Annotated in this window: 57 protein-coding genes and 1 other annotated feature (2 of these 58 only partly in view); of the genes, 47 read left to right on the top strand and 10 right to left on the bottom strand. The window is 52.1% G+C overall.

Annotation, left to right across the window (positions count from 1 at the left end):
- Nucleotides 1-80: the 3' end of an LCP family protein gene (locus tag RI501_RS09545; protein ID WP_313822070.1), read on the top strand. Its footprint begins 967 nt before the window's first position; the window shows 80 of its 1047 coding nt (coding positions 968-1047); its start codon lies beyond the left edge, outside the window; the stop codon is at nucleotides 78-80.
- 75 nt (nucleotides 81-155) lie between these two features.
- Here the strand turns inward: RI501_RS09545 and RI501_RS09540 are convergent, their stop codons facing one another.
- Nucleotides 156-830: an EAL domain-containing protein gene (locus tag RI501_RS09540; protein WP_313822068.1), complete on the bottom strand. Its 675-nt coding sequence runs from the start codon at nucleotides 828-830 to the stop codon at nucleotides 156-158.
- A 303-nt stretch (nucleotides 831-1133) separates the two neighbouring features.
- On the opposite strand from RI501_RS09540, the gene RI501_RS09535 reads away from it, so the two are divergent.
- Together RI501_RS09535 and RI501_RS09530 are read left to right on the top strand one after the other, a co-directional pair.
- The gene (locus RI501_RS09535) at nucleotides 1134-2258 is read left to right on the top strand and encodes a GGDEF domain-containing protein (RefSeq protein ID WP_313822066.1); all 1125 of its coding nucleotides are present in this window, start codon (nucleotides 1134-1136) and stop codon (nucleotides 2256-2258) included.
- An 80-nt stretch (nucleotides 2259-2338) separates the two neighbouring features.
- Nucleotides 2339-2542, top strand: a complete 204-nt coding sequence (locus tag RI501_RS09530) for a hypothetical protein (RefSeq protein ID WP_313822064.1) — start codon at nucleotides 2339-2341, stop codon at nucleotides 2540-2542.
- 58 nt (nucleotides 2543-2600) lie between these two features.
- Here RI501_RS09530 and RI501_RS09525 read toward each other — a convergent pair whose 3' ends face one another.
- Nucleotides 2601-2930: a hypothetical protein gene (locus RI501_RS09525; protein ID WP_313822062.1), complete on the bottom strand. Its 330-nt coding sequence runs from the start codon at nucleotides 2928-2930 to the stop codon at nucleotides 2601-2603.
- 169 nt (nucleotides 2931-3099) lie between these two features.
- Here RI501_RS09525 and RI501_RS09520 point away from each other — a divergent pair, with 169 nt between their 5' ends.
- The 4 genes from RI501_RS09520 (at nucleotide 3100) to RI501_RS09505 (ending at nucleotide 9297) form a co-directional block, all read left to right on the top strand.
- Complete coding sequence (locus RI501_RS09520; RefSeq protein WP_313822060.1) at nucleotides 3100-4833, top strand: ABC transporter ATP-binding protein; 1734 nt, start codon at nucleotides 3100-3102, stop codon at nucleotides 4831-4833.
- Entirely contained in the window at nucleotides 4826-6667 is a 1842-nt protein-coding gene (locus RI501_RS09515) for an ABC transporter ATP-binding protein (RefSeq protein ID WP_313822058.1), read from the top strand. The genes RI501_RS09520 and RI501_RS09515 overlap by 8 nt, the downstream gene beginning before the upstream one ends.
- Nucleotides 6668-6760: 93 nt before the next feature.
- Nucleotides 6761-8206 carry an aminotransferase-like domain-containing protein gene (locus RI501_RS09510; RefSeq protein WP_313822056.1) on the top strand — a complete coding sequence of 482 codons (1446 nt, stop codon included), beginning with the start codon at nucleotides 6761-6763 and terminating at the stop codon, nucleotides 8204-8206.
- Nucleotides 8207-8277: 71 nt separating this feature from the next.
- Complete coding sequence (locus RI501_RS09505; protein WP_313822054.1) at nucleotides 8278-9297, top strand: serine hydrolase domain-containing protein; 1020 nt, start codon at nucleotides 8278-8280, stop codon at nucleotides 9295-9297.
- Between the two features lie 122 nt (nucleotides 9298-9419).
- Here the strand turns inward: RI501_RS09505 and RI501_RS09500 are convergent, their stop codons facing one another.
- Both RI501_RS09500 and RI501_RS09495 read right to left on the bottom strand, forming a co-directional pair.
- Nucleotides 9420-10124 carry a type 1 glutamine amidotransferase gene (locus tag RI501_RS09500; protein ID WP_313822052.1) on the bottom strand — a complete coding sequence of 235 codons (705 nt, stop codon included), beginning with the start codon at nucleotides 10122-10124 and terminating at the stop codon, nucleotides 9420-9422.
- Nucleotides 10121-11470: a Mur ligase family protein gene (locus RI501_RS09495; RefSeq protein ID WP_313822051.1), complete on the bottom strand. Its 1350-nt coding sequence runs from the start codon at nucleotides 11468-11470 to the stop codon at nucleotides 10121-10123. The genes RI501_RS09500 and RI501_RS09495 overlap by 4 nt, the downstream gene beginning before the upstream one ends.
- A 242-nt stretch (nucleotides 11471-11712) precedes the next feature.
- On the opposite strand from RI501_RS09495, the gene RI501_RS09490 reads away from it, so the two are divergent.
- The 26 genes from RI501_RS09490 to RI501_RS09365 all read left to right on the top strand — a co-directional run bounded on the left by RI501_RS09490 (nucleotide 11713) and on the right by RI501_RS09365 (nucleotide 35421).
- Nucleotides 11713-12297 (top strand): thymidine kinase, encoded by a 585-nt coding sequence (locus RI501_RS09490; protein WP_313822049.1) that lies wholly within the window; start codon nucleotides 11713-11715, stop codon nucleotides 12295-12297.
- Between the two features lie 20 nt (nucleotides 12298-12317).
- Nucleotides 12318-13403 (top strand): peptide chain release factor 1, encoded by a 1086-nt coding sequence (prfA, locus tag RI501_RS09485; protein WP_313822047.1) that lies wholly within the window; start codon nucleotides 12318-12320, stop codon nucleotides 13401-13403.
- Entirely contained in the window at nucleotides 13396-14244 is an 849-nt protein-coding gene (prmC, locus tag RI501_RS09480) for a peptide chain release factor N(5)-glutamine methyltransferase (RefSeq protein ID WP_313822045.1), read from the top strand. Before prfA ends, prmC begins: the two co-directional genes overlap by 8 nt.
- Nucleotides 14245-14268: 24 nt before the next feature.
- The gene (locus tag RI501_RS09475; protein WP_313822043.1) at nucleotides 14269-15285 is read left to right on the top strand and encodes an L-threonylcarbamoyladenylate synthase; all 1017 of its coding nucleotides are present in this window, start codon (nucleotides 14269-14271) and stop codon (nucleotides 15283-15285) included.
- A gap of 161 nt (nucleotides 15286-15446) precedes the next feature.
- Nucleotides 15447-16688: a serine hydroxymethyltransferase gene (gene glyA / locus RI501_RS09470; RefSeq protein WP_313822041.1), complete on the top strand. Its 1242-nt coding sequence runs from the start codon at nucleotides 15447-15449 to the stop codon at nucleotides 16686-16688.
- Nucleotides 16689-16782: 94 nt separating this feature from the next.
- Nucleotides 16783-17412, top strand: a complete 630-nt coding sequence (gene upp / locus RI501_RS09465) for a uracil phosphoribosyltransferase (RefSeq protein WP_313822039.1) — start codon at nucleotides 16783-16785, stop codon at nucleotides 17410-17412.
- 362 nt (nucleotides 17413-17774) lie between these two features.
- Nucleotides 17775-18488 carry a F0F1 ATP synthase subunit A gene (gene atpB / locus RI501_RS09460; protein WP_313822037.1) on the top strand — a complete coding sequence of 238 codons (714 nt, stop codon included), beginning with the start codon at nucleotides 17775-17777 and terminating at the stop codon, nucleotides 18486-18488.
- A 34-nt stretch (nucleotides 18489-18522) separates the two neighbouring features.
- Entirely contained in the window at nucleotides 18523-18735 is a 213-nt protein-coding gene (gene atpE / locus RI501_RS09455) for a F0F1 ATP synthase subunit C (RefSeq protein WP_313822035.1), read from the top strand.
- 45 nt (nucleotides 18736-18780) lie between these two features.
- Nucleotides 18781-19296 carry a F0F1 ATP synthase subunit B gene (atpF, locus tag RI501_RS09450; protein ID WP_313822033.1) on the top strand — a complete coding sequence of 172 codons (516 nt, stop codon included), beginning with the start codon at nucleotides 18781-18783 and terminating at the stop codon, nucleotides 19294-19296.
- Nucleotides 19286-19828 (top strand): ATP synthase F1 subunit delta, encoded by a 543-nt coding sequence (gene atpH / locus RI501_RS09445; RefSeq protein ID WP_313822031.1) that lies wholly within the window; start codon nucleotides 19286-19288, stop codon nucleotides 19826-19828. The genes atpF and atpH overlap by 11 nt, the downstream gene beginning before the upstream one ends.
- A gap of 30 nt (nucleotides 19829-19858) precedes the next feature.
- Nucleotides 19859-21403 carry a F0F1 ATP synthase subunit alpha gene (gene atpA / locus RI501_RS09440; RefSeq protein ID WP_313822029.1) on the top strand — a complete coding sequence of 515 codons (1545 nt, stop codon included), beginning with the start codon at nucleotides 19859-19861 and terminating at the stop codon, nucleotides 21401-21403.
- Nucleotides 21404-21433: 30 nt separating this feature from the next.
- Nucleotides 21434-22333, top strand: coding sequence for a F0F1 ATP synthase subunit gamma (locus RI501_RS09435; RefSeq protein WP_313822026.1), 900 nt, complete (start codon nucleotides 21434-21436; stop codon nucleotides 22331-22333).
- 22 nt (nucleotides 22334-22355) lie between these two features.
- Nucleotides 22356-23771, top strand: coding sequence for a F0F1 ATP synthase subunit beta (atpD, locus tag RI501_RS09430; protein WP_313822024.1), 1416 nt, complete (start codon nucleotides 22356-22358; stop codon nucleotides 23769-23771).
- Between the two features lie 13 nt (nucleotides 23772-23784).
- Nucleotides 23785-24204 (top strand): F0F1 ATP synthase subunit epsilon, encoded by a 420-nt coding sequence (locus tag RI501_RS09425; protein ID WP_313822019.1) that lies wholly within the window; start codon nucleotides 23785-23787, stop codon nucleotides 24202-24204.
- 283 nt (nucleotides 24205-24487) lie between these two features.
- Complete coding sequence (locus tag RI501_RS09420; RefSeq protein ID WP_313822016.1) at nucleotides 24488-24718, top strand: DUF1146 family protein; 231 nt, start codon at nucleotides 24488-24490, stop codon at nucleotides 24716-24718.
- 26 nt (nucleotides 24719-24744) lie between these two features.
- Entirely contained in the window at nucleotides 24745-26058 is a 1314-nt protein-coding gene (murA, locus tag RI501_RS09415) for a UDP-N-acetylglucosamine 1-carboxyvinyltransferase (RefSeq protein WP_313822014.1), read from the top strand.
- A gap of 124 nt (nucleotides 26059-26182) precedes the next feature.
- Entirely contained in the window at nucleotides 26183-27187 is a 1005-nt protein-coding gene (gene mreB / locus RI501_RS09410) for a rod shape-determining protein (RefSeq protein ID WP_313822012.1), read from the top strand.
- 22 nt (nucleotides 27188-27209) lie between these two features.
- On the top strand, nucleotides 27210-27509 hold the full coding sequence (gene yidD / locus RI501_RS09405; protein ID WP_313822011.1) for a membrane protein insertion efficiency factor YidD: 300 nt from the start codon (nucleotides 27210-27212) through the stop codon (nucleotides 27507-27509).
- A gap of 12 nt (nucleotides 27510-27521) precedes the next feature.
- Nucleotides 27522-27746, top strand: coding sequence for a DUF2969 domain-containing protein (locus RI501_RS09400; protein WP_313822009.1), 225 nt, complete (start codon nucleotides 27522-27524; stop codon nucleotides 27744-27746).
- Nucleotides 27747-27842: 96 nt separating this feature from the next.
- Nucleotides 27843-29048, top strand: coding sequence for an FtsW/RodA/SpoVE family cell cycle protein (locus tag RI501_RS09395; protein WP_313822007.1), 1206 nt, complete (start codon nucleotides 27843-27845; stop codon nucleotides 29046-29048).
- Nucleotides 29049-29063: 15 nt separating this feature from the next.
- Nucleotides 29064-29366: a glycine cleavage system H family protein gene (locus tag RI501_RS09390; RefSeq protein ID WP_313822005.1), complete on the top strand. Its 303-nt coding sequence runs from the start codon at nucleotides 29064-29066 to the stop codon at nucleotides 29364-29366.
- A 147-nt stretch (nucleotides 29367-29513) separates the two neighbouring features.
- The gene (locus RI501_RS09385) at nucleotides 29514-30368 is read left to right on the top strand and encodes an SPFH domain-containing protein (protein WP_313822003.1); all 855 of its coding nucleotides are present in this window, start codon (nucleotides 29514-29516) and stop codon (nucleotides 30366-30368) included.
- Between the two features lie 32 nt (nucleotides 30369-30400).
- Entirely contained in the window at nucleotides 30401-31375 is a 975-nt protein-coding gene (locus RI501_RS09380; RefSeq protein ID WP_313822001.1) for a DUF2785 domain-containing protein, read from the top strand.
- A 74-nt stretch (nucleotides 31376-31449) separates the two neighbouring features.
- The gene (locus RI501_RS09375; protein ID WP_313821999.1) at nucleotides 31450-32589 is read left to right on the top strand and encodes a D-alanine--D-alanine ligase family protein; all 1140 of its coding nucleotides are present in this window, start codon (nucleotides 31450-31452) and stop codon (nucleotides 32587-32589) included.
- A 66-nt stretch (nucleotides 32590-32655) separates the two neighbouring features.
- Complete coding sequence (locus RI501_RS09370) at nucleotides 32656-34236, top strand: glycerophosphodiester phosphodiesterase (protein WP_313821997.1); 1581 nt, start codon at nucleotides 32656-32658, stop codon at nucleotides 34234-34236.
- Between the two features lie 327 nt (nucleotides 34237-34563).
- On the top strand, nucleotides 34564-35421 hold the full coding sequence (locus tag RI501_RS09365) for a helix-turn-helix transcriptional regulator (protein ID WP_313821996.1): 858 nt from the start codon (nucleotides 34564-34566) through the stop codon (nucleotides 35419-35421).
- Between the two features lie 261 nt (nucleotides 35422-35682).
- Here RI501_RS09365 and RI501_RS09360 read toward each other — a convergent pair whose 3' ends face one another.
- From RI501_RS09360 to RI501_RS09345, 4 genes are all read right to left on the bottom strand, one after another.
- Nucleotides 35683-36159, bottom strand: a complete 477-nt coding sequence (locus tag RI501_RS09360; protein WP_313821994.1) for a universal stress protein — start codon at nucleotides 36157-36159, stop codon at nucleotides 35683-35685.
- A gap of 96 nt (nucleotides 36160-36255) precedes the next feature.
- Nucleotides 36256-36546, bottom strand: coding sequence for a hypothetical protein (locus RI501_RS09355; RefSeq protein WP_313821992.1), 291 nt, complete (start codon nucleotides 36544-36546; stop codon nucleotides 36256-36258).
- Between the two features lie 349 nt (nucleotides 36547-36895).
- The gene (locus tag RI501_RS09350; protein ID WP_313821991.1) at nucleotides 36896-38179 is read right to left on the bottom strand and encodes a replication-associated recombination protein A; all 1284 of its coding nucleotides are present in this window, start codon (nucleotides 38177-38179) and stop codon (nucleotides 36896-36898) included.
- Between the two features lie 20 nt (nucleotides 38180-38199).
- Nucleotides 38200-38655 (bottom strand): YueI family protein, encoded by a 456-nt coding sequence (locus tag RI501_RS09345; protein WP_313821989.1) that lies wholly within the window; start codon nucleotides 38653-38655, stop codon nucleotides 38200-38202.
- Nucleotides 38656-38738: 83 nt separating this feature from the next.
- On the opposite strand from RI501_RS09345, the gene RI501_RS09340 reads away from it, so the two are divergent.
- Entirely contained in the window at nucleotides 38739-39347 is a 609-nt protein-coding gene (locus RI501_RS09340) for a DUF1054 family protein (protein ID WP_313821987.1), read from the top strand.
- Between the two features lie 63 nt (nucleotides 39348-39410).
- On the opposite strand, the gene rpsD is transcribed toward RI501_RS09340, so the two are convergent.
- Nucleotides 39411-40016: a 30S ribosomal protein S4 gene (gene rpsD, locus RI501_RS09335; protein ID WP_313821985.1), complete on the bottom strand. Its 606-nt coding sequence runs from the start codon at nucleotides 40014-40016 to the stop codon at nucleotides 39411-39413.
- Nucleotides 40017-40207: 191 nt separating this feature from the next.
- On the bottom strand, nucleotides 40208-40678 hold the full coding sequence (locus RI501_RS09330) for a GAF domain-containing protein (RefSeq protein ID WP_313821983.1): 471 nt from the start codon (nucleotides 40676-40678) through the stop codon (nucleotides 40208-40210).
- Between the two features lie 182 nt (nucleotides 40679-40860).
- On the opposite strand from RI501_RS09330, the gene ezrA reads away from it, so the two are divergent.
- From ezrA to minD, 13 genes are all read left to right on the top strand, one after another.
- Nucleotides 40861-42600: a septation ring formation regulator EzrA gene (gene ezrA / locus RI501_RS09325; RefSeq protein ID WP_313821982.1), complete on the top strand. Its 1740-nt coding sequence runs from the start codon at nucleotides 40861-40863 to the stop codon at nucleotides 42598-42600.
- 157 nt (nucleotides 42601-42757) lie between these two features.
- Nucleotides 42758-43903 (top strand): cysteine desulfurase family protein, encoded by a 1146-nt coding sequence (locus tag RI501_RS09320; protein WP_313821980.1) that lies wholly within the window; start codon nucleotides 42758-42760, stop codon nucleotides 43901-43903.
- Between the two features lie 20 nt (nucleotides 43904-43923).
- Nucleotides 43924-45141, top strand: coding sequence for a tRNA uracil 4-sulfurtransferase ThiI (thiI, locus tag RI501_RS09315; RefSeq protein WP_313821978.1), 1218 nt, complete (start codon nucleotides 43924-43926; stop codon nucleotides 45139-45141).
- A 623-nt stretch (nucleotides 45142-45764) separates the two neighbouring features.
- Entirely contained in the window at nucleotides 45765-47405 is a 1641-nt protein-coding gene (locus tag RI501_RS09310) for a peptide ABC transporter substrate-binding protein (RefSeq protein WP_313821976.1), read from the top strand.
- An 11-nt stretch (nucleotides 47406-47416) separates the two neighbouring features.
- Nucleotides 47417-48535, top strand: a complete 1119-nt coding sequence (locus tag RI501_RS09305; RefSeq protein ID WP_313821974.1) for an amidohydrolase — start codon at nucleotides 47417-47419, stop codon at nucleotides 48533-48535.
- Between the two features lie 111 nt (nucleotides 48536-48646).
- On the top strand, nucleotides 48647-49156 hold the full coding sequence (locus RI501_RS09300) for a thiol peroxidase (protein WP_313821972.1): 510 nt from the start codon (nucleotides 48647-48649) through the stop codon (nucleotides 49154-49156).
- Nucleotides 49157-49180: 24 nt separating this feature from the next.
- Nucleotides 49181-49396, top strand: a binding site (T-box leader).
- Nucleotides 49397-49460: 64 nt separating this feature from the next.
- On the top strand, nucleotides 49461-52127 hold the full coding sequence (locus tag RI501_RS09295; protein ID WP_313823198.1) for a valine--tRNA ligase: 2667 nt from the start codon (nucleotides 49461-49463) through the stop codon (nucleotides 52125-52127).
- 161 nt (nucleotides 52128-52288) lie between these two features.
- Complete coding sequence (locus tag RI501_RS09290) at nucleotides 52289-53614, top strand: bifunctional folylpolyglutamate synthase/dihydrofolate synthase (protein WP_313821970.1); 1326 nt, start codon at nucleotides 52289-52291, stop codon at nucleotides 53612-53614.
- A 219-nt stretch (nucleotides 53615-53833) separates the two neighbouring features.
- Entirely contained in the window at nucleotides 53834-54838 is a 1005-nt protein-coding gene (locus tag RI501_RS09285; protein WP_313821968.1) for a rod shape-determining protein, read from the top strand.
- A gap of 91 nt (nucleotides 54839-54929) precedes the next feature.
- Nucleotides 54930-55781: a rod shape-determining protein MreC gene (mreC, locus tag RI501_RS09280; RefSeq protein WP_313821966.1), complete on the top strand. Its 852-nt coding sequence runs from the start codon at nucleotides 54930-54932 to the stop codon at nucleotides 55779-55781.
- 12 nt (nucleotides 55782-55793) lie between these two features.
- The gene (gene mreD / locus RI501_RS09275) at nucleotides 55794-56315 is read left to right on the top strand and encodes a rod shape-determining protein MreD (RefSeq protein ID WP_313821964.1); all 522 of its coding nucleotides are present in this window, start codon (nucleotides 55794-55796) and stop codon (nucleotides 56313-56315) included.
- A gap of 19 nt (nucleotides 56316-56334) precedes the next feature.
- Entirely contained in the window at nucleotides 56335-57003 is a 669-nt protein-coding gene (locus RI501_RS09270; protein ID WP_313821962.1) for a septum site-determining protein MinC, read from the top strand.
- A gap of 1 nt (nucleotide 57004) precedes the next feature.
- A protein-coding gene (gene minD, locus RI501_RS09265) for a septum site-determining protein MinD (protein ID WP_313821960.1) crosses the window boundary here: on the top strand, nucleotides 57005-57671 show its 5' portion. It continues 140 nt past the right edge of the window; the window shows 667 of its 807 coding nt (coding positions 1-667); its start codon is at nucleotides 57005-57007; the stop codon falls past the right edge of the window.

Genomic DNA, 57671 nt, shown 5'->3' with positions numbered 1-57671 from the left:
CCAGTACAACGGAAGCTAGCACCGACACCAACACAGCCGCTACGGCCACGACGGCTGGTGGACCGGGGAACGGGCAATAGGGTCTTGCTTTATTTTACCGATACGTTAAAATGGCATCTGGTCATCACGTGGTGTGATGGCCAGATGCCATTGCGTTAATCGGTGGGATCTAACTTGAATAGGTGGGGCTTACCGTAAAACCAGCCCTGACGTAGATCAATCTGTAAGTCGTTGGCCATATCGTGTTCTGCTTGGTTCTCCACGCCCTCGAGGATTAACCGCAGGTGGTGCTGATCGGCAACTTGTTTCCAGAACTTGAGGTTCGCCGGAATTTCGGCTTCCCGTTTTTCTTGACGGAAATTTTGCATCGCAAATTTGATTTCACTAGCGTAGGGTAAGACGGGTTTCAGGTGATCGTAGGTGTTGATTCCGGTCCCGACGTCGTCCAAGCTGAGTTGAATGCCGTGTTGGTCAAAAAAATGGACTTGGTCAATGACCTGTTGGTTCGTGATGGCCTCGTCGGTTGCTTCTTCCGTGACCTCGAGGATCAGGTTGAGCGGATAAATTTGCTGTTGGGCGGACAAAATGGCCCGGGCAATGGTATTATCAATAAATTGCTTCCGGTTCGTATTGAACGACACGGAACCAATCTTTAACATGAGTTTCTGTGCGGTGCGTTGGATGAGCTCCGCCTGAACGTCAATCGGAATTGACGCAAAGTTGTGGGGGAGTACCCACTTGTCAGCCACTTTTTGCCGGATCAGCAATTCGTAACCAATGAGCGAATTGTTCGACACGTCGAGTTGGGGCTGTAAAAAATAACGGTACATGGCGCAATTCCTCCTTACAGACATTTTCACTTACCATCATACTGTATTTTGGGCATGAACAATAGGGCCACTCCCTATTTTTTCGCGCAGCTGAGTATTATTTAGAAAATTATTGGTAGTATAACATAATATATTATATAAATTTTTATGGTTTTATTATATGGATTGCTTTATATTAGAAGTAGTAAGTCAACTCACGGGGACGTAGATGGCTAATTTGATTGTTACGTTTAATTATTAAGAGATCAGATTAACCGGGAGAGCTGACTAATTTTCGTTAGAATGTATGAGGAGTCTGATTAAATGACTTGGTCAATGTGGCTAGTGCTACCCTTTATTACGAGTATTTTCTTTGTCCTAGGGGTCATCGCGCTCTACTGGTCAATCTTTAACTGGATTACCACGAAAGTCGAATCACAGAGTAAACCTGTGAATATCAAGCGAGTTCAAGCTTGGGTCGGCGCCATTTGTTCCGGGGTGGCCATCTTTGCGTTGCAGCTACTGGTCCGGGATAGCCACCTCTCTTGGACGTTTATGAATTTTCAACTTTTAATTTTAGTCTTCGCCGCCTATTTCCTGCAAATTCGGATTCCGTATTGGTTAATCTTTATCTTTGGGATTGGGGTCATGTTGATCAACGGTAACGTGGACCAACCGTTGTCGTGGTTTTATACGGGCGTGTTCGCGCTCTTCTATGTGGAATCACACATCCAGAGCGTGCACATGTGGCGGTGGCCGTTTACCCGTTACATCTCATTAGCTATGGTCAACGCGACCATCTTGTGGATCGTGGTCAAAATTCGTTTGGATTTAGCTTGGGCGACCGTGGGTGAAGAACTGCTGAATTTTGCACTCTTGGCCATCTTGATGTACGGCTACTTCAAGATTCAGGACAAAGATCGGCGCATTAAGGACCGGCTGTTTCAATCAGCCAACTGGGATGCGTTGACCAACGTGAAAAATTATGCCGCTTACGACCGGGCCATTGGCTATGAGTTTTACCACAGTGTGGCTCAGCACCGCAATCTGTCGATGATCATGTTTGATATTGACCACTTTAAACACGTCAATGATACTTACGGTCATTTAGCCGGTGACGAGGTTCTTAAAAGCGTGGCTAAGACGGCCAGCACGACGTTGAAACAAATCGATCCCAAGATTATTTTATATCGAACCGGGGGGGAAGAGTTTAACGTGGTGCTCCCTAACTACACCATGGAACAGGCCAAACCGATTGCGCAACAAATTTTCGACGCCGTGGCGGCAGACCAGGTTGACTATAACGATCAGACGCTACAGGTGACGCTGTCGATTGGGGTTTCCGGCCTAACCGTGCAGGACCGCAACCCATTGGACTTTTACAAGCGGGTTGATGCCAATCTCTATCACTCTAAGCAAAATGGTCGGATGCAGATTACCACGGCATAAGGCCTAGGAATTAAGTGCTTTTTAAGGGGGAATCGGGTATACTACGGGGTAGACCTGAATTCGGATGAGGAGGGATCAGCATGATTTTTGGTCTCTTGTTATTGTTGCTGCTGTTTCCCATTTTACGGTTGGTCTTTGGGCTGGCCGGCTGGCTGTTGGGCCTGGTGGGGACCTTAGTGATTGGCGCCATCGTGTTGGTGGCTTTTGCGGCACTCTTTAAATTTTTTGTCCTAGCCGTAGTGGTCATCGGGGGCGTGTGGGCGTCTAAAGCAATCTTTAGCTGAGCATTAAAATAGGCACTGCGGGAGCGATTAACTCCGGCGGTGCCTTTTCTATCGTCACTTATTCAAATGAGAGCTCAACGAGATACGCGTGTTGCCGGGGGACGTAACCCGTGGTGACCCACACGTCTTGGTAATCCAACTTGGAACTCTGGGTGCGGTCAAAGAAATCGTTTAAGAGATCACCGTGCATGGCTAAGAAGTCGTCGTCCAGGCGGTTAACCACCAGGCGATTCGTGGGAAAATACAACTCAACGTTGGCCACGGGCACCGTATCGGGGACGCCAATGGAGACCACATTACTATTCCGCTGCGCGATGAAATGAACGCGCTGGGGGTGTCGATGAATATAGGTTAAAACGTTATAGATAGAATCAGAATTACTAGCCACAAGTCTTTGCTCCCTTCGGTGCTTACATTGTAACAAATTTTGACTGGATTACCAGTCTTGCTCTGGTGATTGATGATTGCAAACGTTAAGGAGACGAGTATAATTACCGCATATGCAGTTTTTTTGTCAGCATTGTTAACAAACTTATGAGAAAGAAGGCCAAAATCAAATGATGCGACTTGCCCGAAAACACCTGGACTGGTGGGCAGTGGTCCTGGCAGTGGGCTTTATGATGATCCAAGTTGCCTGTGACCTATCGTTACCGACGTTAACCTCTAATATCATTGATAAGGGGATTGCGAACAACGATATTGGCTACATCTGGCGGACCGGTGGTCAAATGCTCCTGTTGAGTTTTATTGGTGTGTGGGGAGCGGCTGGTAACGTCTACTACGCCGCTACTCAGTCCCAAAAAATGGGACAGCGGATCCGGACCAACCTGTTTAAGAAGGTCACCTTGTCTTCGACGGAAGAATTTGAAACCGTGGGGAACGCGTCTTTGATTACGCGGACCACGAACGACGTGGTCCAGATTCAAAACGTGATGGTTCAAATGTTACGGATGATGCTAATGGCCCCAATTATGCTGATTGGTGCCGGCATCCTCGCCTACTTAAAGAGCCCGCGCCTGACGCTGGTCTTTTTAGTGGCGTTACCCGTTTTGGCATTGTTTACCATTCTAGTGATGTACTTTGCCGTACCACTATTTAAAAGCTTACAAAAGAAGATTGACCGCATTAACTTAATCTTTCGCGAAGGGCTGACGGGGGTCCGGGTGATCCGGGCCTTCAACCAAGACAAGTTTGAGCAGGATCGTTTCGAAGGGGCCAACCAGGACTATACCCAAACGGGGATTAAGGTCTTCATGATTGTTTCCCTGATGTTCCCGGTTATCACGCTGATCATTAGCGGCACTAACATTGGGATCGTCTGGTATGGGGGACAGTTGATTGCCCACCAAGCCCTAGAAGTGGGGAACTTAGTGGCCTTCATGACCTACGCCACTCAGATTCTGATTAGCTTCATGATGGTGTCGATGGTCTTCGTCTTCGTGCCCCGGGCCCAGGCTTCGGCCGCGCGGATCAACGAAGTCATGGATTTGAAATCGAAGATCAACGATGCCGACCAACCCGTTACGTTACCGGATAGCCCGGTCAGCTTAGAGTTTGACCACGTAGACTTTCGGTATACGGGCGCGGAGAAGTTGGCCCTGACCGACGTGCACTTCCTAGCTAAGGCGGGGCAGACCGTGGCCATCATCGGGGGAACCGGATCGGGTAAATCGACGCTGGTTAACCTGATTCCCCGGTTGTTCGACCCTGAAAGTGGGCAGATTCGGCTTAACGGGGTGGCCTTGCCGGCGGTAAGTCAGCGTGACTTACACCAAGCCGTCTCGATTACCCAACAAAAGGCCGTCCTGTTTGCCGGCACGATCCGGAGTAATATGGTGACGGCCAAGGCCGACGCGACCGACGACCAAATCTGGCACGCCCTTGACGTTGCCCAGGCCACGGACTTCGTGAAGGAGACCGGGGGACTGGACGCCGTGGTCGAGCAAAACGGGGATAACTTCTCCGGGGGTCAACGGCAACGCTTAGTCATTGCGCGCACCATCCTGAAACGGGCCAGTGTCTACGTCTTTGACGACTCGTTTTCCGCGTTAGACTTCAAGACCGACGCGTTGTTGCGGCAACAATTGCGGCAAGACGCGCAGGTCCAAGCCGGCGTGACCGTGATTGTCGCGCAGCGGGTCTCCACCGTGGCCGATGCCGACGTGATCTTGGTGATTGACGGCGGTAAGATCGTGGGCCAAGGTACCCATGCGGAACTTAAGGCGACGAACAAGACTTACCAAGAAATTCTTGATTCACAACTACGGAAGGGGGATGTTGTCGATGCGTAACGGACGCGGTTCGGCCACCAAACAACGGCCACAAAGTTTCTGGAAGACCACCGGCCGCCTCTTCCGGTACATGAAGCACTGGATTCCCGGGATCATCGTCGTGATGCTTTTCGCGGCGGCGTCCGTCATCTTACAGATTCGGACCCCCAAGATTTTGGGGGAGGCCACCACGGAACTCTTTAAGGGTGTCATGAAGGGGACCGCCGAGCTTAAGGCGGGGATTAACCTGACGAGTCTACCGATTAACTTTGGCAAGATTGGTCATATCTTATTGATTGTCGGTATCTTGTATGTCGGCGCGGCGCTGTTTGGCATCGTCCAGCAGGTCATCATGAACTGGATCGCCCAAAAGGTGGTTTACCAGTTACGACGGGACCTCAAGGACAAGATGCAACACCTGCCGATCAGTTATTACGATACCCATAGTAACGGGGACTTGATGTCCCGGATGGCTAACGATATGGATAACATCGGGGGCACGTTACAGCAAACGCTGTCCCAATTGGTCACCAGTGTGCTGACCTTCTTCGGGGTACTGTACATGATGCTGACCATCAGTGGTTGGCTGACGTTAGTGGCCCTAATCTCGGTCCCACTGAGCTTGGTCGTCGTGATGCTTGTGGCACCACGCTCGCAGAAGTTCTTTGCCAGTCAGCAAAAGAACCTGGGGTTACTGAACAATACGGTCGAAGAAACTTACGCGGGGCATACCGTGGTCAAGACCTTTAACCAAGAAGCCGATGTGCAAGATCAGTTTGAAGAGCACAACGAAAAATACTATAAATCAGCCTGGAAGGCCCAGTTTGTCTCCAGTCTGATCTTCCCGTTGATGAACTTCGTCAAAAACCTGGACTACCTGGCCGTGGCGGTTATCGGGGGAATTCAGGTCGCCAACGGGACGGTGAGTTTAGGGAACGTGCAGGCCTTCCTGCAATATACCAACCAATTCTCCCAACCCATCACCCAAATGGCGAACCTGACCAACACGATTCAGGCAACGATTGCCTCCGCTGAACGGGTCTTTGCCGTTCTCGACGAAGACGACATGCCACAAACGGCTCACGACCAATTACCGGCACAGACGGCGCAGACGGGGAACGTAATCGAATTTGATAACGTGAACTTCCAGTACGTGCCGGACAAGCCGTTGATTGAAGACTTCAATCTGGCGGTCAAACCGGGTGAGATGGTTGCCATCGTGGGGCCAACCGGGGCTGGGAAGACCACCATCATTAACCTGCTGGAACGCTTCTATGACGTGGCCGGCGGGCAGATCAAGTATCGCGGCCAAGCGACCAATACGGTGGCCAGAACGGATCTGCGCAAACACTTTGCAATGGTGCTACAGGATACCTGGCTCTTTACCGGGAGCATCTTTGATAACATCAAGTATGGTCGGGAAGATGCGACGGCCGACGAGGTTTACGCGGCGGCTAAGGCGGCGCACGCGGACACCTTTATTCGGCAGTTACCGGATGGCTACGATACCATCTTGAACGAGGCGGCTAGCAACATCTCCCAAGGACAACGGCAGCTGTTGACGATTGCCCGGGCCTTCGTGGCCGATCCTGACGTGTTGATCTTGGATGAAGCCACCAGTTCCGTGGATACGCGGACGGAAATGCTGATCCAACAAGCCATGGAACGCTTATTGGCCGGCCGGACTAGCTTCGTGGTGGCCCACCGGTTATCGACGATTCAAAACGCCGAAAATATCGTGGTGATGGACCACGGCCACATCGTGGAAACCGGGAACCACGACAGCCTGTTAGCGGCTAACGGGTTCTATGCGGATCTATATAATAGTCAGTTTGCGGGGAATAATTTAGCTTAATTTAACCCGATGAGTTTTAGCGGTCGTGACGCCTTAGGGCGGTGACGACCGCTTTTTCTATGCTACACTAAGGTCAAAAGGAGGGATGGTCGTATGGTTCAAACGGTTCAATTTCGGTGGCAACCTCAACGGAACGGTCCCACGCCACTTTATCGCCAATTAATCACCTACTGCGTTATCCAGATTCGCCAGGGCAACTGGCTAGTCGGCCAACAACTGCCACCGCAGCGGGAGTTGGCGCGGACCTACCAGGTAAATCGCAGTACCATTCACGCGGCCATCGCCGAATTACAAGCACTGGGGGTGGTGACCACCGCCCATGGTCGTGGGACCCGGGTGGCCAGTAACTCGTGGTCGACACTGTTGGGGGCCACGCCGGACTGGCAACGGTGGGTCCACGCGGGCGAGTTTAGCGCTAATCAGCCCACCATTCAGACCATCAATCAACGCGAGTTTGCGACCCCGATTCGGTTGAGTACCGGCGAACTGGGGCCGGACCTGTTTCCCCGGCGTGCGGTTCAAACGGCCATGCACCAAGCCGCCGACCAACTGACCACGTTAAACTACCTACCGGCACGCGGCTCATTAGCTCTGCGAGAGGCGTTGGTGCGGCACTTAGCAACCTGGGGTGTGCAAACTACGCCGGAGAACATCTTGATCACTTCGGGGTCTCTGCAGGCGCTACAGTTGATCACGGCGGCGTTACTGGAACCAGGAACCACGGTCTACACGGCCCCGGCCAGCTATTTGCGGTCGCTGCGGGTTCTAGAATCGGTTCAGGCTCAATGGGCGCCCGTGCCGGTCGACGAGCAAGGATTAGCCTACTGGCAGATTCCGGTGAGCTCGCAACCGCAGCTTCTTTACACGGTGCCGACCTTCGATAACCCGTTGGGGACCGTGATGTCGGCCCAACGACGGCAGGACCTGTTGGCCTTTGCCCGGAAATATCAATTACCGATTATCGAAGACACGGCCTACCAGGAACTCTGGTTGGACCAACGGCCGCCGCTGCCGTTAAAGGCCCACGATACCCAGGATAACGTCTTATATCTGGGGACCGTCTCCAAGGATTTGGCGCCTGGCTTGCGGGTCGGGTGGCTGGTCGGGCCCCAGGCCGTGGTTGCCCGGTTGGCCGACGTGAAGATGCAGATGGACTACGGGGCCAGCACGTTGTCGCAACAAACGTTGGTCAATCTGCTGACGGCCCCGGATTACCCACAAACGCTCCAGCGATTACGGGACCAACTGCGGGCACGGCGAGAAGCGGCGCTGGCGAGTTTAATGGCCACGCTGGGGGACCTGGCGACCTGGCAGCGGCCCGCGGGGGGCTTTTACCTCTGGGTCCAGTTGCCCGCCAAGGTCGATTTGCCCCGGCTGTTTCAAGCGGCACTAGCCCAAGGCGTCTTGGCGAATCCGGGAACGGTGTACGGCGCGCGGACCAACGCCGTCCGGCTGTCGTACGCCTACGCGACACCGGCCGAATTCCGCCAGGGGGTCACGGTGCTGGCGACGCTGATTCGCGACCAATTAAGTCGGTGACCTAATTGGCCGCAGGGCGTTGCGCTCCCCCGACATTTGCGGTTAAATGGAGAACAGAGAGAAGGGATACCATGGCTTATCAGGCAACTAAGACCGCTTTACGGCGATTAGTCTCGGCGGGGGTGGTCCCCGGCGTGAGCTACGCCTTGATTGACGGTGACCGGGTCGAAACGGGCCAATTCGGGCAAGCCGCGTTGGTGCCGACCGCCGAACCGTTGACCGCGGGGATGACCTATGATTTGGCCTCGTTGACCAAGGTCGTAGGGACCCTGAGCGTGACGCTCCAGCTCCTTGCCACGGGGCGGTTACGGCTGACGGACCCCATCACGACCTGGTTACCCGCGTTTGGGGATTCACGGGTCACGATTCAACACCTGTTGACCCACACCTCGGGCATCACGGGCTACATCCCCAATCGCAACCAGTTAAATGCCGCGGAGCTGACCCGGGCGTTATTGGGGCTGCATGTCGGCCCGACCTTTAACGTCAAGATGGTTTACGCCGACGTGAACTACATCTTCATGGGGTGGATCATCGAAGCGATTTTGGGCGAACCGGTCCAGGTGGCCGTGCAAAGACGGGTCCTGGACCCGTTAGGGATGACCCACAGTACTTTTACGCCCGCCGATCCGCACGCCTGTGTGCCCACGGCCATCATCCCCAGTCGGGGCTTGGTCCGCGGCGTGGTTCACGATCCCAAGGGGTACGTCTTACAGCGCCGGTGCGGGTCGGCCGGGCTGTTTAGCACGGTCGATGACCTGGTGCGCTTCTGCCAGGCCTACTGTCACCCCGAACGGGCGGCGGCCGTGTTGCCCCCGACCTGGCTGCACCGCTTAGTCGCCGATTGGACGCCTAACGGTCAGGCCGGCCGCTCTTTGGGTTGGGCGTTGACGGCCACCCAATGGCCGACCGCTCACCGGGTGCTCTGGCATTCCGGCTTTACGGGGACCTACTTGGTGATTGATCCGCAGACCGACCAAGCGATGGTCTTCTTGACCAACCGGGTTCACCCGATCGCCCCGAACCTGCCGTACCTGGACCAACGCAATGCGGTGATTGGAACGTATCTCGCCGAAAAAGCGACTATTTAGAAGACTTAATGGCGAGGCTCCCCGTGGCGGTCCGATTCTGACCGATCCGATAACGAGGCCTTGCAAGCGATAAAAAGCCCCCGTAAAATCAACGCGATTTTACGGGGGCTCATTTTATGTCTTTAGAAGGTTGCTGGAATCGGTAAGGCTTCCTGTTGACTGAAATCATCGTGCGGGAACTTACGCTTTAACGCGGCGACCAGCAGGTGCTTGGCGATGTCGCCGTTTCTGGTAAGGATGGGGCCGTGGAAGTACGAGCAGTAGACGTTCTTATAAATCGCGCCTTCCGTGCCGTCTTCGCCGTTGTTACCCTTGCCACTGACCACGTTGCCCAGGGGCCGTTCACCCTTACCGATGAAGGTCCGTCCCTGGTGGTTTTCAAAGCCGTGGTAGGTTTCACCAGTCTCCTGGTTTTTGATCACGATGTCGCCGATGAACCGGTTGTGATCTTGCGCTAAGGTGTAGTGGTCCAACGCCCCAATGCCGGGTAGCTTTTCGCCATCGGCGCCAATGTAGTAGTGACCTAGGAGTTGGTAACCGCCACAGATGGCCAGCAGGGGACCGCCGGACTCGATGAATTTGATCAACTCGGCTTTTTTAGTCTGGATGTCCTTAGCCACGATGGTCTGTTCGAAGTCCTGACCCCCACCGAAGAAGGCCAGATCGTAGTCGGCCGCGTGAAAGTCTTCTTCGAGGCTGACCACTTGAACGTTTAGGTGGACGTCCATTTGCTTGGCGTAATAGTTTAACGCCAAGATATTGCCCACGTCGCCGTAGGTGTTCATCAAATCGCCGTACAGATGGGCGACGTTTAATTCGTAAGTCATACGCCGAGTCCCTCCTTAATGAAACCCTTGCTGGCTAAGATCTTTCGCAATTGGAGCATGGCCGTGTAGGTCGCCAGGACGTACACCCGGTCGGTCGGGACTTCTTGAATCCGGTCGACCACCTTTTCGAGGTTGGGTTCCACGATATGTTTACTATCGGGCACGCCGGCCACCTTGAGCCGGAAGGTGATGTCCTTGTAACGTTCACCCCCGGTGATAAACGTGGGGATGTTGGAATCGGCAAGCTGTTCGAAGTCGCCGTCCCAGATCCAACTGGTATCGATGCCGTCGGCGTAGTTGGCGTTTAACAGGCCGACAAACGAGAAGGGCTGGGTGTCCGTACCAATCATGTGCAGGACTTGGTCCAAACCAACCGGGTTCTTGACCAGAATAATGGTAACCCGTTTGCCGTTAACGTCGATGACTTCCTGGCGGCCGAAGACCTGCTCGTTGGCCGTGAAGGCGTGGGTGATCTGCTCGGGAGCCACCCCCATGAACCGACCCACGGCATAGGCGGCCAGAGCGTTATAGATGTTGTAGGTCCCGCCGACCGTAATCTGAAAGCTGTGACCGTCGATATCGAATTGCGACGAAGTGGGCGTCTGCTGGCCTAACTTGGTTAGTCGGTAGGTCAGTTCGGGACGCTTAAAGCCGCAATTTGGACAGAAATATTTCCCCTGGTTACTGTAAGTTAGCGTGTGGTAGTGCAAAATGTGTTGACAGTTGGGGCACAAGACACCGTCCGTGTTAGGCTTGGCCTTGAAGTCGCGGTCGGGCTGATCGTCAAATCCGTAGTACTGGATCGGATTCGGCAATTGCTTGGAATTAAAGATGGGGGAGTCCCCGTTGGCAATGATGGTGGCATTCGGGGCCAGCGCGACACCGTCTAAGATCTTCTGGTAGGTCGTGTAGATTTCCCCGTAGCGGTCCATTTGGTCTCTAAAGATGTTGGTGAAGACAAAGGCTTTGGGTTGAATGTATTGGGTGACCTTAATCACGTTAGCTTCGTCGACTTCCAGAACGGCGAGGGGCCGACCGGACTTCGGACGCTTGGCGTTTAAAAAGGTCGTCACGATTCCCTGTTCCATGTTGGACCCCGTGGGGTTGGTGAGAATCGTTGGGTATTTTTCGTGGAGCACCGACACGGTTAGGGCGGTGGTTAACGTTTTTCCGTTAGTCCCGGTGATGACGATCACGTCATACTTGGCACCTAACGACCGCAAGATTTGCGGGTCTAACTTCAAAGTAATCTTACCGGGCAAAGAACTGCCCCCGTGTAAGAAGGTGTGGAGAAACCAGTAGGACGATCTCCCCGCAAAGGTGGCAACACCGCTTCGCAATGACATGGACATTTCGCTCCTTAAACATGACTTGGTTGAACCTCAAACGTTAATTTTAGCATTCTTTTCTCAAATAGGGGAGTCCACGCCTTGAACTTTGCGAAATTGCAAGGAAACCGGCCGAAGAGCGGCGTCACCGCCGAGAACGTTTCCAGAACGAAAGCCGCGATTTTTCAGCTTCTCTGGTCGAATTTTCCTAGGCAATCGGCTATAATAGATTAGAAACTGTCAAAAAAGGTGGGAGTAACGTGGCGCAGCTCTTTTTTCGGTACGGCGCAATGAATAGTGGGAAGTCCATTGAGATTTTAAAGGTCGCCCACAACTACGAGGAACAACATAAACGGGTCATTATTATGACCAGTGGCTTAGATACCCGTGACGGGGTCGGGGCCATTTCCAGTCGCATCGGGCTGAAACGTCCCGCGCATCCAATTTTTGCGACGACCAACGTCTACGATGAAGTAGAAAAGTTAGACCCGCAAGCCAATTGTCTGTTGATTGACGAGGCCCAGTTCTTGACCAAAGAGCACGTGTTTCAATTGGCCAAGATCGTGGATGACTTGCATATTCCGGTCATGACCTTCGGGTTGAAGAACGATTTTCGCAATGAATTGTTTGAAGGATCAAAATACCTTCTATTATATGCGGATAAGATTGAAGAAATGAAAACTATTTGCTGGTTCTGTACCAAGAAGGCCATTATGAATCTGCGCTTTCAAGACGGGCATCCCGTTTACGAGGGGGAACAGGTTCAGATTGGCGGTAACGAAGCCTACTATCCGGTCTGTCGGCGGCACTATTTCAACCCGCCGTTGGACCAGATGGGGCAATAACGAAACGAGGTTAACTCAAAATGGATGAAATGTTTGATAAGCTCCAGGCCGTGGCGGACCGTTACGACGAACTCAACGAATTAATCAGCGATCCGGAAGTGATTGCGGATACCCAAAAGTTCATGACCCTATCCAAGGAAGAGGGCGAACTACGCGAAACGGTGGAGAAATACCATCAATATCAAGACGTCACCAAGCAGATTAAGGATGACGACGAGATGCTACGCGAAAAGCTCGATGCCGACATGGAGAGCATGGTCAAGGACGAATTGAAGGAGCTAACCAGCCAAAAGGAACAGCTGGAAGAAGACATCAAGGTCTTGCTGTTACCGAAGGATCCCAACGATGATAAAAACATCATCATGGAAATTCACGGCGCAGCCGGCGGGGATGAAGCCAGCTTATTTGCGGCTGACCTATTCAGCATGTACTCTAAGTACGCCGAACGTCAGGGATGGAAGACCGAAATCGTGGACGAAAATGCGACCGAAGTGGGTGGTTTCAAAGAAATCGTCATGATGATCACCGGTGACAAAGTTTATTCCAAGCTGAAATACGAAAACGGGGCTCACCGGGTTCAGCGGGTCCCCGTCACGGAATCCGCCGGCCGGGTGCACACCAGTACGGCAACCGTTGGGGTCATGCCCGAAGAAGAGGATGTCGACATCGATATCGACCCGAAGGACATTCGAACCGACGTCTACCGCTCCTCCGGTGCCGGTGGGCAACACATTAACAAGACGTCTTCTGCCGTGCGGATGACCCACTTACCCACGGGGATTGTGGTGGCCATGCAAGATGAACGGTCCCAGCAACAAAACCGGGCTAAGGCCATGCAAATTCTGCGGGCCCGAGTCTACGATTACTATAAGCAACAGGAAGAAAATGCCTACAATGCCGAACGAAAGTCGGCCGTGGGGACCGGGGACCGTTCCGAACGGATCCGGACCTACAATTACCCACAAAACCGGGTGACCGATCACCGCATTGGTTTGACGTTAAACAAGTTGGACCGCATTATGAACGGGGAACTTGACGATATTATTGATGCGCTAATCTTATCCGATCAGGCCGCTAAGTTGGAAGACCTAAAGAACAATGGCTAAACTGGTGACGTACTTTGCGGCGCTAAAAGCTGCACAACAGCAGCTAAGCGTCGCACAACAGGATCCCAGTGCTGCCCAATTCTTATTACAGGAAGCTCAGCACTGGACCTTTACGCAACTGGTACAGCATTACCGGGACACCATCCCCGACGATCAATTAGCAACCTATCGGCAGCAAGTGGCGCGGGTAGTCGCGGGTGAACCCCCGCAGTACGTGTTAGGGCACGCGCCCTTTTATGGGCGAGAGTTTGTGGTGAGTCCGGCGACGTTAATTCCGCGCGTCGAAACCGAAGAGCTGGTGGACTGGGTACTGACTAGCCAGCCGGCGGGTGCTCGTCGCGTCTTGGACGTGGGAACCGGTAGTGGGGCCATTGCGGTAACCCTTCAGGCCGAACGCCCGGCCTGGCAGGTAACGGGGACGGATATTTCCGCCGCCGCCGTGGCCGTGGCTCGGCAGAACGCGCAGGCGTTGGCCCCCCAGGTGCATTTAACCGTCGGGGATTTGTTTGCCCCGGTAGCGGGACGCCGCTTTGACGTGATTGTTTCCAACCCGCCGTATATCGACCGGACGGAGACGGCGGTCATGGATGCGTCCGTGAAACGCTACGAACCTCAAGGGGCCCTGTTTGCCGCCCATCAAGGTTTAGCGTTTTACGAACGCTTTGCCACTAGTTTGGCCACCATGTTGACGCCGCAGGGCAACTTTTTTGCGGAGCTCGGGTACCAACAGGGGGCTAAAGTGCGGGCGATTTTTCAGGCGGCCTTGCCGACGGCGCTGGTCACCGTTCGTCAAGATTTGAGTGGTCACGACCGAATGGTGCGGGTTCAACTCACAGAATAACGAGAGAGTATGGGAGAATTATAAATGGAAACACAAATTTTTAAACCGGATCAAATTGACGCGGCTGCAGCCCTTTTGCGGGCCGGCCAACTCGTGTCGTTTCCGACCGAAACGGTGTACGGCTTAGGAGCGGATGCGACTAACGAAGCCGCCGTTAAGCAGGTATATGCGGCCAAGGGGCGGCCGAGTGATAACCCGTTAATTGTCACGGTAACGGGGCCAGCAATGGTGGCGCAATATGCGCAACCATTATCGACTAAGGCCCAAGCACTGATTAAGGCCTTTTGGCCGGGGTCACTAACCTTGATTTTGAACCTCCAACCCGGGAAGCTATCGGCGGCCGTCACCGGGGGACTGTCCACGGCGGCCTTTCGGAATCCCGCGAACCAGACCACGTTGGCGTTGATTCAAGCAGCGGGCGTGCCCATCGTGGGACCGTCGGCCAATACGTCGGGGAAACCGAGTCCGACGTTGGCGCAACACGTCTACCACGATTTGAAGGGGAAAATTGCCGGCATCGTGGATGATGGTCCTGCCCGAGTCGGAGTGGAATCGACCATCCTGGATCTGACCGCTGACGTGCCGACCATTTTGCGGCCGGGAGCGGTCACCGAAGAGGACCTTGAAGCCGTGATTGGGACGGTCCGTTCGACCCATCATCGGGTGGGCAAGACCGAGGTTCCTAAGGCACCAGGCATGAAGTATAAGCACTACGCACCGGACGCGCAGGTCTACATTGTTGACCACGAAAACGATTGGTCAGCGGCGTTGGCTTGGGCCCAAGCCCAGCCCTATTCGGTGGGGGTAATGGCCGTTGATCATGTTTTGGCAGCGCACCAATTGCCAGCTAACGCGGAGGCTTACACGCTAGGCCCCGACCTGACCAGTGCCAGCCACCGCTTATTTGCCGGCTTACGGCATTTTGACTTGGAAACGCCGGTGAAGGGGATTCTGACCCAGGGATTTGCCGATACTGGTCTGGGGGCGGCCTACATGAACCGCTTAAACAAGTCGGCCGGTCAGGTGCATTTTCAACCTTAATTCAAGTTTAGTTTGCATGGCGTTTTGCCGAGAAATCTTCGGGAGAACGCCATTTTTCTGGTTAATTCGGGATATTTTCCGGTTAATTGGGACGTCATTCCCCATTTTCCGGACAAATTTGCTAAAATGGAGAGTATCATACAGCTCAGGAGGAATTGCCCTTGAATTTTAAAACAGAAGATCCAGCCCTCTGGGGGGCCATCGCTAAAGAAGAGCAACGTCAAGAAGATACCATTGAGTTAATTGCTTCGGAAAACATCGTGAGTCATGCCGTGCGGGCCGCCCAAGGTTCCGTGCTGACGAATAAGTACGCCGAAGGTTATCCCGGTAAGCGTTACTACGGGGGAACCCAATACATTGATGTGGTGGAGCAGCTGGCCATCGACCGGGCCAAGCAACTGTTCGGGGCAGAATACGCGAACGTGCAACCCCACTCCGGCTCCCAGGCTAATCAGGCCGTCTATGCGGCCTTCCTGAAGCCAGAAGACGTGGTTTTGGGGATGGGCCTAGATGCCGGGGGCCATTTGACCCACGGCGCCAAGGTTAATTTCTCCGGCAAGCTGTACCACAGCTACAGCTACGGTTTGAACCCGGAAACGGAACGGTTAGATTATGCGGCCATCCGGGAATTAGCATTGAAGTTAAAGCCGAAGATGATTGTGGCGGGAGCGTCCGCCTACTCACGGATCATTGATTGGCAAGCCTTCCGCCGGACAGCTGACGAGGTGGGGGCCTACTTGATGGTGGACATGGCCCACATCGCGGGTCTGGTGGCGGCCGGGCTACACCCGAGTCCCGTGGGAATTGCCGACGTGGTCACGACGACGACCCATAAGACCTTACGGGGGCCTCGTGGCGGTTTAATTTTGTCACAGGCGCAATACGCCAAGCAGTTGAACTCGGCAGTCTTTCCAGGCACCCAAGGTGGTCCGCTAGAACACGTGATTGCGGGGAAGGCCGCGGCACTTTTCGAAGATAGTCAGCCAGCCTTCAAGGACTATGCGCGCCAGATCATCGAAAATGCGCAGGCAATGGCCGATGAATTTAGCCATGCTGCTCACCTGCGGGTCATCTCGGGGGGAACCGATAATCACCTGATGACGTTAGACGTCTCCCAGACGGGGCTCAACGGTAAGCAGGCACAGGATCTACTGGATACGGTGATGATCACAACCAATAAGGAAGCAATTCCGAATGAAACCCTTAGTCCGTTCAAGACGTCGGGAATTCGGTTGGGCACGCCAGCGGTGACGACCCGGGGCTTTACGGCAGATGATTGTCGGGAAGTGGCTCGGCTGATTAGTCAGACGCTAAGTCAACCCACTGACCAAACCAATTTAGGAGACGTGCGGCAGCGCGTTCACGCCTTAACGCAGGCTCACCCGTTAAGCGTTTTACCCTAGAAATTACGAAAAAGCGATTACATTCCCAAAAAAATCCGCTACGCCATTGCAGTTAATGGTACAATTGTAAGAAATACCAAAGGAGCGTTTATTCATGGGGAAGTTTCAAGTACTCGACCACCCGTTGATTCAACACAAGCTGACGATTATTCGTAACAAAAACTGTGGGACCCGCAGTTTTCGGGAAGTGGTTAACGAGATTTCGACGTTAATGGCTTACGAAGTTTCACGCGACATGCCATTACAAGACAAGGTCATCGAAACGCCAGTTGCCAAGATGACGGCGAAGGAATTAGCCGGTAAAAAAGTGGCCATTGTACCAATTCTGCGTGCCGGGATTGGGATGGTTGACGGTATTCTTGAATTGATTCCCGCTGCTAAAGTGGGTCACATTGGCATGTATCGGGACGAAGAAACCCTGCAGCCTCATGAATACTTTGTTAAACTGCCGTCCGACATCGATCAACGCCAGGTTTTCGTGGTGGATCCGATGTTAGCCACGGGGGGCTCGGCCATTATGGCGATCGACGCTTTGAAGAAGCGGGGGGCCAGCAACATTAAGTTTGTCTGCTTGGTTTCCGCACCAGAAGGGGTCAAGGCCTTACGAGCTAAACACCCAGACGTGGATATCTATACGGCGGCATTAGATGACCATTTGAACGAAGATGGTTATATCGTGCCGGGACTTGGCGATGCCGGGGACCGTTTATTTGGAACGAAGTAAATGTTGAGAAGAGATTCGGCAGTGATTGCCGGGTCTCTTCTTTGCCATTTTCATCTTTTTGGTTGGTAAGTTCAGTCGAATTGTCAAGCGTTAGTCTGGATGCGCACGCAACTGGCTAGTGTTAACGCTTACATTGCTGAAGTACCTGTATTTCAGCGCTGACGGGGGTTAGAGCAATCTTGTTACATTTCTGTGAAAATTGTTTTGTTTTTTAGACCAATTGGTGGTATCATTTCCAGTGTATTTGAATGGAGCGCTCGCTTCGTTCACTATTCCGTAAATTTCAAGAGTTTAGTGAGTTTTTGCCGGTTTACTAGCACTTGGAGGCTACGTTCATATAGTGTGAAAAGAGGTGATATTCGGTGAATGATGGTCCAGTTTCAACCTTCCAATTTCTTGGATTGACATTTAGTACGGTTAATATCGTATCTGGGTTGATTATTTTTCTTTTGGCGTTTGCAGTGATATTTTTTACCTCACGGCATATCACGATGAAACCTTCCAAAGGACAAAACTTCCTGGAATGGCTGATTGAGTTTACTAATGGGATCTTGAAGGGGTCGATTCCCGCCGATCAAGTCAGCAGCTTTGGCTTGTACGGCTTTACGTTGTTCCTCTTCCTGTTCCTGTCTAATCAATTGGGGCTATTTCTTCAGCTTACGTTCCATGGTGCTACCATCGTCCGCAGTCCAACGTCAGATCCTGTTTTAACCTTGACGTTCTCACTGATGACTATGATGGTTGCCCAATATTCAGGGGTTCAACGCTTGGGGTACAAGAAGCACTTTGCTAACTACCTCAAACCGTTCGTCTTCTGGCTACCAATTAGCATCTTCGAGGAATTCACGAATTTCCTAACGTTAGGTCTTCGTATCTTCGGGGTGATCTTCTCAGGTGAAATGCTCCTCAAAGTTATTTGGGGGTTAGCAACTTCACACGGCATTGCGACGATGATTGTCGCAGTTCCAGTCGAAATGATTTGGCAAGGGTTCTCTGCATTCTTGGGGGCCATCCAAGCTTTCGTGTTCGTCACATTGTCGACAGTTTATATTTCTCAAAAGGTTGTCGAGAAATAAACGATGTTTTTTAATTATAAGGAGGAAACATATAATGGGTGCAATTGCAGCTGGTATTGCTATGTTCGGGGCCGCTGTCGGCGGTGGTATTGGTGATGGTATCGTTATCTCCAAGACGCTTGAAGGTATGGTTCGTCAACCAGAATTATCAGGTCAGTTACGGACGACTATGTTTATTGGTGTTGGGCTGGTTGAAGCCATGCCAATCATTTCGTTCGTTGTCGCTTTAATGATCATGAACAAGTAGTTGAACTTATTTTTTAATTAATTTTTAAAAAGGAGGTGCCAATAGATGCTCTCACATTTAGTAGTTGATCAAGCACTGTACTTTGGTGACTCACTCTTCTACCTCGTCTGCTTTATCTTGTTGATGTGGTTAATCAAGATTTTTGCTTGGGGACCCGTGACCAAGATGATGCAGGATCGTTCTGACAAAATTGCTAACGACATCGATTCCGCCGAGAAATCCCGGACCGATGCCGCTGAGTTGGTGACTAAGCGCCAACAGGCTTTAAACGGGTCGCGAGCGGAAGCTGCAACCATCGTGCAAGATGCGAAATCCAATGGCCAACAACAACGTGAACAAATCGTTGCTCAGGCCCAAACGGACGCGCAAACGTTGAAGGTCAATGCCCAAAAGGACATCGCCCAAGAACGTGAAGACGCCTTAGCAAGTGCGCGGAACGATGTGGCGGACCTATCTATTGCGATTGCTTCCAAGATCATTCAAAGAGAATTAAACGCTGATGACCAAAAGGCATTGATTGATTCTTACATTGAAGGGTTGGGGAAGCATCATGAGTCTTGATAGGACAACCGTAGCCAAGCGCTACGCACGCGCATTATTTGAATTGTTGTCCGAAAAAGACCAACTGGAGGACGGCTATACCGAACTCCAGCAGCTTCGACGTGTCTTCCAGGACAACCCACGATTGGGTACTGTACTCTCAGACGCTAGTTTACAGGCTGCGGACAGAGAGGCTTTGGTGGGTCAATTGACCAGCCAAGCGTCTCCGTACATTAAAAACTTGATCCGCATGGTTTACGATTACGGCCGAATGGACGTGATGGTCGCCATCATTGATCAGTTTCAGGCCTTGTATGACGAAAAGCACCACACGGTTTATGCCCACGTAACCACGGCGGTCGATCTTTCTGCGGAGCAAAAGGACCGGATTGCGACGGCTTACGCGCAACGGGTTGGCGCTCAGAAAGTTATTTTAGATAGTCAAGTCGATCCCACGATTTTTGGTGGCGTGATTGTTAAGTCCGCCGGCATGATTCTGGATGGGAGTCTCAAGACGAAGATCAGCAAGTTGCGACGTCAACTGTTGGCATAACAAATCTGCAGGTAAAGAGGTGAAACTTTCATGAGCATTAAAGCTGAGGAAATCAGTACTCTAATTAAACAACAATTAGAAAACTACGAAGATGAACTCTCAGTTGAAGAAACTGGTACGGTAACTTACGTTGGTGACGGGGTTGCCCGGGCCCATGGCTTGGACAACGCCTTACAAGGTGAGCTGCTTTTATTTGATAACGGGGTTTATGGGATGGTCCAAAACCTTGAAACCAGTGACGTTGGTATCGTTATCTTGGGTGATTTCACTGGAATTACCGAAGGTGACACCGTTAAGCGGACTGGTCGTATCATGGAAGTTCCCGTTGGAGATCAATTAATTGGCCGGGTTGTTAACCCATTGGGCCAAGCAATTGATGGCAAAGGGGACATTAAGACTGATAAGACACGACCAATTGAACATAAAGCACCCGGCGTTATGGACCGGCAAGGGGTTAGCGAACCTCTACAAACCGGGATTAAGGCCATTGATGCTTTGGTTCCAATTGGCCGTGGTCAACGTGAATTAATCATTGGTGACCGGAAGACTGGGAAGAGTTCCATCGCGATTGATACGATCATTAACCAAAAAGATCAAAACATGATTTGTATCTACGTAGCCATTGGGCAAAAGGAATCCACCGTCCGGTCCCAAGTTAGCACGTTACAAAAGTTCGGGGCCATGGACTACACGATTGTGGTTTCCGCCGGTCCTTCCGAACCAGCACCATTGCTGTACATTGCGCCATATGCCGGTGCAGCCATGGGTGAGGAATTCATGATGAACGGCAAGCACGTGTTGATCGTCTACGATGATTTAACCAAGCAAGCCGATGCTTATCGTGAACTTTCGCTGATTTTACGGCGGCCACCAGGTCGTGAAGCCTACCCTGGGGATATCTTCTACACCCACTCTCGTTTGTTGGAACGGGCAGCGAAGTTAAATGATAAGCTGGGTGGCGGGTCAATGACCGCCTTACCAGTTATCGAAACCAAGGCCGGCGACGTTTCCGCTTATATCCCAACCAACGTGATTTCCATCACCGATGGTCAAATCTTCTTGAACAGTGATTCGTTCTATTCAGGGGTTCGGCCAGCCATGGATGCCGGGACATCTGTTTCCCGAGTTGGTGGGGATGCGCAGATCAAAGCCATGAAGAAAGTTGCCGGGACCTTGCGGTTGGACTTGTCCTCCTACAAGGAACTGGAATCCTTCGCCCAATTTGGGTCTGACTTGGATGCTGCCACTCAAGCGAAGTTAGCCCGGGGGGCCCGGACCGTGGAAGTCTTGAAACAAGGCTTACACGAATCCGTTCCGGTTGCTAAAGAAGTTGTGATTTTGTTTGCGTTGACGCATGGGCACCTCGACAAGCTCGAAGTTGCTGACGTTTTACGTTATCAAAATGAGTTATTTGACTTTATGGACAGTTCGCATAAGGATCTCGAAGACTCGATTACCAAGACCGGGAACTTGCCAGAAGGTGGCGCCCTGGAAACGGCACTCAAGGAATTCGACCAAACTTTCCAACCGTCTAAGCACGAGTCTAGTGCCGCAGCCAATAACTCTGAAAATTAAGATTGCTTGAAGGAAGGATGGTGAGGAACAATGGCTGAATCGATTCATGACGTTCAACGTCGGATTAACTCGACTAAGGCAACCCGCCAAATCACGGCGGCCATGCAAATGGTCTCGACGGCGAAGTTAAATAAGATTCAGAAACACGCGGCTGGTTACCAAGACTATGTGTCGAAGGTTAAAGCAGTTGTGATGCACCTTGCACAGTCTCATCTGTTGGATAATTCCTCAAGCAACCTGCAGTCAGATCGTCCAGTAAAGAAGACCGCTTATTTGGTAATTACCTCTGATCGGGGCATGGTGGGGAGTTACAACAGCAGTGTGCTGCGTGACGCCAACCGCTTTATCGAAGACCGGACGCCCAACCAAGACGACTACATGATTCTAGCCGTCGGGGGTACCGGAGCGGACTTCTACAAGAATCGGGGCGTCAATGTGGCTTACGAATATCGCGGGGTCAGTGATGTGCCGGAATTCAATGAAGTTCGGGAAATCGTGAAGACCGTAACGACGATGTTCGACAACCAAGTGTTTGATGAACTTTTTGTGTGCTACAACCACTTTGTAAACCGCATTTCATCTCGCTTTCGGGCTGAAAAGATGTTGCCCGTTGACAAGGAAACCTTGTCAACTGACGCAGCCAACGATACGCCCACTAAGCAACTCGTTTCGGAATACGATACGGAGCCTTCGGAAGCCGAAGTCTTACAAGTCGTGTTGCCGCAATACGCGGAAAGCTTAGTTTATGGTGCAATTCTGGACGCTAAGACTTCTGAACATGCATCCAGCACCAATGCGATGCAGTCAGCCACCGATAACGCCGATGATTTGATTGGGACGTTGCAGCTGCACTATAACCGTGCACGGCAAGCGGCAATTACCACTGAAATCACCGAAATTACGGGTGGGCAAGAAGCCTTAAGTAACTAATGACGGGAGGAATTAACGAATAATGAGTACTGGTAAAGTTGTTCAAGTTATCGGACCAGTCGTTGACGTTGAATTCCCATTAAACGATGAATTACCTGATATCAACACCGCCTTAAACATCAAAAAAGATGATGGTAGCGTACTGGTAACCGAAGTTGCCTTGGAATTAGGTGACGGGGTTATGCGGACGATTGCCATGGACGGGACCGATGGACTTCGCCGGGGCATGGAAGTAGAAAACACGAAGGCTTCTATTTCCGTTCCCGTAGGTGATGACACCTTAGGTCGGGTGTTCAACGTTTTAGGGGAACCAATCGACGGCGGTGCCGAATTTGGTCCTGATGCCGAACGGATGCCAATTCACCGTGACGCACCTAAGTATGACGAATTAAACCCTACGACCGAAATCCTGGAAACTGGGATCAAGGTTATTGACTTACTCGAACCTTACGTTCGTGGTGGGAAGATTGGGTTGTTCGGTGGTGCCGGTGTTGGTAAGACCGTTTTAATTCAAGAATTAATTCATAACATTGCCCAAGGCCATAACGGGATTTCCGTCTTCACCGGTGTTGGTGAACGGACCCGTGAAGGTAACGATATGTACTGGGAAATGAAGGGTTCCGGTGTTTTGAAGCAAACCGCCATGGTTTACGGACAAATGAACGAACCTCCTGGTGCCCGGATGCGGGTGGCCTTGACTGGGTTGACCATCGCGGAATACTTCCGGGATGTTAAGGGCCAAGATGTGCTGTTGTTTATCGACAACATCTTCCGGTTCACCCAAGCCGGTTCTGAAGTTTCGGCCTTGTTAGGTCGGATTCCTTCAGCCGTTGGGTACCAACCAACGTTGGCTACCGAAATGGGTCAGTTGCAGGAACGGATTACGTCGACTAAGAAGGGGTCTATCACCTCGATTCAAGCCGTCTACGTGCCTGCCGATGACTATACCGACCCTGCGCCAGCCACGACTTTCGCCCATTTGGATGCCACGACCAACTTGGAACGTTCTTTGACGCAACAAGGGATTTACCCGGCCGTGGACCCGTTGGCTTCGACGTCAACGGCCTTGGCCCCAGAAATTGTGGGTCAAGAACACTACGATGTGGCGACGGACGTGCAACACGTCTTACAACGGTATCACGAACTGCAAGACATCATCTCCATCTTAGGGATGGACGAACTGTCTGAAGAAGAACGTACGATTGTTAACCGGGCGCGGCGCATTCAGTTCTTCTTGTCACAACCATTTTCCGTGGCATCTCAGTTTACGGGGATGGATGGGAAGTACGTGAAGTTGGATGATACGATTCGGAGTTTCAAGGACATCCTTGAAGGGAAGTATGATGATCTTCCTGAAGATGCCTTCCGGAACTGTGGGAGTATCGAAGACGCTGTGGCGAAGGCCAAGCAAATGAACGAAGCGCTCGAAAACAACTAGGGAGGGATTCTAATTGGCTGATAATGCATCAGTTTTATCCGTTAGTATCGTCACTCCCGATGGTCGTGTGTACGAACACCAAGGAACCTTCTTAGTCGTGACGACTGAGGTGGGAGAATTGGGGATCATGCCGAACCACGTCCCGGTCATTTCCCCTTTGGCGGTGAATGTCGTGCGGGTACAGCATGATGATGCAGAAGACAAGATTGCCGTTAACGGCGGCTTCTTGGAATTCTCCAACAACACGGCTACCATTGTTGCTGACAGTGCGGAACGTCAAGATGACATTGACGTTGCGCGGGCTGAAAATGCTCGGCAACGGGCCGAAGAGACCATCAAGAAGGCGCAAGCTGCTCATGATGCGGACAATTTGGCTCGGGCACAGGTTGCTTTGCGGCGAGCTGTTAACCGGATCAATGTGGCTAAGCACTAAACGTGAATACCAAACGAGCTTGGGACAAAAGTCCCAGGCTCGTTTTTCGTCTCCGCCCATTTGATGGCGAAACCAGCTAACCACCGTCTGCCCCACTCTCGTTTTGGGGACGGCGCGAAGTTGGGTGGGGACATCACGTGAAGCGTTGAATAAGCTCGGTCGTAACCACTAAGGCGATTATTGGTAAATGTAATATTACAACTGCCGTTTTTAAAGGATTCGCAAGGACAGGACGCACAAATTATGCTATAGTTAATGGGAATGTTTGGGAAGGATTGAGCTGATGAAGTTACTTGGCATCCAAGGAATTTTAACCATTATTAGTCATTTAAGCTTTATCGCGCTGGCCTTTTGGGCGATTTCGGCGCTGCATATTGAACGATTGATGCCATTTAACCCGCGACAAGCCCGAGTTTTAATTGTGATGCTTGCCGTGGCAGTGGGTTTTGGCTGCAGCTCATTTTTCCTAGATTTCATTGATAATGTTCGTAATCTGGGCTACCTGGTGCGGTAGACCCATCAAACTTTTGGAGGTATCCTATGGAAAAAATCGTTGTTCATGGTGGGAACCGCTTATCTGGTGTTGTCCACATCGAAGGCGCTAAGAACGCCGTTTTGCCTATTCTGGCAGCGTCCATCTTAGCACGTGATGGGATTACACATTTAGCAAATGTTCCGGTCCTATCTGACGTCTACACGATGAATAAGGTTCTGCGGTTCTTGAATTTAAGCGTGGATTTTGATGAAGCTCACCGACAAATCACGATTGATGCAACTAAGCAACTGTCGAGTGAAGCGCCGTTTGAGTACGTTTCGAAAATGCGGGCCTCGATTGTGGTCATGGGGCCACTGGTAGCCCGGTTAGGCCATGCCCGAGTCGCATTACCGGGGGGCTGTGCCATTGGAACACGGCCGATTGACCTGCATCTGAAGGGGTTAGAGGCCTTAGGTGCCCGGATCGAACAGCATGACGGGTACATCGAAGCGTTCGCCGATCATTTAACTGGGAGCCATATCTACTTAGACTTTCCGAGTGTTGGGGCCACGCAAAATATCATGATGGCCGCTTGTTTAGCCCAAGGAACCACCGAAATTGACAACGTGGCCCGCGAACCTGAAATCGTGGATTTAGCCAACGTGTTGAATAAGATGGGAGCTCACGTTCGCGGTGCCGGGACCGAAACGATTCGGATCGAGGGTGTTGCGGCCATGCACGGTACGGATCATAACGTCGTGCAGGACCGGATCGAGGCGGGAACCTTTATGGTTGCTGCGGCGTTGACCCACGGGAACGTATTGATTCAAGACGGCATTGTCGAACACAACAAGCCGTTGATTTCCAAACTCCAGGAGATGGGGGTTCAGGTTACCGAAGAAACTGAAGGCATCCGGGTAATCGGACCACAGACGTTACAACCCACCGATGTGAAAACCTTACCTTATCCAGGGTTCCCAACGGATATGCAGCCGCAGATGACCATTCTGCAGTTAGCCGCTGAAGGAACTAGTACCATGACTGAAACCGTCTTTGAAAACCGTTTCATGCATCTGGAGGAGCTGCGGCGGATGAACGCTCAGTTCCAAATTAATGGCCGGACCGTGGTGATGCACGGGCCAACCGATTTTAACGGTGCTGAGGTGGCCGCTACCGATTTGCGGGCTGCCGCGGCGCTGGTCTTGGCTGGTCTGGTAGCTGATGGGTACACCCAGGTGACTAACTTGAAGTACCTGGACCGCGGCTACTACGAGTTCCACAAGAAGTTGACCGCACTAGGGGCCCAAGTGAACCGGATTTCTGTACCGGATAACGAGGCAGTTGTGCTTAAGAATAAGCGAATTAATAACGAAGTTTAAACAACTGAAAGGTGGCGAACAGCCACCTTTTTCGTTGTCCCGGACAAACCTTTTAGAGTTTCGGGGGATTATGGTATAATGAAATGTTGAAAATTGGCATTAAAAATCAGGAGGAAACAATAGTATGGCGAAAGACATTGGAATTGATCTGGGGACCGCGAACGTTTTAATTTACGTGGTCGGCAAGGGTATCGTATTAAACGAGCCGTCGGTGGTGGCGATTGATACGAAAACCGATAAGGTATTGGCGGTGGGATCCGAAGCCTACCGGATGGTGGGACGGACGCCCGGTAACATTCGGGCGATCCGGCCGTTAAAGGACGGGGTCATTTCTGATTTTGATATTACCGAAGCCATGCTTTCCTACTTTATTAATAAACTGAGCGTTAAGGGCTTCTTATCCAAGCCCAACATTATGATTTGTGCGCCAACAAACATTACCGAAATCGAGCGAAAAGCGATCATTCAGGCGGCCGAAAAGTCCGGCGGCGCTAAGGTCTATCTGGAAGCCGAACCAAAGGTGGCCGCGTTAGGTGCCGGAATGGATATCTTCAAGCCTTCCGGCAATATGGTCATCGACATGGGTGGGGGGACCAGTGACATCGCGATTCTGTCATTAGGCGATATTGTCGCTAGTCAATCGATCCGGGTTGCCGGGGATCGCATGAATGCTGAAATTGTCAACTACCTCAAACACAAGCATAACTTGATTGTGGGGGAACGGACGGCCGAAACCATTAAGATTAAGATTGGGACGGCCTACCCGGAACCGGGTAACGAGAAGAAGACCATGGCGGTTCGGGGCCGTGACTCCGTTTCCGGAATGCCGACGGAAGCCACGATTACGGCGGCCGAAGTCGAAGAGGCCATTCACGATTCCGTGGATCAGATCATTGAAGCGGCCAAGACGGTTTTGGAAACGACACCGCCGGAATTGGCAGCCGACATTATTGACCGGGGGATTATGTTAACCGGTGGGGGCGCCTTGTTGGACGGCATTGACAAGCTCTTCTCACAAGAATTAACGGTCCCCGTCATCATCTCCGAAGACCCGTTGGACAACGTGGCCAAGGGAGCGGGCGTTCTGTTAGAGCACATGAATACCAAGATGGCAGAGCAGAACAACTAAATTGACCAAAGGGGGTCATTGAATGCGACGATTGTTAATGGGACTGGTTCGCGGCTATCAGCGGTGGATCTCACCACTGTTTCCGCCAACCTGTCGGTATTATCCAACCTGTTCGACCTATATGCTTCAGGCGTTAGCTAAGCACGGGGCAGTGAAGGGCAGCTTGATGGGCATAGCTCGTATTTTACGGTGTCACCCCTTTGTTCACGGCGGAGTTGATCCGGTACCAGATCACTTCTCCCTGCGCCGCAATGTGGCGGCAGAACGCGCTTATCGGCAGGCGATGGGCTTGGACGATGAGACGCAAACCACAATCAAGTAAAGGAGAGTCGGCATGAGTAAACGAGAAAAGGCGGTTCAAGTGACCGTGGATGAACAAAAATTACCCGACGGCACGACGATGTCCGTTTTGAAGATTGGCAAGGACACCATCGGCACGGTTCAGCCCTTAGCAGATCGATTCGCAGCACAATTAACGGACGGCGATGTCTACCACGTTAAGACCGTCGATGAAGGTGTGGAGGTTCTGTTACGGGACTACCACCTGCACCGGGGATAATAAATTTTGGTAAAATTGGCCGGAGTGGAACGTCGAAGTTCTCTGCGGCCTTTATAATAAGAACAAAATCTTGAGTTTGATTAAGGAGCAATCATCGTGGCAAAAAATGCGACAAGACAACAAGATGAGGTGGACTCCCGGATTGACTGGGGGGTCATTTTCTGTGTGCTGATGTTGGCTTTGATCGGTTTGGCGTCGATCTACGTGGCGGCAACGCACGATTCGAGTGCGACGAGCATTACGTCGGCCGTGGTCTCCCAATTGGCCTGGTACATCATCGGTACCATTGCGATCGTCATTATTATGCAGTTTGATTCGGAACAACTCTGGAAGGTCGCGCCGTTGTTATACGGAATTGGCTTGTTCCTGCTGTTGTCCGTGTTGGTCTTCTATAGTCGGGCCTACTACCTGAACACGGGGGCTAAGAGTTGGTTTGCGATCGGTCCGTTAACCTTCCAACCTTCAGAAGTTATGAAACCGGCGTTTATTTTGATGCTGGCAAGGGTCGTAGCCGATCACAACAACCAATTTCCGGTCCATACGTTTAACTCGGATTGGCGCTTAATCGGGAAGGTCATCTTGTGGACGTTGCCCGTAGCTGTAGGGTTGAAGCTGCAAAATGACTTCGGGACCATGTTGGTGTTCTTCGCCATCGCCGGAGGAGTCATCTTAGTTTCCGGGGTGACCTGGAAGATTTTGGCCCCCACGTTTGGGGCCATCGCCGTGCTTGGTGGGGGCGCCTTAACCCTGGTGACGACTAGCTGGGGACGGAAGATCTTGGAAAGGGTGGGCTTTCAAGCCTACCAGTTCTCCCGGGTCGACACCTGGTTACATCCCTCGGCTGATACCTCGAACCAGGGATATCAACTCTGGCAGAGTATGAAGGCCGTCGGGTCCGGGGGCATCTTTGGAACCGGGTTTAATACCTCGCACGTGTACGTCCCCGTGCGGGAATCCGATATGATTTTCTCCGTCATCGGGGAGAACTTCGGGTTTATCGGCGGTTGTGTCTTAATCTTCCTGTACTTCCTGCTGATTTATCAAATGATTCGGGTGACTTTCGATACTAAGAATGTCTTTTACGCGTACATCTCGACGGGGGTCATTATGATGATTCTCTTCCACGTGTTCGAAAACATTGGGATGAGTATTGGGCTGTTACCGTTGACTGGGATTCCGTTGCCCTTCGTGAGTCAAGGGGGGTCGGCATTGATTGGTAATCTGATTGGGATTGGTTTGATCATGTCAATGCGGTATCATTATAAGAGTTACATGTTTAGTCGTAACGAATCGTTTAAATAAAGGAGCATGTGGATGATGAGTGAAATGGTGAAGTATTTCTGGACCAAGGCAACGACCGATGGCACCCGCATTGGGTTAACCACGGAAGGTCAAGACGAACTAGGGACCATCAAGTTCGCTAAGTTACCCGCGGTTGGCGATCAAATCAAGAAGGGCGATAACCTGCTGAACGTTGAGGCAGATAAAGCCGTTTCGGATATTCCGAGCCCCGTAACGGGTAAGGTAACGGCCGTTAACCCCGCTTTAGCCGACAGCTTCGACGTCTTAAACGGGAGCGATACGACGGCGGCTTGGTTTGTCGACGTGCAAGAAGACTAACCGCAAATCGCAGAACCGGGTAAACTCGTGAGAGTTGGCCCGGTTTTTTATTTTCTCCCGTGAGTCGGGTATAATGAAACCAGTAGGTTAAAACTTGAGTTAGTTAGCCATTATTGGTTAAGGGCTGACGAGAATGGAGTGAGTCGCGTGACGGAAAAGAACGTTTTTCACATTAATGGCTATCTGGGATTAGTCCTAGTGTTGGCCCTCTTGTTAGCGGGCGGGTATTGCGTGTTGTTGGCGGGGGGTACCGCGGTACTGGGCATTATCTTAATTGTAATCGCTGTCTTAGCGGCCAGTAGTTTGACGATTGTGGGTCCCAATCAGTCTAAGGTGCTCACCTTCTTTGGGCGCTACATCGGGACTATTCGTGAGGCTGGACTATACCTGACCGTCCCCCTCACCAATAAAACGACGGTTTCGCTGCGGGTTCGAAATTTTAATAGCGCCATTCTTAAGGTGAACGATCTGCAGGGGAATCCCGTGGAAATCGCTGCGGTGATCGTTTTTAAAGTGGTGGACACCAGCAAGGCCTTGTTTGCGGTAGAGGACTACGAACAGTTCGTGGAGATCCAGAGTGAATCGGCCATCCGCCACGTGGCGTCCGAATACGCCTACGATAACTTCGGTGATGGTGCGGCCCTGACGCTACGGAGTAATCCCACCGAGGTCTCTAATCACCTCACCGAAGAGTTACAGGAACGGTTGGACGTCGCGGGCGTCAAAATTATGGAAACCCGGTTGACCCACCTCGCTTACGCGACCGAGATTGCCTCGGCCATGCTTCAACGGCAACAGTCGCAGGCCATTCTCTCGGCCCGGAAGATTATTGTCGAGGGGGCCGTTTCGATTACGGAAGGGGCCATTGACCGGTTAGCGGCCGAGACGGACCTGAACTTAACGGATAATCAGAAGTTGCAATTAATAAATAATATGATGGTCTCCATCATTAACGAGCGCGGCTCACAACCCGTGATTAACACGGGTAAGGTGGAGGCGTAGTCATAGAATGGGAAATATTGGAGGATGCTTTAATGGACGAGCAGATTGAGACGTTACAGCAGCAATTACGGGACTTGCGGCGGCAATTGCATGCCGGCACAGTGTACCAATCCCTGGGAACCCGGCTGGGGCGGCTAATCGATGGCGTGCACCGGCAACGCCGGACGCCGTTAACCTTACCGGATGAAGGGGATGGGATTCAGGACCTGTTAACAGACGTCAATCAGGCACTGGCAGGGGACCAAAACGTCCATCTGACACTAGCTGAACTCGATCACTTGTTGCGGCATCTGCGTTCCACTAATCCGCAAATTCGGTATCTGGGGGTCCACTTTACGCTCTACGATGCGTTGGAAGACGGGGTGTTTTCGGCTGCGCAAATTCAGTGGTTGGTTTCCCAACTGCTACGAGAGGATCGGTTATTTGATCACATCCTCGAGCCCAACAATCAGGGGGTCTATGGTCGCTCGGCTGCCGTTTCGTTTTTGGCCACGCTCATTCATTACAGCAATGATCATCCCCGGTTAGTGCAGCTGGACTTTGACGAAATTGTGATTAAGGTGGCCACCTATATTTGCTTGGAAACCGATACCCGCGGTTTTATCAATCACCAGGGGTGGGCTCACGCGTTTACGTCAATCACAGCGGTTCTAGCTACCTTGGGTGACGGTCCCCAATTAACCCGGGCGGATAAGCTGTTCTTGATGGTGACGTTGTTGGAACGCTTCAAGCGCTTAACGACCCCGTTGATTTATGGAGAGACGGAACGAATGGGCGGCTATCTGGTGATGCAGACTAACCGGCATCCCCTCTACGAAGCGATGTGTTTAACCGCGTTGAAGCAGTGGCGCCAGCAGGTGGCTTTACGTCGGCGGGCAACGGAAACGGCGGCCGGCTGGAACCAATTCTATAATCGCCGGCGGTTGTTGGATGCCATGCGCTTACAACGCGACTTGTCCCCACAAATTCGGGCGTATTTATCTTCCTCAATTGATTTTTTAGCATAAAGATGTACTAATATTTTTTGAGAAATGGTATACTGAAGGCTAACCGAAATACACACGTAAGGATGAGTGACATCATGGAAAAAAATAAGTTACACGTCGGTTTACTATTCGGTGGAAATTCCTCCGAGCACGACGTTTCAAAGCGGTCGGCTCGTAACATCTACGATGCGATGGACAAGACGCGCTATACGGTTAGTCTGTTTCTCTTAACCCGCGATGGTTTTGTTTTGAGCGATGCAGCTTCTCAACGTGTCTTCGATGGTGAAGACGAAGCGACGGTTGCCGCAGAGGAACAAGCTAAAATCGATTCAGCAAATCCATTGGCACCCATTTGGAATCTTTCACAGGCAAAGGACATTGATGTTTTCTTCCCAATTATTCACGGTAATCTGGGTGAAGACGGGACTATCCAAGGGCTTTTCCGTTTATTGAAAAAACCCTATGTCGGTAGTGACGTCTTAGCATCAGCCACGTCCTTTGATAAGGATCGGACCAAGCAGGTCTTAACCGCTAATGGGATCCGGAACACCAAGTATGTGGTGGTGACGCCAGCTAACCGCGACACCATGGATTATGCGACCGTGCAGGCGAAGTTGGGGACCGACGTCTTCATCAAGCCCGCCAACCAAGGCTCATCGGTGGGGATTCACAAGGCCAGCAACGAACAAGAATACCTAGACGGGTTAACAGACGCGTTCCGGTACGACTATAAGGTTCTGGTGGAAGAAACCATTGCTGGGTTGGAAGAAGTCGAAATCTCTATTCTGGGTAACGAACACCCACAAGCATCGAAGCTGGGGGCCATTCGGGTGCCCGAAAAGGACGTCTTCTACGACTACAATAATAAGTTTGTGGACGCTAGTGGCGTGACCTTTGAAGTCCCCGTACAGTTACCGGCAGACTTGGCGCAAGAGATTACCACGATGGGACTGCAGACGTACGCTGCGTTAGACCTGAAGGGGATGGCGCGCATCGACTACCTGGTTTCCAAGGATAATGTGCCGTACGTGGGGGAGGTTAACACCTTACCTGGCTTTACGAACATCAGCCTGTACCCACAATTGTGGGAGGCTTCCGGAATTAGCTACACGGAATTGATCGACCGGCTCATCGAGTTGGCAATTGCGGAGTTCAACCGTGAAGATAAGTTGGCTTACGACTTCGTGCCGTTGGACGATAATTCGGCCGCATCAACGTATCAATTAAAGAAGTAGACTGAGAATTTGGGTCGGTGAGACGCTTTGGCGGGCTCATCGGCTTTTTTTGTGGGAGATGGCAATGTGCGAGTGAAACGACAGGAATTGTGGCGTGCGTGGCGGGTCGGTTTAATGACGCCCCGACTATTTTGGGGATGGACCGGTCTTGTTTTGGGTCTGGGAATTCTCCGTTGGGGCGGGCAGTTTCCGGGCTGGACGGCGGCTTTAGTGGTGGTGGTCCTGCTAGAACTAGGGTTAGCCGGTTGGCAACTAAGCCAGCTGGGGCGGGTCTACGGAGTAGCGGCGGGGCCGTTAACCGGCTGGCGTCGCGGGGGAACCTGGTTAGGGCTGGGCGTGAGTCTCGGTCTGTTGAGTCTGCCCTGGGGGCTATGGGGCCTAGGAAGTCGCTTTTTAGTGCGGTTACGCTTGCCGGCAAGCTGGGTGAATTGGGTTAGTCTGTATCGCCACGAGCTAGGTGGTGTGGTCGTTGTCGCCTATCTTGGATTGTTGGCATATAGCCTGATCTGGGGGCCGCGTCATTGGCGAGTCACCCGGACGATGGGGACGCCAAAACAGATGTGTGGTGGCCTAATGGTCTTAATCGGCAGCATGCTGGGGTGGTTGGGGCTGAGCGGTGGCGTGATTTTACTCAACCAGCGATTGGATGCCAGTTTGCCGGCTTCCGCGGTTACTTGGCTAACGGTCGGCTCAATGGGGGTCATCTTAGGCGGGTATACGCTGGCCAGTCTGTTGGGCACGGTAACTCTGGTCTGGAGTTGGTGTGGGCAACCGACCGAATTGGCTAATCCGGTGAGCGCCCCTTACCGGATGATCGGGGTCTGCTTGGCCGGGTGGCTTCTCGTGAGCGGCGGGGTCATTACTCAGACGTTATGCCAATCGCGCTGGGGTGCCACGGCCCTCATCAGTCACCGGGGTGTCGACCGGGGGATCGGGGTCCAAAATACCTTGGGCGCGTTACGGCACGTTAGCCGTAGCCATCCCCGGTACGTTGAAATGGACCTTCACGAAACGCGCGACCAGCGGTGGGTGGTGCTGCACGATGAGAATCTGAAAGCACTAGCCGGTCGCGACGTTCAGCCGCACCAGTGGTCCCTGCGGCGGCTAACGCAGCTGACGCTTCACGAAAATGGACAACGGGCCCGGTTGGTGAGTTGGCCGCATTACCTGCGAGTGGCCGAACGGCACCATCAACCCTTGTTAGTCGAACTGAAAACCACCCCGTGGGATTCGGCGGGGATGGTTCGGCGCTTTGCTCGCCAATACGGGACGCGGTTAGCCCGCGATCATTCGGCGGTGCATTCTTTAGACTATCGGGTCGTGGCTGGGTTACGACGGGCGGCACCGCGTTTATCGGTTGGGTACATTACGCCGTTTAATTGGGTTTCCCCGGCCTCGGTACCAGCCGATTTCTATTCCTTTCAACGATTGTCGGTCAGTGATCAGTTCATTCAGGCGGCTCACCGCGAACACGCGCCAGCCTACCTCTGGACGCCAGATTCGCGGACCGCGATGACGCTGGCCTGGGCGCTGGGGGCGGACGGCCAGATTACCAATCAGGTGAGTCGGTTGCAACGGGTGGTGGCTCAACGACCAGAAACGGTTGCGTGGGCCATGCTAGCGAACTTTACGTTAAGCTATATTTGAATTATCAATTAATTCTCTAAATGGATAAAATACGAACATTACGAAATTGCTAACCAGCATCACCGTTGTGATAAGAAAGCTTATGCAAAAATGATAAAATGGTATAGACAGATTAAAGTTCATTAATAAAGGGCCATATCGCTTGTGTTTCCACCCAAATCACTTATTATTAGAATTAATGATAAAGAGATTGGGGACTGCTAATAAGTTTTTATTAGGAGAATACAAAGAAAATTATGTTAATATATTAAATTCTTTGTAGAAAAACGTTCGTCTTTATCGAAAAAACTGTTGATTAACCAGACAAGTTTTCAGAGGAGATATGAGATGCGCTTACTAGGGGACAAGCTCAAACAATACCGTAAGCAAAAGAATTTATCGCAACAGGAATTAGCCGAGGGCATTTGCACACAAGCGACGGTCAGCCTAATGGAGAAGAAAAATAAGGTACCCAGCATTAAGATTATTTTACAGATCTGCCGGCGCTTGAACGTTTCGTTGGAAGATATTTTAGCCGGCATGGGGAGCGGGCTAGACGATCAATTTAGTCGGGTATCGCGGGCCGTGCGTTTTGGCGATTACCATGGTGCCGACCGGTTGTTAGAACAAATGGATATGGCTAGTGTCCAGAATGCTTTTGACCGGGAACGGTACCACTATTACCGCGGCTTTATCGAGATTGGGGCCCGCCAACGCCCCGATGAAGCCATTTTTCACTTCAACTTATTGTTGCACCGGTCGTACCGGATGCCGTGGGATCTCTACGCCATTGTGGGGAACGTTGGGATGGCGGCGGCTTACCTGGAACGGAAGGAATACGAGAAGGTCCACTATTACTTACGCGAAGCCATGACGTACCTCGATAATTACGAATGGCACGAAGAAGAGGAGTTCAAACGCCTGGTATGGGCACGTTACCGGATTGCTCAGCTATACCTGCAATTAGAACAACCGCAACTAGTTAATGAAAACGTCGCAGCCGCATTGCAGGTGGTTAAACAACAGGATTCACTGTACTTAATCGATGTCTTATACGAATTAAAGGGGCAAGCGGAACAAGCTCTACTTGCGACTACGGCGGCTAAGCGGAGTCTGGCAATTGCGCAGACCCTCGCCGTAGTGACCCATAACGTGGCATTGCAACAACGTTTAGGTCAGACGGTGGGGTCACTTTTACCGGATTAATTAGGGTAGCGGTCAGTTAGTTGATGAATATGAACGTCAAATCGGCAATTATTCCTGAATTGGGAATAATTGCCGATTTAAGGTTAAACGATTCCCTGAGCGTGAGCCCCGGGTTCGGGACCCTAGTTGAGGTCATCCAGACTAAGACGCAGTCCAGATTGGCGGTCGAACAACTTAGTAGTTAAAGTGCGGTTTCAGGCTACTATTGAGGGTCCAAAAAACCGGTTCAGGTTGACCCTGAACCGGTTGGATAATGGCTGGTTAGTTTTGTGGAGTGGTTTTGGCGGGTTGGTTGTTCAGATCCGTCCGCACCACAATAACGTCGCAGATAGCCGTCCGCGTCACGTATTCCGTGACGGACCCGATTAAGAGCCGCTCTACCGCGTTAAGTCCGGTGGCCCCAATCATAATCAAATCTGTATCGTTATCCCGAGGGACATCCCGGGCAATGATGGTCTTGGGAGCACCGTATTCGATGGCGTAATCAATCTTTTCGAGGCCATCGGCTTTGGCATCCGCAACATATTTGTCTAACGTCTTTTTCGCCGTCTCGGTCACTTGTTCGACCATGCTGGTATCGAAGCTCGAGATGTTTTGGAAAGCGCGGGTATCGACAACGTGAACGAGATGTAAATCAGCATCGTTACGTTTAGCCACGGCAACGGCCTTCTTGAAAGCTAATTCGGCTTCGTAAGAGCCATCGACGGGGACTAAAATGTGCTTGTATTGTTGTAACATATATATTCACCTCTCATTACTTGATACTTTCATGATACGTTATTTCCGCAGAAATAAAAAGTAAAATGGCAAAAAAGTGAGAAAAATTGTAACCGGTTACTCGCCCTTGGGAAACCAATGGACGAGGAATAATTGTAAACCGACGACGACGATGACACCCACCAGCAGCGTCATGGAAATGAAAATGGTGTTGTTCAGCACCGTTGCGATGGCGGCACTGAGCCCAATCACCATTAATAGGATCCCACCAACCGCGACCACGCGACTGAGCGCTGGGGTGCTTTCAGGATGAAAGACCAGAAAGGGCTTTTGCCGGTGACTGAATAGGTACCAGCCGATCCCCAAAGATAATAGGGTATAACAGATCATTAATATCGTAATTGCCACGGAAACAGTTCCTCCTTAAACTCTGTAAGCTGAAAACTAGTTTACTAGCTCGCTAACGATTCCGCAAGTCAGAAAAACGCCCAAAAGAAAAGGGCCATTCAAAGGAATGGTCCTCAAAGCACAAGGCTTTAGTGATCTAAGTGGTGCCGTTAATTGTCCAGTCATGTTGACCCGCGATGACAATGCAGGGGGGAAGGCGAAATAACGCTTCTGACTACCAAGTGAAAAGGCTTGTCATTGACGTTATCATATGGCGATCCCGTTTAAAAATTACTTGTTCGGCAACTTGTAGTAAGACAACGCGTACACCTTAGAGTCACTAGTATCTTAGCATATAAATTTTTAAATATCAATTATCGTGATAGTTGGCCTGACGCAGCCGTTGATACTGAGCACCGAGTTGCTGCTCAAACTTTCCGTTGGATTTCGGCTGGTAGTATTGTGCCTGACGCAGCGTATCGGGGAGGTATTGTTGCTGAACCCAATCGTTGGGAAAGTCGTGAGGAAACTTGTAGGTGGTGCCGTGTCCCAGCTTTTTGGCGCCGGCGTAGTGGGCATCTTTAAGGTGGTTGGGAATGTTGCCGCTGTGGCCGTTTTGAACGTCGGCTAAGGCAGCGTCAATGGCGGCGATGCCGGAGTTGGATTTCGGCGATAGGCAGAGCTCAATCACCGCATCGGCTAACGGAATCCGCCCCTCGGGGAGCCCCAATTGTTGCGCGGCTTGAACCGCTTGGACGGTCCGAGCCGCGGCGGGGAGGTTGGCTAAGCCCACGTCTTCGTAAGCAATGACCATTAACCGCCGACAGATCGACGGGAGGTCACCGGCCGCGACCAACTGTGCGAGGTAGTGTAACGCCGCATCGGTGTCACTACCGCGAATCGATTTTTGAAAGGCGGAGATGACGTCGTAGTGGGCGTCTCCGTTTTTATCACCCAGCAGGGCTTTACGTTGAAAGCATTCCTCGGCCACGGGTAAGGTCACGTGAATCCGTTGGTCCGATTCGGTGGGGGGCGTGGATTGCGCGGCGAGTTCTAACCCGTTAAGGGCGCTGCGCAGGTCGCCGTTGGTTGCGTCCGCCATGAAGTCGAGTGCGGCCGGATCGACGGTCAAAGGTAACGTGCCGAGTCCCCGTTCGGTATCGGTCAAGGCGCGGTTAAGGGCGGTCACGATATCGGTATGGGTGAGCGGGTGTACCTCGAAAATCTGGGTTCTACTCCGAATCGCCGGGTTGATATTGAGGTATGGATTCTCGGTGGTGGCGCCGATCAGGATGATCCGACCACTTTCAAGGTGGGGGAGTAAAAAGTCCTGCTTGGTTTTATCTAGCCGGTGAATTTCATCGAGTAATAAAATCACGGTCCCACTCATCTTGGCCTCTTCAGCCACGACCTGTAGATCCTTTTTGGAATCTGTCGCCGCGTTCAGCTTACGAAAAGCGTATTTGGTAGAACCGGCAATGGCGCTAGCGATACTGGTCTTACCGGTACCAGGGGGGCCGTAGAGAATCATGGAAGACAGGAGCTTGGCGGCGACCATGCGAGCGATGATTTTGCCGGGGCCCACCAAGTCCTGCTGCCCGACCACGTCTTCTAACCGTCGTGGTCGCATCCGGTAGGCTAAAGGTTGTGCCAAAATAAAAACTCCTTTAAAAATTAGTGATTTAAGAAATGACCTAGCCACCCCGACTTTTTGGTCGGGTGAGGGACGGGGGCGACTTCGTCCGGATACTTCTTGGCTAGGGCGATGGGTGACTGGTTGATCGCCGTTGCGGCGGCGACCACTAAGCCTAGGTCGCTATCGGCAATGCCGTAAATGTTATCCTGACGAATGGTAAAGGCCACGTTGTGTTGACTGGCTACCTTAAGGTAGGGGCCTAAGTCGCTTTGGTCAATGTGACCGTTCAAAATCACTTGGTAGTCGGGATGAGCGGTGATCTCAGTGATGAAGGCCGCCAAGTTCTGATGATCGACGACTTCGGCGATGGTCATGGCCAGCGACACGCGCTCCCGAAAGGTCCCGAGGTAATGTCGTTGTTCATCGGGCTTAATCTTGGGTGTCCCGTACATCGCGGCATCGAGATGCTGCTCCATCGAACTTTTTTCCGTCATGTAACTCCCTCTTTTCAACATAGTGGCATTAGTATAACATGGAATGGAAACGAACCGTGAGCAAAGACCTGGGGGGTGTTAACATGTATCAAGATAGTGACTTCGCGGTGTTTGACGACGGCACATTGCCGGGGCGCTTGGCTAAGATTCGCGCCATTATCGATCCGAAGTTTACGGCTACCGTCGCCGCACTACAACCGCAATTAGCGCAGGTCGGGGTGCCAGTTTATCCACATCTCGCGTTGCATCGGCGGCGCACCAAGAATCCACCGCCGGATACTTGGGTGGCGTTGAGTACGTCTAAGCGGGGTTACAAGATGCTGCCACACTTTGAATTTGGTCTGTGGGACGATCAGTTGTACATCTGGCTGGTGGTCTTACAAGAAGCCAAGGACCGGCAAACCGTGATTGGTCGGGTCAATCCGCAAACGGTCGCCGCGTTACCCACCAATTTCGAGTGGGCGAACGACCACACCGATAAAACGGTGCATCAGCCGCTAACCGCAGCCGGCTGGGACCAGCTAATGGCGGTGCAGTCTCAAAAACACGCCGAGTGGCTGATTGGCCGAACGTTTGCTCCGGAAAGTGCCTTCTTTACCGGCGATGCGGCCACTCAGTTAGCCACCATTCAGACTACGATTGCGGCCCTAGTCCCGGTGTACCGGGAACTGATCGGGCTCACTGAACCATGAGAGATCAAAAAAAGCTTCTGCCAATTGGCAGAAGCTTTTTGATAACCGAAGATCGCAATCTGATTAACGGTTGTAGTATTCAACGATTAAGGAGTCGTCGAGTTCAGCATCGAGTTCTTCACGTTGTGGGAACCGAGTTAAGGAACCTTCCAACTTGTCTGCGTCGAAGTCAACGTATTGTGGACGACCCACAACGGCTTCAACGGCACCCTTGATCACGGCTAAGTCCTTGGACTTTTCGCGAACGCTGATCACTTGACCAACCTTGACTTCGTATGAAGGAATGTCCACACGCTTGCCATCAACGGTGATGTGACCATGGTTAACCAATTGACGAGCTTGACGACGAGTCGTTGCCAAACCTAAACGGTAAACCATGTTGTCTAAACGACGTTCGAGTAAGATCATGAAGTTGGTCCCGTGGGTACCGTCCTTGATCTTACCAGCGCGCTTGAACAGGTTGTAGAATTGACGTTCCGTTAAGCCGTAGGTGAACCGCAGCTTTTGCTTTTCGCGTAATTGCATCCCGTATTCGGAAAGCTTTTGACGACGGCCTTGACCGTGGTCACCAGGGGCGTAAGGACGCCGTGCTAATTCTTTACCAGTGCCGGAAAGGGAAACCCCTAAACGACGTGAAATTCGCCAACTTGGGCCAGTATAACGTGACATAAATTGAATCCTCCAATAAATATTATTTGGAGTAAAATAACGATTTATGGGTTTAGTATTCGTGCAGGTCATTTTGCAAGTTTCGCCCTTGCAGCCGCAGGTTACTTCTTGAGCTTAACGCAATGATCTGTTGACGAGCTTACCGCCCATTGCTGCATTATTTTACACGACGACCAGTATAACCGGAAACCCTAGGCCTTGTCAACATGTGTGAGTAAAACCCGCGCAAATTCCTCTAGGACGGTCTGATCGGCCGCTGAAAACCGGTTCTTTTCCGGCGAATCAATGTCCAGGACCCCTAATTTGGTCCCATCGGCTAAGGTCAGCGGTACCACGATTTCGGCGTTACTGGCCGAATCACAGGCGATGTGGCCGGCAAAGGTGTGAACGTCGGCCACGCGCTGAGTAGTCTGAGTGGCGAGGGCCGTCCCGCAGCCCCCGTGGTGATTTTCGATGTGCATGCAGGCGACGTTCCCCTGAAAGGGGCCCAGGATTAACGTGTCGTCTGCCGGTTGATATTGGTAGAAACCCGCCCAGTTAATGGCCGGAATAGTCTGCATCAACAGGGCCGAGGCGTTGGCCAGGTTAGCCGTGAGATTGGTCTCACCGTGTAGGAGGGCGTCTAATTGTTCAGTAATTAAAGGGTTGATTGGTTGTGCCATATAAAAACCTCCAGTAGTCAAGTCAATGTTACATAGGTAGAAAATGCTTACAGAATCGCAAAACCTAGTGAAGCCCACGCGGGACTTATGCTATAATCGAAATTAGATTAAATTGTAAAATGAACCGAGTGGTTTTGCAACTCGTTAAACCGGTTAAATGTGGATGAAGGATGGGGTCAATCATGGTAGTTGTGCTAATTGGAATCGTCATACTTGCGATTATCGTCTATGTGGGCATTCTCGCGTATCAACAACGGATTCGCCGACAAGTCGCAGTGTTGGCGGATAAGAAGGCGTCACTGGTCGCCATTCCCTTAGCCGACGAAGTTAAATTAGTGGGTCAGTTAAGTCTGACCGGCCAATCACTCGAACGCTTCGAAGCGTTACAAAATGACTACGCCGATATCACGAAGGAACGGTTTCCCCGGATTGACACCCAGTTAAAGGCGTTAAAGGATGCGTCACGGGGGATGAACTTGGTCCAGTTACGCCAGAACCTCACGAAGGTCACGACGTTGGTGCAGCAGACGGATGAGTTGGTTCAGACCGTTCAGGCTAAGTTAGCCGAATTGCAAGAGATCGACAAACAGCATCGGCAGGCCGTCCACGACTTAGAGCAGAAGTATCAAGAACTGCGCAAGACGCTACTGGCCAAGAACTTCGCTTTTGGCCCCAGCATTGACGGCTTAGAGGAACGGTTAAGTGAATTAGAAGACAACTTTGACACCTTCACGAAATTAACCCAAACAGGGGACCACGAACGGGCGGCCGACGTGTTGACTCAGCTGAAAGAAGACACGGAATCCTTGGAGGATCTAATCAAGGCGATTCCGCCGCTGTATAAGGATTTAACGGCCATTTATCCGGATCAAATCAGTGAATTAAAGAACGGGTACGATCAGTTGACGGCTCAGCACTACCGTTTTGGCGATACGGACATTCCGGGGTTGGTTCAGAAGGTGGCCGACCAGGTTAGTGGAAATTTGGCCACGTTAGCCGATTTGCGGCCAGCGGATGCGAAGGTGATTAATGATCGAATTGCCGAGCAGATCGACCAACTCTATGCGCGGATGCAAACCGAAATTGATGCTAAGCAGCCCGTCGAAAAAAATCTGGATAACGTGGCTCGGTTTATTGCCCACGCCCAGAATCAAAACCAAAGCCTTTTGACCGAGTTAGACCGGTTGAGTCAAAATTATACCCTGGATCACCAGGAACTGGAAACGGCGCGGGAACTTAACGAGCAGCTCCGGGCCATCGATGGCATCTATCAACGGGACGTTCAAGACCTGACCGGCAAGTCGGCCACCTATTCGGAAGTCTTAGCACATCAGCAACAACAGGAAAAAGATCTGAAGCAGATTGAGGAGCAACAAGCGCAGATTTTAAAGGGCGTTGCCGGACTGGCCGACGAAGAGCGGCAAGCGCGAGAAACGTTACGCCAATTTGATTTCAAATTACATAGTTTACGACGGCAGGTCGAAAACTTGAATTTACCAGGCGTGCCACAGGATTACCTGGACTACTTCTTTGTGGTGCGTGATGAGGTTGAGCAACTCGCCACGGACATGGACCAACCGCAGATTGATATGGAGCGCATTACCAAGCAACTCCTGATTATCCAAACGGATTTAGATACGTTGAGTGAAAAGACGGATGATTTGTTGGATAGTGCTGAGTTGGCGGAGCAACTGTTACAGTATGCGAACCGGTACCAGGCCAGTCACGACGATGTGGCTCAGGCTAGCCAGGAGGCTAAGCGACTCTTTGAAAAGGATCACCAATACGCCAAGGCCCTGGAAACCATTGCGACGGTGTTGGACCGGGTTGAACCCGGTTCGTATAAACGCTTAGAGGATGCCTACTACCAGCGCAAGGGCAAGACCAACCCTAAAGCGCAGACGGACCACCCGACGGCTTAAGGGGAAAACGCTAATTTTTCGCAAGATAACTTACGAAAAATTAGCGTTTTTTACTAGGAGTCGGCGCACAAGGCTTGTGGGATTTTCAGAATGTGTTTATAATAAGTGAGAATTTCTATCGGAGTCGAACCAATAGAAAAAGATAAGAGGGTTCAGCATGATTTATTTTGATAACAGTGCGACCACCAAGGCCGCACCGGAAGTTGTCGATACCTACGCCAAGGTCAGCGCTAACTACTGGGGCAACCCGTCTAGTTTGCACAATTTTGGGGAACAGGCCTTCAACCTCCTCGAACAATCGCGCCAACAAATTGCCGATTTAATCGGCGCTAAGCTGAGTGAAATTCTGTTCACCAGTGGGGGTACCGAGGGCGATAATTGGGCCATCAAGGGAACGGCGATGGCTAAACGCGAATTTGGCAACCACTTAATTACCACGGCGGTCGAACATCCCGCTGTGCACAATTCCATGGAACAGTTGAAACAACTGGGCTTTGAAGTGACCTATTTACCGGTCGACGCCAACGGACGGGTCTCCGCGGACGACTTACGGGCCGCCATCCGGCCGACCACGATTCTGGTGTCCACCATGGCGGTGAACAACGAAATCGGGGCCGTCCAACCACTGGCCGAGATTGCCACTGTGATGCGCGACTTTCCCAAGATTCATTGGCACATCGATGCCGTGCAGGGGATTGGAAAGGGGTTAGCCGACCTGATCTTTAACGACCGGGTCGACTTTGTGACCTTCTCGGGCCACAAGTTCCACGCGCCCCGGGGCATTGGCTTCATGTACAAGCGCCAAGGGCGGAAGATTGCGCCGCTGATGGCCGGTGGGGGTCAGGAACGCAACCTGCGTTCCGGGACCGAAAACTTGCCCGCCATTGCGGCGATGGCGAAGGCCTTACGGATGCTATTGACCGATGAGGCGGCCAAGGTTCAGCGGCAACGCGAGATTCGGTTGGCCATCCTGCACCACATTGAGACCTTTGCGCACGTCACGATTTTCTCTAAGGACCTGCCCGTCTTTGCACCGCACATCCTGTGCTTTGCCATCGAGGGTGTGCGTGGAGAAACCATCGTGCACGCGTTTGAGGAACACAACATTTACATTTCGACGACCAGTGCCTGCTCGTCGAAGAAACACGTTGAGTCCAGTACGCTACAAGCCATGGCGATCGACGAGGGGATTGCCACCAGCGCGGTGCGCATCTCGTTAGACGAACACAACACCATGGCGGAAGCCGAGGAATTCAACCGGGTCTTTGACCAACTCTACCAACAATTTGCGAAATTACGCTAAATCACGAAAGGGGTCGCGCAATGGAATATAGCGAAATTATGGTCCGCTACGGCGAATTGTCGACGAAGGGCAAGAACAAAAAGGACTTTATCAAGCAACTGGGACATAACGTGCGTAAGGCGCTCAGCAGTTTTGAAGGTCTGGAAGTCCGGGCCCAACACGACCGATTACACGTGACCTTGAACGGTGCCGATTCGGCCGCCGTCATGGACCGGTTAAAGGGTGTGTTTGGTATCGAAAACTTTTCGCCGGCCGTTAAGGTTGAAAAGGATCTCGACACCATCAAGGCTACCGCGATTGCCATGGCCAAGGAAGACTTTCACCCGGGGATGACCTTTAAGATCAATACCCGCCGCCAGGATAAGGAATTTGCCTACGACACCTACCAACTCAACGACATGTTGGGGGGCGCGGTGTTGGATAACGTGCCGGGCATTCAGGTCCAGATGAAGCATCCGGATCTGGAATTACGGGTCGAAATTCGGATGAATGGGGCCTTTATCTCGGGGCAACCCATCCAAGGAGCCGGGGGGTTACCCGTCGGCACCGGGGGGAAAGCCGTGATGATGCTGTCCGGTGGGATCGATTCACCGGTCGCTTCATATTACGGCATGCGTCGGGGCGTGAAGCTGGACATGGTCCACTTCTTCAGTCCACCGTACACCTCCGAACAGGCCCTAGCTAAGGCCAAGGAATTGACCGCTAAGCTGGCGAAGTACTCCGGGGGTATCCAGTTCATTCAGGTGCCGTTTACCAAGATTCAAGAAACTATCAAAGAAGCCGTACCGGAAGGCTATCTGATGACCATTCAACGCCGGATGATGCTGCGCTTAGCCGTGGCCGTGGCCGAAATGCGTCACGCCAAGGGGATTTTCAACGGCGAATCGTTGGGCCAAGTGGCGTCACAGACGCTGGAGAGCATGGCGGCCATTAATGACGTGACCTCGATGCCCATTCTCCGACCACTTTTGTCGATGGACAAGACGGAGATCATCAAGGTGGCGAAGGATATCGATACCTATGAGTTGTCAATTCTGCCGTACGAAGACTGCTGCACGATTTTCACGCCGCCCGCACCCAAGACGCGGCCGGACCTGGAAAAGTCGCGGAAGTTCGAAAAGAACATCGACGTGGAAGGCCTGATGAAGGAAGCCTTGGACGGGATTACGATTACCGAAATTCGCCCGGGCGACAACTTCTTGAACCAAAACGAAGACGTTTTTGCGGAATTACTTTAAATCAAGTCATTAATACAGCTAACACGGGAGTCGGGGCGTTTTCGCCCGACTCTTTTTTGCAAAATTAGAAACTTCTCATACTTCATCGTTGCTGATGTACAGGGAATGAGACCATCTTTATGGTCAGAATCGCCTAAAATTTAGCTTGACAATTCGTTAGAAACTCCTAAAATGAGCTTTAAATTAGAAATGCAACGAGTAGTCAAAGTAAATTCTAACCTTAAGAGATCATCCGTACGGCTGAAAGGGTGAAACCAGAATTGAAACACAGCTACCAGCAGTCGGTCTGAACGGGTCACGCTTAGTAGGATTGAACGGACCTCGCCGTTAACCGGGGGAGTTTTTTAAAAACTCACTGAGGTAATGGCTGTGAGGTCATTACGAAGTCAGAGGTGGCACCACGCTATTAGTCGTCCTCGCAAAGATTAACGTCTTTGCGGGGACTTTTTTTATGAAAGAAAGGATGATGACTAGATGTTTCAATTGATGATGGTTAACTTAATCGCGACCCTTGCCGAGCAAAAGCGACATCATCGGCATACGGTCCATAGTCTGCACCATTAGGCATTGTTAGGACAGGAGTGACGGTCAGGGGATCGTCAGTCACCAAGGAGGAAAAACCTATGCCAAATCAATTGAAACGTTTTGTCGGAATCAGCGTCGTTTTAGTCAGTGGCCTCGCACTAGCGGGCTGCGGGCGGACGGCGGACGCCAGCCCACAGCAGAGTGCGACCATCATGGAACAGGCCGATATCTCATCGTTAGATTCGACCATGATCACGGATGTGGGCGCGTTGGAGACCGTGAACAATGCAGAAGAGGGCCTGTATCGAATGAAAAACAGCACCACGGTCGAACCGGGCCTAGCTACGGCCATCGTGAGTCCCACGGCGAACCAAACCGTTTACACCTTCCACCTACGCAAGGGCCTGAAGTGGAGTAACGGGGACGCGCTGACGGCCAAGGACTTCGTGTATGCTTGGCGCCGGGCGGTGACGCCCAGTACCAAGGCAGCCGATGCCTACCAGTTCTTACCGATTAAGAATGCCCAAGCCATTGAGAAAGGTAAGCTATCCGCCGATAAATTAGGTGTTCAAGCCGTTAATGCCACGACGTTGCGGGTCACGCTGACGGCACCAACGCCGTACTTTAAGTATCTAGTGGCCTCCGTGCCATTTTTACCGTTAAATCAAAAAGTTGTGACCAAGTACGGCCAGGGTTATGGCACCTCGGCTAAGAAAACGGTCTACGATGGGCCGTATACCGTTCAGAACTGGACGGCCTCGTCGACGAGTTGGACGCTGAAAAAGAACCCGAATTATTGGGATCGGCGGCACGTAAAGTTAGCTACCGTTAAGTTTCAGGTCGCTAAGTCGCCACAGACGGCCTTGTCGTTATACCAATCCAAGAAGCTCGACAACATCGTCTTATCCGGCCAACAAGCCGCACAAGAAAAGACCAACCCCGGCTATTTGACCTATCCCAGTGGGGAGACCGATTACCTGGCCTACAACTTCAACCACAAGGCCATGCAAAACCGGAACATTCGGCGCGCCCTTTCGTTAGCCATCGACCGGCAAAGCCTGGTGGACGACGTCTTGAAGAACGGCACCAAGGTTCCCACGGGGATGGCCCCGGCCGACATCGCCAAGAACCCCAAGACCGGTCGCGACTTTACGCAAGACGCCAAGGTGGCCAGTGCCGTGGCGTATAATCCAAATTTGGCTAAACGTTACTGGGCCAAGGGTTTACGGCAGCTAGGGGTAAACCGCCTGACGCTAAACTTAGTCTGTTACGACGTGGACACCTTTAAGAATGCCGCCGAATACGTGCAGGCTAACACGGAGAAATATCTGAAGGGTCTCAGCTTAAAGGTCAACGTGCAACCCAAGGTTCAAGCCATCACCACCATGCAGAAGAAGCAGGGCTACGACATCGGGTTTTCCAACTGGATTGCATCCTATCCGGAACTCAACGAATTCTTCCAATTGCTGAATACCAACAATTACAACAACGCCGGCAGCTATTCCAACGCCGCCTTCGACCGGGCCTACACCCGGGCTAATGGGGTCGACGCTGGTAGTGCGACACGACGCTATGCTGATTTTAAACAAGCTAATCAGATTGCGATGACCGATCAGGCCGTGGCGGTCTTAAACCAGGGACAAATCGCCCGGCTCAATAATCCCCAACTTAAGGGGGTCACCTATGCGGCCGCCCAAGGGATTTCGTTGAAGACGGCCTATAAGACCAGTCAGAAATAGGAGGAATCCAAATGCTCAATCCAATTACAGTGAACGCGCAACAAATTTATACCGACTTTGACCAATTAGGGGCCTGCGCGGAGGTGGCCTTTCAGGAGGTGCGCACCACGGCCTACCTGGCCCAACGCTTAGACCAACTAGGCGTCTCCTATCAACGCTTTCCCCAGATGACAGGGTTGATTGCGACGCTTAATCCGGGCCAACCGGTGACCATCGGGTTACGCACGGACATTGACGCCCTTAAGCAGGTCTATCAGGGTAAGACCCAGGTCCTCCACTCCTGCGGGCACAACGCGCACATGGCCATCGTGCTGGCGGTCGTGACGTACTTTGCGACTCACCCGGACGACTTGCCGGGGACGTTAAAGGTGATCTTTCAACCCGCCGAGGAGACTGTGACCGGGGCGGAAAAGGTGATTCAAAGCGGGTTACTCGGCCCACTCGACGTCTTATACGGCCTGCACGTATGCCCGGATAGTGAGGTAGGTGACCACCAGGCCGAGGCGCTGTTACCCGACATCGCCACGCGGACCTACTGGGTGACCATTACCGGTAAGACGGCCCACGCCGGGCGGCCCTGGCTGGGAGCCAACGTGATCGACGCGTTTAGCACCCTCAACGAACGGTTTAAACAAATCAAACTGGCGACCGACTCACCGTATTCGGTGACCGCCACCATGTTTCAGGCTGGTGAGTCCTCCAACATCGTGCCGGATAAGGGGACCTTTGCCGTGGATTTGCGAGCTCGAACCAACGACCTGATGGACCAACTGCAAGACCAGGCCTTTCGAGCGATGCGCGCGGTCTCGACCGGCGACATTCAGATCACCTTGGATGGTAACGACTTGTCACCGGCGGCCATTCCCGACGACCAAGCCATTGCGACCATGGGTCAGGCCATCACGGCGGTCCTGGGGGCCGACGGGTTAGTTGACCCGGTTCCGACCCAGGGGGGCGACGATTTTCACTTTTACGCCTACGATGGGTTAGCACGGCGCAGCACCATGTTGGGCTTAGGCTGTGGCTTGACGCCCGGACTCCACATACCGGGGATGACGTTTGACCACACGGCCATGGTGGCGGGCGCCCAAATCCTGATCAATGCGGTTCGATTGACCGGACAAGATTAGGGGAAAAAACCGAGAATTTATCCTACAAATTACTTGTTTTTTAGACGCTCTCTGCGTCATAATTGACTTAATAGCCGGTCACGACCGGTTAAACATTAAGGAGTGATCTGTGTGGAAGTCACGAGACTCGGTAAGAAGATGGCCTTAGCGGGCAATCTCCCCGAAGTAGGGGATCAATTACCTAAGTTTAAGCTGTTTGATCAACAGAATAACAAGGTGAAGACGGCCAATCTGATTGGTCAGGTGAGCCTAATCAGTGTCGTTCCCGATTTAGATACCCCGGTTTGCACGTTGCAAACGCGTAAATTTGTCCAACAGGCGGACCATTATCCGGCGGCCAAGTTCTATACGGTGTCGAATAATTCCGTGACGGAACAGACCGGTTGGTGTGCGGCCGAAGGGGTCCAAAATGTGGACCTGTTATCCGATGAAGAGTTGTCCTTCGGGTACGAAACCGGGTTATACGTGCCCAACGCCGGCAACCTGGCGCGGTCCATTTGGATCATTGATAAGACCGGCAAGATCGTTTACCGGCAGGTCGTGATTGAACAGTCCGAAGAACCCGATTACTTAGCCGCGTTGACGGCCCTCGAAAAGTTAGTGCCACGAGTTGACGCTTAGCTTAAAATTGGGTACACTACAGAGTAACTAGCTGTGAGCAAGAGAGTAACGGTGATGACTTGAGACAGAGAACCACGGGTGCTGGGACGTGGTGAAGCGGTCACCGGGAAAGTAACTTGTGAGCTGATCGACTGAACGAATAAGTAGGTCGGTACCGGAGCACACTCCGTTAACAACGAAGATAAGTGGGGCTTAAACGCCCAATTTAGGTGGTACCGCGAAGGCAGCTTCGTCCTAATGTAAGATTAGGACGAAGCTTTTTTTCGTGCCATTGTGACCGGCAAAGAGAAAGGATATGACCATTATGGCAGACAAGCCAGTAGAAATGCCGACGAAGTATGACCCGACCGCCGTTGAAGCGGGCCGGTATCAGACTTGGTTAGACCAAGATGTTTTTAAACCCAGCGGCGACCCGCAGGCCAAACCGTATTCCATCGTATTACCGCCACCGAACGTGACCGGGAAACTCCACTTGGGCCACGCCTGGGACACCACGTTACAGGATATGTTGATCCGACAAAAGCGGATGCAGGGCTACGACACCCTGTGGTTACCGGGGATGGACCACGCCGGTATCGCCACGCAGGCGAAGGTGGAAGCCAAGCTGCGAGAACAAGGCATCTCGCGTTACGATTTAGGCCGGGAAGAATTCATCAAGAAGGTCTGGGAATGGAAGGACGAATACGCCGACACCATTCACCAACAATGGGCCAAGATGGGCTTGTCGTTAGACTATTCACGCGAACGGTTCACCCTGGACGAAGGGTTCTCCGACGCCGTCAAGAAGGTCTTCGTGGCCCTGTATAAGCAAGGTCTGATCTACCGGGGCGAATACATTATTAACTGGGATCCGCAAGCCCGGACCGCGTTATCCGACATCGAAGTGATTCATAAGGATGACAAGGGGGCCTTCTACCACGTCAAGTACCCGTTTGCCGACAAGGACCAAACCTTTAACGGCAAGCACTACATTGAAATTGCCACGACGCGGCCGGAAACCATGATGGGGGACACGGCCGTGGCCGTTAACCCGAGTGACGACCGGTACAAGGAACTGGTGGGCACCAAGGTCATCTTGCCGTTAGCCAACCGGGAAATCCCGATCATCGCGGACCAGTACGTGGATCCCGAATTTGGGACTGGGATGGTGAAGATCACGCCCGCCCACGACCCGAACGACTTCCAAGTCGGCAACCGGCATAATCTGGAACGGATCAACACCATGAACGAAGACGCCAGCATGAACGAAAAGGCCGGCAAGTACAACGGCATGGACCGGTTCGAGGCCCGCAAGGCCATGGTGGCCGACCTCGATGAACAGGGCTTACTGCTGAAGGTCGACCCGATTGTCCATTCCGTTGGGCATTCCGAACGGACCGGGGTGCAAGTCGAAGCGCGCTTATCCACGCAATGGTTCGTGAAGATGCAGCCACTCGCCGAAAAGGCCATGGCAAACCAAAAGGGTGATAACGCCGTGGACTTCGTGCCAAAGCGGTTCGAACACACCTTCATGCAATGGATGGATAACGCCCACGACTGGGTCATCTCACGGCAACTCTGGTGGGGTCACCAGATTCCGGCCTGGTACCACAAGCAGACCGGCGAGATCTACGTCGGCGAGACCGCCCCGAAGGATCCCGAAAACTGGGACCGCGACCCAGACGTCTTGGACACCTGGTTCTCCAGTGCCCTGTGGCCGTTTGGGACCATGGGTTGGCCGGACGAAAATAGCGCCGATTACCAACGCTACTTCCCGACTAACACCCTGGTCACCGGTTACGACATCATCTTCTTCTGGGTTTCCCGGATGATCTTCCAAAGCCTCGAATTCACCGGCAAACGGCCGTTCAAACACGTGCTGTTACACGGATTGATTCGGGACGAAGAGGGCCGCAAGATGAGTAAGTCCCTGGGTAACGGAATCGATCCCATGGACGTCATCCAAAAGTACGGAGCCGATGCGTTACGGTGGTTCCTGTCGACCGGATCGACGGCCGGCCAAGACGTCCGCTTCAGCTACAAGAAGATGGATGCGGCTTGGAACTTCATTAATAAGATCTGGAACGCTAGTCGTTTCGTGATCATGAACCTAGGAGCGGACACGAAACCGGTCGTTCCCGCTAAGGACCAATGGGACCTGACCGACAAGTGGATCTTGAGTCGTTTGAACGCCACGGTCAAGCACGTGACCGAGATGTTCGACAAGTTCGACTTCGGTGAAGCGGGCCGGGCCTTATACAACTTCATCTGGAACGACTTTTGTGACTGGTACATCGAAATGAGTAAGAGCGTGCTGACCGGTGATGATGCGGCGGCGAAGGCCGTTAAGCAAGACCTGTTAGCCTACGTCTTAGACCAGACGTTGCGGCTCTTACAGCCAATCATGCCGTTCGTCACGGAAGCTATCTGGCAGGCGATGCCGCATGACGGTAAGTCGCTGGTTACGGCCGCCTATCCGGTGGACCACCCCGACTTTGACGACGCCCCGGCGGAAAGTGACATGACCAGTCTGATCGACTTGATCAAGGCGGTTCGGAACATTCGGGCCGAAGCCAACGCACCAATGTCCACGCCGATCGATTTGCAGATCAAGACTAGTGATGCCAAGTTACAGGCCGTCTTTGACAATAACCGCGACTACATCGACCGGTTCGTGCACCCCAAGGCCTTGGAAATCGGGGCTGACTTGGTCGCACCGAAGTTGGCCATGACGGCGGTCATCACGTCGGCCGAAATTTCCGTGCCGTTAGCCGAACTGGTGGACCTCAAGGAAGAAGTGGCACGTCTGGACAAGGAAGTCGCCAAGTACACGGCCGAAGTTCAACGGGCCACGAAGAAACTTGGTAACGACCGGTTCGTGGCTAACGCGCCCGAAGACGTGGTCAATGCTGAACGCGAAAAGCAAGCGGACAACCAAAAGAAGTTGGCCGCTACGCAGGACCGGCTAGCCGAAATCAAAGCGCAACTTTAAATGAATGGTTGACTGGGGCGGAAGCGGCCCCTAGTTAGCTCATTAACCATAGAAAGTCCCCGTTTCTGGTGCCAACCAGCGACGGGGACTTTTTGGCGTTAACGGTTTAGCCTAAAATCTGCTACACTGAAACACAGAGAATTTAGCGGGAGGTAGTAGTTTTGATTACAACGTATGCCGAAGCATTGCGCTTCATTCACGGCCGCGATCAGTTTAAAAAGGCCCCGACGTTACGGCGGATGCGGCACTTCATGGAACTGTTAGGGAATCCCCAGGAACACCTAAAGATGATTCACGTGGCGGGGACCAACGGAAAGGGGTCCACCGTGGCCTTCTTACGCGACCTCTTAATGGCCGCGGGAAACACTGTGGGGACCTTTACCTCACCGTTTATCACCCGGTTCAACGAACGGATCAGTTGCGACGGGCAGCCCATTAGCGATGCGGAGCTGATTGACCTGGTCAATCGGGTCCAACCCATCGTGCAACAGCTAGACGCCGAGCTGGCCGAGAAGGGTCCCACCGAATTTGAAATCGACACGGCCCTGATGTTTTGCTACTTCGCCACCCACCCGGTCGACGTGGTGGTGGTCGAAGTCGGGCTGGGCGGTCTGTACGATTCGACCAACATCATTACGCCGCTGGTCTCGGTGATCACCACCATCGGCATGGACCACATGAAGATCTTGGGCGACACGATTCCGAAGATTGCGGCCCAAAAGGCGGGCATCATTAAGCCCAACGTGCCCGTTGTGTGTGGGCGCCTGTCTCCGGATGCTTTGGCCGTGATGGACCGGACCGCGGCGGAAAAGCACACTCAAGTGGTTGCTTTGGGCCGAGACTTTCAGGTGACCAATCAGCCCGCGGCCCAGTGGGGGGAGCGCTTTGCCTACCAGTATGGGACGCTGAAATTGGCCCATTTACAGATTGACTTGTTGGGCGCCTACCAGATCGACAACGCCGCGACGGCCCTGAGTGCGTTTGTGACCTATCAGCGTTCACAAGGACTCAACACGACCACGGCCGTGATCCGGCAGGGCTTGGCCCATACGGCGTGGCCGGGACGGTTTGAACGGTTAAATAACCAACCGCTAATTGCCATTGACGGGGCGCATAACGAGCCGGCCATGGTGGAGTTGGCGCAATTGCTGCGGCAACACTTCGCGACCAACGACGTTTATATCGTGCTGGCCGTCCTGGCGGATAAGCAATATGCGCAAATGGTGCAGACCTTACTAACCGTGCCCAACGTGCATTTGATCGTGACGCAGTTCAGCGGGCCGGGCAAGCGGAGTGCGGCGACCCCTACCGAGTTGGAGGCCGCGGCGGCGCAGTCCCAGCGGATGACCATGGCCCCCAACTGGCCCGCGGCGTTAAAACAGGCGCTGGGGACCATGTCGGCCGAGGATTTGCTGCTGCTGACGGGGTCACTATACTTTATCTCGGAGGTTCGGCATTACTTTAAGGACACCCCCGCGGAAAATTAACCATTTAAAGGGTCTATAAACCGCGAGCTGCCGGGAGAATGAGTTGAAGTCTTAAAATCTAATTAAAATCACTCTTTGCTATTTCTTTCTGCTGTAAAGTTCGGTATTCTTATCGGTGACGACGTGTTTTCACGTAGATAGGTATGTTATAATACGTCTATCAATGAATAAGACAAAAATCCATTAATAATTTTGTTGACAATGAAGGGATGAAACACAGTGTTCGGATTAGGAACGAAAAATATTGGAATCGATTTGGGTACCGCCAATACGATTGTCTACGTTGACGGTAAGGGAATCGTTCTGCGCGAACCTTCCGTTGTCGCCAAGAACACAAAGTCTGGGGAAATTGTGTCCGTTGGTGAAGACGCACGGGCAATGATTGGGCGGACGCCTGCTAGCATCGTGGCCATTCGGCCCATGAAGGATGGGGTCATCGCGGATTACGATACCACGGTTGCCATGATGAAATACTTCATCGAAAAGACGGTTGGCCGTTCTGGTGGTAAGCCTTACGTGATGGTTTGTGTCCCTAGCGGTGTCACGGAAGTTGAAAAACGGGCCGTGATTGATGCAACGCGGGTCGCCGGTGCACGTGACGCTTACGTGATTGAAGAACCATTTGCTGCGGCGATTGGTGCCGGGTTACCCGTCATGGATCCTACCGGGAGCATGGTCGTTGATATGGGTGGTGGGACCACCGACGTTGCCACCATTTCTCTCGGAGGGATCGTTTCTAGTCGCTCTATTCGAGTGGCTGGTGACAAGTTGGATGACGCCATCGCGACGTACGTGCGGACGAACTTCAATCTTTTGATTGGTGAGCGGACGGCGGAAAAACTGAAGATGGACATCGGGTCTGCTTCCGTTGAGGACGCAGCTAAGATCGAAGGCGCCACGATTCGGGGTCGCGATTTAGTTACTGGCTTACCTAAGGCCGTGGAAGTCTCCGCGGTTGACGTGGCCAAGGCGATCCAAGAACCCGTTCAAAGTGTCATTACGGCCATTAAGGAAACGTTGGAAGAAACGTCGCCTGAAATTGCCGCCGACGTGATCGATCACGGGATTGTGTTGACGGGTGGCGGTGCGCTCCTTAAAAACTTATCCGAAGTGATTGCTGACGCTACCAAGGTTCCCGTTTCCATCGCAAATGATCCGCTGGATTGCGTGGCGGCCGGTACCGGTGAGTCCTTAAAGAGTATCGATGTCATGAAGAAAAAATAGGGACTAGCGGGAAGGCAGCTTCCCGCTTCTTTATTGTTACCGGTTAGTCCGTCACCGTTGGGTAACCGGATAAACAAGATGGAGGTCAAACATGCAGAAATTTTCTTTCAATCGGCGACTGGTGATCATCATTGTTTGCTTGATTGTTAGCTTTGCTTTGATGACGGTGTCCGTCGCGGTTCGGAATAAGCGCTCGACACCACCGCTGATTCAGCAGTTCGGTAACGACATTGTTGGCCTGGCCGATCGGGTAGTGGCTTTGCCCGCGAACGGCTTAAGTGGCTCCGTAAGTTCGATTTCAGAGCTTCTCAACACCTATCAAGAAAACCAGCAATTAAAAAAGCAGGTCAGTGAGCTGGCCCAGACTAAGGTTCGTGATCAAACCTTAGCCAAAGAAAATAAGCAACTCAAGCAACAGATTAAGTTGAATGATTCACTGACCGATTATTCCGCCATTTCGGCGGCTGTGATTACCCGAACGCCATCGTCTTGGCAAAATCAGGTTGTGATTAATAAAGGGTCATCGGCTGGCGTGGTTAAGAACATGCCCGTTATGTCGGGATCGGGATTGGTTGGTCGGATTGCTGAGGTTAACAAAACCAACGCTAAGGTAGAACTGATTACGGATAATAATGACTCGGCGAACCGGTTTGCCGTTCAAATTACCACCAAGTCTGGCAAAACGGTTAACGGCGTGCTCAGTGGTTTTAACGCCAATACGGGTCAGATTACGATGAATAACATTACGACTAAGGCGAAGATCAGTAAGGGCGACAAGGTTGTGACTAGTGGTCTCGGTGGGGTGACGCCGAAGGGCTTATACGTTGGTCAAGTGGCAAAGGCTAGCGGTGATGACTACGGGCTATCAACGAAGCTATACATCACGCCCGCAACCGATCTGAGCGATTTAAACATCGTGACGGTTGCTGTGACGAAACAATAGGGGGGACGACGCGTGTACCGATTATCTAAATTACGGTTCGGATTCCCCATCGGTTTATTTTTGATGTTATTTATTGATGGGTCAATCAGTCGGGTTTTTAGCACTCAGCTGTTTCGTCCTTCAGCCATTATGGTAAGTCACCTAGTGGTTTTGTGGTTGATTTGTGCCGTTTTATTTGAAGACGGTTACGATGTGCCAATTGCCCGGTGGGCGGCGGTGGCCGGGGCCATCTTCGATTTGTACTACACCGGAATTTTCGGGGTGTACGTCTTTATCTTCCCGTTGGTGATCTACCTGACGCGGTTGGTAGTGGGGTACATTAGTCCCAATTTTTTGAGTGGCCTGCTGATTTACTTCATCGACATCACCGTGGTTGAAGCACTCAGCTACTTAGCGAGTCGAATGGTTCATTTAACCAGTATGGCGGGAAGTACCTTTTTGGTCACGACCTTAGGGCCTACGCTGGCTTTAAATTTGGCACTGTTTGTCGTGTTATATTTCCCCATTCGTTGGGTGTATAATTGGTTAAAATAGGTTGAAGGGAACGAACGCTATGCAAGCTGCCGTACTACGTGGAACGCAAGACGGTTATGACTTGGTCATCAAGCAATCTGCGAGTCTGGACCAAGTCATGATTAATTTGAAAACATTATTGGAGAATTTAAAGGCGGATTCGCAGACGGAAGGCGGACAAGTTTCGTTAGACGTTCTGACGGAAGATCGCATCTTAACGGCCGCTGAGAAGCAACGGATCGAGCAATTAGTCGGTCAATATCCCCGTTTTGAAATCCACAAGATTACGGCGAACGTCATGACGATTGCGGATGCCCAACAACTGAAGGAACGAGAAAATGTTCACTTACTGAGTAAAGTGATTCGTAACGGACAGGACGTTCAGATGCAAGGTGACGTCCTGTTTTTGGGCACCATTCATGAGGGCGGCAAGCTCTGTACCACGGGCAACATCTTTTCGATGGGCAGCGTGGCCGGTATCTTACAGGCGGGGTATCCCGATGACGAGTCAAAATTAGTCATGGGGAATTTGCAGACCGCGCAACAGGTGCGAATTGCGGAACAATTTGATATTGTAGAAAACGGCGAGTTAAGCGCTTCACAACAGACGATTGCGTATGTCAACGATCTCCATGTGTTGTCTTACGGTGATCTGACACAGTTGAAGAAGATTAACCCGAAGCTCTATAACCGGATCGGAGGAATTTAGAATGGGAAAAGCAATTGTGATCACCTCTGGTAAGGGGGGCGTTGGTAAGACCACAACCAGTGCCAACATTGGGACCGCGTTAGCCCTGATGGGTAAGCGCGTTTGCTTGATGGACCTGGATATTGGGTTACGGAACCTCGACGTCGTCTTGGGGTTGGATAACCGAATCATCTATGACATCGTTGACGTGGCGGAGGGCCGGGCTAAGTTGCCACAAGCCTTGGTGAAGGATAAGCGGTTTGACGACAAGCTCTACCTGTTGCCGGCCGCCCAAAATACCGATAAAACGGCGTTAAAGCCGGAACAAGTTAAGGCCATCGTGGACGAACTTAAACCGAAGTATGACTACGTCCTGATCGATTGCCCCGCCGGAATTGAGCAGGGGTTCATGAATGCCGTGGCCGGAGCGGATGCCGCCATCGTGGTTACCACGCCGGAAATCTCAGCGGTGCGTGACGCCGATCGAGTTGTCGGGTTGTTGGAACAACATCCGTTGGTGGAAGCACCACGGTTGTTGATCAACCGGATTCGCCGCAATATGATGCAGGATGGCACCATGATGGACATCGACGAGATCACGCACCACCTGGGGATCGAGTTATTGGGCATTATCTTTGACGATGACGCGGTGATTACCACCTCAAACAAGGGGGAACCCATTGTCATGG

This window comes from Levilactobacillus zymae (assembly GCF_032190635.1).
Taxonomy (GTDB): domain Bacteria; phylum Bacillota; class Bacilli; order Lactobacillales; family Lactobacillaceae; genus Levilactobacillus; species Levilactobacillus zymae_A.
This window is presented reverse-complemented; position numbering and strand designations above follow the sequence as displayed.

What these genes read in the sequence shown, in the direction of transcription:
- RI501_RS09320 (WP_313821980.1), top strand. Translation starts at nt 42,758, where the DNA reads ATGATTTATTTTGATAACAGTGCGACCACCAAGGCCGCACCGGAAGTT.
- RI501_RS09475 (WP_313822043.1), top strand. Translation starts at nt 14,269, where the DNA reads ATGGAAACACAAATTTTTAAACCGGATCAAATTGACGCGGCTGCAGCC.
- RI501_RS09540 (WP_313822068.1), bottom strand. Translation starts at nt 830, where the DNA reads ATGTACCGTTATTTTTTACAGCCCCAACTCGACGTGTCGAACAATTCG.
- RI501_RS09270 (WP_313821962.1), top strand. Translation starts at nt 56,335, where the DNA reads ATGCAAGCTGCCGTACTACGTGGAACGCAAGACGGTTATGACTTGGTC.
- upp (WP_313822039.1), top strand. Translation starts at nt 16,783, where the DNA reads ATGGGGAAGTTTCAAGTACTCGACCACCCGTTGATTCAACACAAGCTG.
- atpE (WP_313822035.1), top strand. Translation starts at nt 18,523, where the DNA reads ATGGGTGCAATTGCAGCTGGTATTGCTATGTTCGGGGCCGCTGTCGGC.
- RI501_RS09520 (WP_313822060.1), top strand. Translation starts at nt 3,100, where the DNA reads ATGATGCGACTTGCCCGAAAACACCTGGACTGGTGGGCAGTGGTCCTG.
- rpsD (WP_313821985.1), bottom strand. Translation starts at nt 40,016, where the DNA reads ATGTCACGTTATACTGGCCCAAGTTGGCGAATTTCACGTCGTTTAGGG.
- RI501_RS09305 (WP_313821974.1), top strand. Translation starts at nt 47,417, where the DNA reads ATGCTCAATCCAATTACAGTGAACGCGCAACAAATTTATACCGACTTT.
- atpD (WP_313822024.1), top strand. Translation starts at nt 22,356, where the DNA reads ATGAGTACTGGTAAAGTTGTTCAAGTTATCGGACCAGTCGTTGACGTT.
- mreB (WP_313822012.1), top strand. Translation starts at nt 26,183, where the DNA reads ATGGCGAAAGACATTGGAATTGATCTGGGGACCGCGAACGTTTTAATT.
- atpH (WP_313822031.1), top strand. Translation starts at nt 19,286, where the DNA reads ATGAGTCTTGATAGGACAACCGTAGCCAAGCGCTACGCACGCGCATTA.
- RI501_RS09380 (WP_313822001.1), top strand. Translation starts at nt 30,401, where the DNA reads ATGGACGAGCAGATTGAGACGTTACAGCAGCAATTACGGGACTTGCGG.
- RI501_RS09330 (WP_313821983.1), bottom strand. Translation starts at nt 40,678, where the DNA reads ATGGCACAACCAATCAACCCTTTAATTACTGAACAATTAGACGCCCTC.
- RI501_RS09535 (WP_313822066.1), top strand. Translation starts at nt 1,134, where the DNA reads ATGACTTGGTCAATGTGGCTAGTGCTACCCTTTATTACGAGTATTTTC.
- RI501_RS09500 (WP_313822052.1), bottom strand. Translation starts at nt 10,124, where the DNA reads ATGACTTACGAATTAAACGTCGCCCATCTGTACGGCGATTTGATGAAC.
- atpA (WP_313822029.1), top strand. Translation starts at nt 19,859, where the DNA reads ATGAGCATTAAAGCTGAGGAAATCAGTACTCTAATTAAACAACAATTA.
- RI501_RS09340 (WP_313821987.1), top strand. Translation starts at nt 38,739, where the DNA reads ATGTATCAAGATAGTGACTTCGCGGTGTTTGACGACGGCACATTGCCG.
- RI501_RS09515 (WP_313822058.1), top strand. Translation starts at nt 4,826, where the DNA reads ATGCGTAACGGACGCGGTTCGGCCACCAAACAACGGCCACAAAGTTTC.
- ezrA (WP_313821982.1), top strand. Translation starts at nt 40,861, where the DNA reads ATGGTAGTTGTGCTAATTGGAATCGTCATACTTGCGATTATCGTCTAT.
- prfA (WP_313822047.1), top strand. Translation starts at nt 12,318, where the DNA reads ATGGATGAAATGTTTGATAAGCTCCAGGCCGTGGCGGACCGTTACGAC.
- RI501_RS09390 (WP_313822005.1), top strand. Translation starts at nt 29,064, where the DNA reads ATGAGTGAAATGGTGAAGTATTTCTGGACCAAGGCAACGACCGATGGC.
- yidD (WP_313822011.1), top strand. Translation starts at nt 27,210, where the DNA reads ATGCGACGATTGTTAATGGGACTGGTTCGCGGCTATCAGCGGTGGATC.
- RI501_RS09435 (WP_313822026.1), top strand. Translation starts at nt 21,434, where the DNA reads ATGGCTGAATCGATTCATGACGTTCAACGTCGGATTAACTCGACTAAG.
- RI501_RS09295 (WP_313823198.1), top strand. Translation starts at nt 49,461, where the DNA reads ATGGCAGACAAGCCAGTAGAAATGCCGACGAAGTATGACCCGACCGCC.
- mreC (WP_313821966.1), top strand. Translation starts at nt 54,930, where the DNA reads ATGCAGAAATTTTCTTTCAATCGGCGACTGGTGATCATCATTGTTTGC.
- RI501_RS09495 (WP_313822051.1), bottom strand. Translation starts at nt 11,470, where the DNA reads ATGTCATTGCGAAGCGGTGTTGCCACCTTTGCGGGGAGATCGTCCTAC.
- atpF (WP_313822033.1), top strand. Translation starts at nt 18,781, where the DNA reads ATGCTCTCACATTTAGTAGTTGATCAAGCACTGTACTTTGGTGACTCA.
- RI501_RS09310 (WP_313821976.1), top strand. Translation starts at nt 45,765, where the DNA reads ATGCCAAATCAATTGAAACGTTTTGTCGGAATCAGCGTCGTTTTAGTC.
- RI501_RS09345 (WP_313821989.1), bottom strand. Translation starts at nt 38,655, where the DNA reads ATGACGGAAAAAAGTTCGATGGAGCAGCATCTCGATGCCGCGATGTAC.
- prmC (WP_313822045.1), top strand. Translation starts at nt 13,396, where the DNA reads ATGGCTAAACTGGTGACGTACTTTGCGGCGCTAAAAGCTGCACAACAG.
- RI501_RS09365 (WP_313821996.1), top strand. Translation starts at nt 34,564, where the DNA reads ATGCGCTTACTAGGGGACAAGCTCAAACAATACCGTAAGCAAAAGAAT.
- RI501_RS09420 (WP_313822016.1), top strand. Translation starts at nt 24,488, where the DNA reads ATGAAGTTACTTGGCATCCAAGGAATTTTAACCATTATTAGTCATTTA.
- RI501_RS09375 (WP_313821999.1), top strand. Translation starts at nt 31,450, where the DNA reads ATGGAAAAAAATAAGTTACACGTCGGTTTACTATTCGGTGGAAATTCC.
- RI501_RS09400 (WP_313822009.1), top strand. Translation starts at nt 27,522, where the DNA reads ATGAGTAAACGAGAAAAGGCGGTTCAAGTGACCGTGGATGAACAAAAA.
- RI501_RS09360 (WP_313821994.1), bottom strand. Translation starts at nt 36,159, where the DNA reads ATGTTACAACAATACAAGCACATTTTAGTCCCCGTCGATGGCTCTTAC.
- RI501_RS09530 (WP_313822064.1), top strand. Translation starts at nt 2,339, where the DNA reads ATGATTTTTGGTCTCTTGTTATTGTTGCTGCTGTTTCCCATTTTACGG.
- RI501_RS09510 (WP_313822056.1), top strand. Translation starts at nt 6,761, where the DNA reads ATGGTTCAAACGGTTCAATTTCGGTGGCAACCTCAACGGAACGGTCCC.
- thiI (WP_313821978.1), top strand. Translation starts at nt 43,924, where the DNA reads ATGGAATATAGCGAAATTATGGTCCGCTACGGCGAATTGTCGACGAAG.
- RI501_RS09505 (WP_313822054.1), top strand. Translation starts at nt 8,278, where the DNA reads ATGGCTTATCAGGCAACTAAGACCGCTTTACGGCGATTAGTCTCGGCG.
- murA (WP_313822014.1), top strand. Translation starts at nt 24,745, where the DNA reads ATGGAAAAAATCGTTGTTCATGGTGGGAACCGCTTATCTGGTGTTGTC.